We start from the raw sequence: 57,671 nt of genomic DNA on the forward strand, positions 1-57,671 counted from the left end.
GGTTACTTGGGTATAACTCATTTGTTATAGCAATGGGTTAAATAGATAGAAAACACGTTCCAAGAAACGAGAGAAGATACTGCGCTTCTCCCATTCTTCTTTATCAACAGTGTGTGATTGTTGGATGTAGGTGTCCTGCAGCCACGACATTTGCTTGGTGAACTCTTCGTCATCTACTGCCAGAGTTACCTCAAAGTTGAGCCACAAGCTGCGCATATCCATGTTTACCGTGCCGACCAGACAGAATTGATCATCAATCACCACCGATTTAGTGTGCAATAAACCGCCATAGAATTCGTAGATTTTCACACCAGCAGCCATCAGCTCGCTGTAGAAAGCTCGCGATGCCCATTGCACCATCATGGAATCGTTTTTGTGCGGGATGATCAGCTCAACATCGATGCCACGTTGTGCGGTCATTTTTAATGTTTCGAGTAAATCAGAGCTTGGCACGAAGTAAGGCGTGGTGATCCTCACCGAGCGATTCGCTTGGTTGATCGCCAAAGTCAGTACTTGGTAAATCAAGTACTCCGGCATCCCCGGACCAGACGGAACCACCTGAATTGGATGTTGAAACTCATCGCTGTTGTCAATGCGGCACTCTGGGTGTTTAGGTAACTGACGTTCACCTGTTTCTACTTCCCAATCCCAGCAGTGAATGGCACTTAGCACGTTGACCGTAGGACCGGTAATTCGCACCATGATGTCAATCCACTGACCAACACCACTGCTTTGTTTAAAGAAAGCAGGGTCGACCAAGTTCATTGAGCCTGTATAAGCAATTTCGTCATCAATCACGATGATCTTACGATGCTGACGCAAGTCCAAACGGCGCAGGAAGATACGCCACATTTTAACTTCCAATGCTTGTACTACATCGATGCCCGCATCCTTCATCATCTTATACCAATGACTGCGGAAGAAACGCGGACTACCAGCAGAGTCAAGAAGCAGTTTTACGTCTACGCCACGTTTTGCCGCTTGAATCAGTGCAGAAGCGACTGAATCGGCTAAGCCTCCTGGGTGCCAAATGTAGAACACCATTCGAATGCTGTGTTGTGCGTTTTCGATATCTTCAATGATGGAATGAAGGATTTCATCCGGTGATTGCTGAAGTGAAAGTGTGTTGCCACTTAATGCAGGAAGACCCAAACGGTTGTTACATAGCTCATCAATGCGATAGATATGACGCCCCATTGCTTCTGGAACATGCGCGTTACAATCATTTAACTGAGTGAACCATTGTTGGAACGGTGTGAACATCACTTTAGCCCGTTCTGCACGTTTTCGACCAAGGTTAAGCTCACCAAATAAGAAATAACAGGCAACACCAAGCACTGGCAGGATGTAGATGATCATCAGCCATGCAAGAGAGACGCTAACAGCGCGACGTTTTAATACGACACGAATAGTAACACCAGCCACTAGGAACCAATAAAGCCCGATGCTAGCTAGGGTGAGAAAGTGATAGAACTTGTCCATATACGCCAAAAGTAATAAGCCCAATATGGATATTAAGCGGAAATGACGTAACGGGAAACTATTTTCATACCAACACGGTTAGGTGATTTTATGTTGTGAAATAGATTTTATAACGGGGTAATGTGTTACTAAGGTGTGAAAAGTTGGATGAAACTTTAACTTTTGCGCAAAAAAGCAGCATTTAGCGTGAACAATGATACATTTGCGCGATAAATGTGCTATTCGGGGTTCCAATTTTAAAGTTAAACTGCTTTACTTGCCATACATAGAGCGTCACACAAACATCTTATAAAGTGTACATTAATATTTACACGAACATATTCTAGACGCCTATCTCTATGCAAACACAACAAAACATTTTGGAGAAAAAGCGTGGCTACAAATACAGCAGCACCACGTGATACGTGGGGGTCTAAACTAGGCTTCGTAATGGCAGCAGCGGGTTCCGCTGTCGGTTTAGGCAATATATGGAAATTCCCTTACACAGCTGGTGAGAGCGGCGGCGGTGCGTTCGTTGCAATTTACCTTTTGTTTGTTATTTTTATCGGCTTTAGCGTCATGCTTACTGAGTTCGCTATTGGTCGTAAGACAGGTCTTTCAGCAGTAGGTGCTTTCAAATCGACTGATCGTCGTTGGACATTTACGGGTGTTATCGGCGTACTGAGTGGTCTATTGATCATGGGTTTCTACCCTGTAGTAGGTGGCTGGGCGTTAGCGTACATCTTTAAAGTAGGCGGTGGTCTACTAAGTGCTCCTGAAGCAATTGGTGACAGCTTCGGCGGCTTCATTTCTGATCCAGTTCAACCGCTAATGTGGATGGGTGTTTACCTGTTCCTAAACATCGTTATCGTAATGAAAGGTATTTCTGGCGGTATCGAGAAAGCGGGTAAAATCCTAATGCCTCTTCTATTCCTTATCCTGATCGTTGTATCAGTGAAAGGTCTGATGCTACCGGGCGCAATGGCAGGTCTTGAGTTCCTGTTCATGCCAGACTTCTCAAAAGTAGACAGCAATGTCGTTCTAGCGGCGCTAGGTCAGGCATTCTTCTCTCTAAGTCTGGGTATGGGTTGTATGATGACTTACGGTTCTTACCTGAAGAAGAAAGAGAACCTAGTTCAAACAACCGGTATGGTTACGGCAATGGACACAGGTGTTGCAATCCTAGCGGGTGTAGCAATGTTCCCTGCAATGTTCGCATTTGGTATGGAGCCAGCAGCAGGTCCAGGTCTAGTCTTCGTAGTTGTACCTCAACTGTTTGCTGAAATGGGCGGCGTAATTGGCCTTCTATTTGCTCTGATGTTCTTCATTGGTCTTACTGTTGCGGCACTGACGTCTTCTGTATCTCTACTAGAGGTAGTTGTTTCTTACCTAATCGATGAGAAAGGTCTGAAGCGTTCAACAGCAGTATTGTCTGCGAGTGTCGTAATGGCAACACTATGTGTGTTCGCGTCACTATCACTTGGTGGTGTTGGTCCAACCCTATTCGGTACGGGCGCATTTGATATCTTCGACCTACTAACAGATAAGATCTTCCTAGCGGTTGGCGGTATGTTGGTATGTATCTTTGCAGGCTGGCGTCTAAACCGTGCTGACCTTGAAAAAGAGATCACTAACGACGGTAAAGTTTCTTTCCCTCTATTTGGTCTTTGGTACAACCTAGTTAAATACGTAATCCCAGTCGCTATCGCAATCGTAGCTTTCATGGGCATCAAGTCTGGTTTCGACAGCGGTAAAGGCGAAATCATGCTACTTGGTATTGGTATCATTGCCCTCGCAGGTATCTTCTCTAAGAAGCTATAAGCGAAAAGTATTCAGCTAAATTCAAAAATTAATAAACGGGAGTCTTCACAGGCTCCCGTTTTTTATATTCATTATTTATAGGATTGAGTGAATTCATATTAATAATGGGTATTAATTGTGAGACGACTCGCAAAGAGAGCTGGATCACAAAAATAAGTGTTAAAGTTGCAGTTGAACGTTCCGATAAGCCTTACAAAGCATGTGTAAATATGTGGATGAACTAAGTTAGAAAACAGAAGACAAGGGTAAGGTAGGTTATTAGTGACAATGTCTGTTCGTAAAAAACTGTACGCGAGTTTTGGTGCAATCTTAGCAATCATGCTGGTGATGATTGGAATTATCACATTAGAAGTATTGAACTCGCACGAAGTGGCTGACGAGGTAAGAACGGACGATGTTCCTGAAACTGTTCAGTACTTAATTTTGATCGATGAAGCAGGTGATGTTTATCGTGATGCATTAGGTAGCATCGTAGGTGTATCGGGTGCTCAGGCGGAGTACCAAGTAAATAAACAAGAATTTGCAGCAGCGATTGCTGAAGTCAAACTTTTGGAAACGGTTGGTGGCGAAGATTACCGTAATGTTGAAAAAGTTGAACGTTACATGAGTAATTTCACTCGTGACTTTGAGTCGCAAATTTTGACTAATCTTGGTCTAGAAAACGTTGAAGAGAACGTGGCGCGCCTTCGCTCTCTTTATGACGCTAACCTAGCGCCGATTGAATCTATCCTTGATGCGGCATCAACGGATGGTCGCCAAAGTACCAGTGAAGCGCTACTGGACCTTTCGGATTCGTTTAATAGCATTGAACTGACGATTTATGTGCTTGGTTCGATTGCGCTGATTGCAACAGCCGTTATTGCGTACTTATTGTCCAATTCAATTACTCACCGTTTGAGTAAGCTCGATGAGTTAGCGCAACGTGTCGCGGAAGGCGATTTAACGGTAGAACCGATTGAAGATAAATCGGGTGACGAGTTGGCTAACCTAGCGACTTCTCTAAATAAGATGCAAGCATCATTGACTAGCCTTATTGGTTCGATTTCGCTCGTATCGGAAGAGGTGAAATCGGTTACCGGCGAGCTGTCAGTTGTGAGCCAAGATATTGTGTCGGGTGCAAGTAGTCAATCTGATAAAGCAAACTTGATTGCGACTGCGGCAGAAGAGTTGAGCTTGACCATTTCTCAAGTTGCAGAGCAAGGTGCTGCGACGTTTGAAGAAGCACGCAAGTCGGAATCAACCGCTGAACAAGGTCGCACCGTGATTGTTGAGATGGTGGAGAGCATTCAACAGGTATCACAGCAAATGTCGGATATGTCGGTGCAGATGAACAGCCTAGGTTCTCATGGCGAGAAAATCGGCGCGGTTATCAAAGTGATTGAAGACATTGCCGAGCAGACGAACCTGCTGGCATTGAACGCGGCAATCGAAGCGGCACGTGCAGGGGAGTTTGGTCGTGGCTTTGCTGTTGTTGCCGATGAAGTACGCGCTCTGGCTGAACGCACAACGAAGGCAACACAAGAGGTCGGTGAGATCATCCAAGCGATTCAAGTCGGCACTCAAGAGGCAGTGACTTACACGGAAGATGGCTGTCGTTTGGTTGAAATTGGCGTGAGTCAAAGCTCGGGAGCGGTGAACTCACTGGAAGAAATCGTTTCTGGTGCGGCTCATGTTCAAAGCATGGTTAACTCAATCGCGACAGCAGCGGAAGAGCAAACCGCAGTGACGAAAGAAATTGCTGCCGATATTACATCGATCAGCGACATCTCAAACCGTTCATTACAATTAGCGAATGACAGCTCGCAAAGCGTAGAAGGTCTGAACCGTAAAGTTCAAGAATTGGAAGCGCTGGTGGGTAAGTTTAAGCTCGCCTAATTGCTTAGAATCGGTATACTTCTGGCTCCAAACGTGGAGCCAGTTTTTTATGTTCGACATTCTACACACCCATCCAGATTTTCTGATCATCAATAAACATCCCAACGTCTCAGTACATAAAGACGATGGTGAAACTATGTTGCTGCAAGAAGTAGCGAAACAAAGTGGTGATGAGCAGTTGTATCTTATTCACCGCCTCGACAAAATGACGTCTGGAATTTTGCTTTTGGGTCGCAACGCAAAAGCAGCAAGCGCGTTGTCGCAAGCATTTGCAGATCGTGAAGTCGAGAAGTTCTATCTTGCGATTGGTTCGAAAAAGCCTAAGAAGAAGCAAGGGCTGGTAGTGGGGGACATGGAACGCTCTCGTCGTTCTTCATGGAAACTGGTCAACAGCAAAACGAATCCAGCGATTACCCAATTCTTTTCTCTCGCTGCAGAGCCGGGAGAGCGCCTGTTTTTATGCAAGCCGCATACTGGCAAAACACACCAAATTCGTGTGGCATTAAAATCCGTTGGTTCGGGTATTGTTGGTGATCCTATTTATAATGCAGGTAATGACGCTGACCGTGGTTACTTGCATGCATTTTCATTGTGTTTCCCGTATCAAGATGAAACACATTGCTTTGTTTGCGATCCACGCGAGCATACAGCGCTTGGCAGTAAATGGCACAATGAAATTGTATCCCAAGGTATCGACACTTGGCTTTCTCCGTGGGAACTGAACTGGCCTACGATCAAATAACCATTACAAAGAAAACGAATAAGAGAATTCGATGCAAGCATCACAACTTCCGCTGTTTTTCCAGCATCTAGAAGCGGAGCTAACACAAGCTCCCAATGAAATCCGCCGACTGTTTCACGGTCGCGGTCGCCGCTTCGAAGGTTTAGAGCAAATCACATGTGATTGGTTACAAGGTCAATTGATCATTAACCTATTTAAAGAAGTCGATGAGACGTTTGTTTCTGAATTAAAAGCTGGATTAAATACGCTTTCTGAATCTGCTCTGTGGGCAGAAAAACAGGGTCGCACTATCGTGATTCAACACCGTTATGCTGACGGCGCACCTTCAGAAATTCTGTTGGGTGAGCTAGATGCTCGACCTGTGGTTGAAGAAAGTGGCTTGAAGTACCAGCTAGATATCGGTCGTAACCAGAACTTCGGTTTGTTCCTTGATATGCGCTACGGTCGTGATTGGGTTCGTGAAAATGCCAAGTACAAAAATGTACTTAACCTGTTCGCTTATACTTGCGGCTTTTCTGTGGCGGCTATTGCTGGTGGTGCCGATAAAGTCGTAAACGTGGATATGGCAAAAGCGTCGCTTTCGAAAGGTCGTGAGAACCATAAACTGAATGGCCATAACATCAACCAAGTGAGCTTTATGGGGCACGACATCTTTAAGTCGTGGGGGAAGATCAAGAAGTCAGGTCAGTACGATATGATCATCATTGATCCACCATCATTCCAAAAAGGCAGCTTCGCGTTAACGAAAGACTACAAAAAGATTCTACGCCGTTTGCCAGATTTGCTAGCAGAAGGTGGGCAAGTTCTCGCGTGTGTAAACTCGCCATCGGTGACCAGCGATTTCTTGATTGAAAGCATGAAGGAAGAAGCGCCTGAGCTGACATTCCGTGAGCGTTTGGACAACCCACCAGAGTTTATGGATGTAGATAGCGAAGCCGCACTGAAGGTTCTGCTGTTTAGCTGAGTTTAAAGCGAGGTTCCCAGCTCAGTCGTTTTTCCTTATAGAGAATTTCTATCAAATGCTTCGCGTCTTGGTAGAATTACAGTCTGCGATAAACAAAAAGCGCCGAGCACGGCGCTTTTTTAATGTTTGTATCAACCGCTTTAACCAATCTGAACTTCGAGGTCGGATTCAATCGTCGAAGAACAGGCGAGTACATAGCCTTGTTCAATTTCTTCCGGTGTTAATGTTTCAAGGCTGGTTGAAGAAACACTGCCTTTGCGAACCTTACACTTACAAGAGCCACAAATGCCACTTCGACAAGCGACGATCAACGGTAACCCTGCGCCTTCCAACACATCAGCAAGGACTTGACCTTTTTGTGCATCAATCGTTTGAGCAAAGTCGGGGACTGAGACACTTGCCGTTTCATCTGACACTTCAGCTTCTTCACTTGCTGCTGGTGTAAAGCTTTCTTGGAAGAAGTTAGCCATATCAAAGCCAAGCTCGGTCAAATAACCTTGAACATCGAGCATGAACTGGTTTGGACCACATAGATAAACCGTGCGCTGATTAAAATCTGGGACCAACTCCTGAAGCCATTCCTTACTGAGTCGACCTTCAGGGTACTGGGTCTCACCGCGATTTTTTAGTAACAGCTTCAAGTTAAAATCTGGGTAAACTGAGTGGTAAGTCTCTAGCAAATCAAAGTAAATCGTTTCTGGTTGAGAGCGAGCGATATGCAGAAATTCGATATCCACTTCTTGATCATTGCTCAGCCATTGTTTTGTCATCGCTAATACGGGGGTGATGCCGCATCCAGCACTGATCAGCAGGGCTTTCTTTTTACCATCTAGCGTGATTGGTGGATGGTCAACACAGTTGAAATCACCCGTTGGTGGAAGAGCTTGAACTGTATCTCCAATCAACAGTTTATCGATGATGTAGTTTGATACCTTCCCGCCGTCGACGCGTTTAATGGTCAGTTGTAAGCAATCATCGCCGGAAAGGGAACTGAGTGAATAGGCACGGAATTCCATCTTGCCATCGATTTCAATGCCAAGATTTATGAACTGACCCGCTTTAAATTCAAACAAAAGCGATTCAGATAAGTCTGCCAGCTTGAGGCTCACTGCATCGGCAGTCTCGTGATATTTATCTACACAGCGTAAGGTGACAGGTTGACTGCCTTGCCATTCAAAAAACATAACAATCTCTTTGGTTGTCGAGTACTCAATAGATAAAAGCGCCCCCAATTAAGGAGGCGCGTGATAAGCAAGGTGATTACGCTGCTAGGATAGTTTTAAGGTCATCTTGAACATTACCAATGCTGCGCATATCGAACTTCTCTTGGATAATTGCAATCAGGTTTGGCGTCAAGAATGCAGGCGCTGTTGGACCTGTGTAGATGCCTTTCACGCCTAGTGCGAATAGCGTAAGTAGGATCACAATCGCTTTTTGCTCGAACCAAGAAAGAACAAGCGTAAGAGGAAGCTCGTTGATGTCGCAGTCGAATTCTTTCGCAAGGGCTAATGCCAGCTGAATTGCTGAGTATGCATCGTTACATTGACCCACATCCAATAGGCGAGGGATGCCATTAATGTCGCCAAATGTATTCTTGTTAAAGCGGTATTTACCACAAGCCAGCGTTAGGATTAGCGTATCTTCTGGTGCTTCTGCAGTGAAGTCTGTGTAGTAGCTACGTTCTGCTTTGTCGCCATCACAACCACCTACTAGGAAGAAGTGTTTGATGTTGCCTTGTTTCACTTGGTCGATAACCGCAGGAGCCGCGTTCATCAGTGCGTTACGTCCAAAACCAACCGTGATGTTGTGCTCGATTTCGTCGTGTTGGAAGCCTTCTTGTGCCAATGCACACTCGACTACTTGGCTAAAATCATCACCTTCTAGGTGAGCGACACCTGGCCAACCGACAATGCTACGAGTGAATAGACGGTCTGCGTACTGACCCACGTTCGGGTTCAATAGGCAGTTTGAGGTCATCACAATCGCGCCAGGGAAGTTGGCGAATTCTTTCTGTTGGTTCTGCCACGCGCTGCCGTAGTTACCTACTAGATGAGGGTATTTCTTCAGCTCTGGGTAGCCGTGTGCAGGCAGCATCTCACCGTTAGTGTAAACGTTAATGCCTTTGCCTTCGGTCTGTTGCAAGATTTTTTCTAGGTCGTGAAGGTCATGACCAGAAACAAGAATACATTTGCCTTTGACTGGCTTAACGTTAACGGTTGTTGGCTCTGGGTGACCGAACGTTGCTGTTTCACCGTGATCCAGCATTTCCATCACTTTGTAGTTCATAAGACCAATACGCATTGAGCAATCTAACAGTTCGCCTAGATCTTCAGGGTCAGTACCCAACCAAGCCATGATTTCGTGGTATTCGGCGAAGATGTCATTGTTGGTTTGCTCAAGTACGCGTGCGTGTTCCATGTACGCAGCTGCACCTTTTAGACCGTATAAGCAAAGCAGACGTAGACCGATAACGTCTTCGTGTACTTGGTCTTTACCGCGGTTTACCGCAACTTGAGGAGCAAACGCCAAAATTTCCTCTGCGCTGTTTGGCAACTCGAAGTTCGCTACATCAGGAATGTTCACTAGCACTTCATCTGTAAGAGCTGCTGCTGTCATCGCTTGGTCTTTTAGCAGCGCTTTGTAAGTGGCTGCTTGAGAAGTCAGTTCAAGGATACGTTCTGGGTCAAAGTTTACGTTGGTCAACGTAGAGAAGAATGCTCTTGGAGCCCACTGGTTGATTTCATCATTGATGATATTGAATTCAAGCGCGCGTGCTGCCCAAAAAGAAACCCCTTGCAAAGTGTAAACCAACACGTCTTGTAGATCGGATACCTCTGAAGTTTTGCCACACATACCTTGTGCGAAAGAACAGCCTTTTACAGCCGGGGTTTGGATTGTCTGTTCACATTGAATACAGAACATATTGGGTTCTCCAGTGATTGTAGTAATAGTCGTTTTGTTTTCTCCAATAGAGCAGAATGCGTGCCAATAATTATCTCTTTGATTTTTAATGGTTTTATGTATTTTTGAGTATGTCGCTGATGTGATTTTTACAACGTAACTGATGTGTAAATAACAACGGTGTATTTGAATTGGTGATAAAAGCGACGCGCGAGAAACGTTTTAACGGGCGATAGTGGAAGTGTTTGTTAAACAGGAGATAAGTTATTGCGGTTTTGTGGAGGCAAGAGATTCCCGATTGCGCTCCTTCGTCGCTGTCAGGAATGACGCAATAAGGTAACTGAAAACTTGATGAGTTTAAGGAGTTACAAGAAAGCTGAGACTTGAGCGGTTTAATTATTACGAATGAGGAAGAGTAAGTGAAATACGAGAAACCAGATGGGACAGTTAGCCCAAGTACATTGGTGTTGGGTGTCATTCCGGACGAGCCAGAGTGAGTCATCCGGAATCTCTTTGTTTACTATCGATATGTTTGCTATCGATAAAAGTAAATCGTTGTTTCACAAGGGCGAAGCGGGAGCCTCTATTTATTTATGCCGAGCTTTTTACCCATGCGATATAAGTTACCCCGATCCATCTGTAAAAACTCCGCTGCTTTTGCCCAAACACCGCCAGATTGGCTCAATGCGTGCTCAATCAAGTCATGTTGATAGCGCTCCACCAACTCGCGCATCGGCTGGCTCTCTCTAGGCAAGTAATGCGATGTGCTTTTTACATCATCTAACGCGAGTGAAGTGTCAAAGTGATTGAGCATGATGGTGCTATCGCCTTGCTGAATGGCATGTAATGCCGCTCGCGTTAAGGTATGCTCAAGCTCTCGAACATTACCGTACCAAGGCAGAGACTCTAATTGAGTCAGTACCTTAGGGTGAACATGAAGGTTTGGTGCGTTAAATTGCTGGCGCACTTTTTCCAGTAAGTATCCCGCAAGAACTGGAATGTCGCCGTCACGCGCGCGCAGTGGTGGCACTTTGATGGGAAACACGTTCAATCGATGGAACAAATCAGCGCGGAATGTGCCAGTTTCCACTTCTTTTTCTAACTGTCGGTTAGTGGCTGCGATGATGCGTACATTCACCATCAAATGCTGATCGCTGCCCACACGTTGCAGCTCGCCTTGCTGAATAACGCGCAGTAGTTTTGCTTGTAAAACTAAAGGCAATTCACCCACTTCATCTAGGAAGATTGTGCCGCCATCAGCTAGCTCGAACTTACCTGCACGGTGATTATTGGCTCCGGTGAAAGCTCCCTTCACATGGCCAAATAGTTCGCTCTCCGCCAACCCCTCGGGTAGAGCGGCACAGTTCACGTAGATCATCGGCTTATCGTTGCGATGAGATTGAGCGTGAACCGAATGAGCGACAAGTTCTTTACCCGTACCGGTTTCTCCAGATACCAATACCGCGTAATCCGATTGTGCAACGGTTGCTATGTTATTTCGTAACTGATTGATCTGTGGACTTAAGCCAACCATGTCACCGTGTTGTGATCGCGCTTGTTGAATCAGGGTTTGTGTAACGCTTTTTTGCTTTTGGTTTTGTGCTTTGAGGGCTTTTAATTGTGCAATGTTGCGCAGTGTTGCCGCCGTTAGTGCCGCGAAGGTTTCGATAGCTACTGGATCGATATGATCAAACGCGCCAACCGCAAGTGCATCCATGGTTAATGCCCCGACAAGTTGCCCTTCAACATATAAGCTAAAACCCATGCAGTCATGGACATCAATGCATTGGTCTTCGGTCAATAATGTCCCGTCAAATGGATCGGGCAGGGCACAGTCGGCATCGAAGCGAACAGGCTCGCGGCTATGAATGATGGCATCCAAACGCGGATGGGCTTTAGGAAAGTAACGGCGACCGAGTACTGAGTTTGACAAGCCTTTTACTGCAACCGGCGTTAGAAAGCCATCCTCATCGAATATGAACAAGCAACTCGCATCACAAGGGAATACTTGTGCGACCCCATCAATCAGGTTTTGGTATTGCTGCTCATGAGAGCGATTTGAGCTCAAATTGAGTGCGATATTGAGGAGTACATGGTCAACAGTAGGAGTCATAACAAGCCCAGAGTTATCTTGAATGGGCTCATGCTAGCAACTTGATGTCATTTGAACATCGAAAGGTGAAATAGATTGATGTTCCATTGACGACGATCAAGTGACACACCAGAACTGTGATATAGATAAATGCAACTGGTTGAGTTTAATGAATTGAAAACAAGGATCGCTCCACTTCTAAGGAATATATCCTAAATTGGAATTTCAGCATTGACCTCAAGTTAACTTGAGCTTCTATCCTCGATTTGAAAAACGTCAGGAAGGTAGATTATGCAAAACGATTACATTAAAGAACTAGCGGTGAAGAGCTATCAAGAAGAGCGACAAAAAGAGTATTTTCGAGCTAAGCAGCAGAAGTGGCATGTGCCGAGTTTTGTCTCTGGGATTGTGGTGACGCTGGTGGTGAGTGGGATGCTTTATTGAGGGAAGATTGAAAAGAGATTCCCGGCTGCATTCCTTCGTAGCAATCAGGAATCTCCCTTTAAGTTTTGTTTACGGTTTCAGCGTATGAAACCCAGAGTAAATACGCGTAAACGTGGTAAACCAACACGCCGCACCAAAGATATACGCAATCACGGCAAAATGTTGTGGGAACAAACAGAACAACACGAAACAACCAATGGTCTCGGTGCCTTCTGTTAGACCGCTCATGTAGTACAGAGATTTGTGTTTGTAGACAGGGTTATCGATACCGCGTTTACCTGCCATGATCGCGAAAGCTAAGAAGCTGCTCCCCGTGCCAATAAATGAGAAGATCAAGAATGCACCCGCGACGGCGTTTTGTTCTGGATTTGCCAACACAAAACCAAATGGAATCAAAGAATAGAACAAGAAGTCCAAGCTAATATCGAGAAAGCCTCCGGCATCGGTAATGCCTTGGATTCTTGCCAACGCACCATCTAATCCATCACAAATTCGGTTCAGCAGGATAAACGCTAATGCGAGTGTGTATTGCTCTGCCATCAATGCTGGTAGGGCAAAGCAACCAAGGGCAAAACCGAACAGTGTGGTTTGGTTAGCCGTCACGCCACATTTGTCGATCAGCTTTGCGCTTTGTGCCAGTGGCCACTTAATGATTTTGATGCTTAGGCTATCAAGCATGACTTGTCTCCCACGGCCAGTTTAGGCAACGACTGCCTGCAGGGATATCGTCTTCATCGTGAGTCACCATCAACGCGGGAATATTAGCGAGTTGAAGCTGTTCCACGACCCAGTTACGAAACTGCACGCGCAAATCTTTATCGAGTTTGCTGTATGGTTCGTCGAGTAGGGCAACTTTTGGTTTCGCCAACAACATACGAGTCAGAGCGATACGGGCGCGCTGACCACCTGATATTTGATCTGGGAAAGATTCCGCGAGCTTGGTTAACGAGATGTGTTTCAATGCTTGCATCGCACGTTCTTTACGCTCAGCCCCTTTGATTGAATCAGGCAGAGCGAAGGCAAGGTTTTCCCATACGGTGAGGTGCGGAAAGAGCAAATCGTCTTGGAACAAAATACCTACCTGACGCTTATGCGCAGGCAAAGCATCCAACTTTTCATTATCGAGAGTGATTGAGCCTGAATAGTCGAACTCGGAAGATAGGTGACCAGCAATGGCATCCAATAAAGTGGATTTGCCACAGCCGCTAGGACCCATCAGGGTAACAATTTCACCTTTCTCTACCGTCATGTTGAAGGCAGAGAAAAGCGTGTCGCCATTGGTTTTATGGATGGCGAGGTTTTCGAGACAGAGACTCATTCGGTAGTAAACCTTTAATAGACAACCGGCGATACTTAACGTGTAAGCGGCTAAGTAAAATCGCAAAAGAGAAGAACATTAACGGCAAGAGAGCTTGCCAAATTGCGTAAATCGCAGTGACACGACGGTCAAAGCCACTTGATAGGGCGACCGCTTCTGTTGTTATTGTGCTGATGCGACCAGCTCCCAGCACGAGTGTTGGTAAGTACTGCGCTAAGCTGACACTAATGCCAACTGCCCAAGCAAAAGCAATCGCAGGCAAAAGAATGGGCAGTTTGACTTTTAACCAAGCCTGCATCGGTGATTTACCAAGGCTTAAGGCGACACGAGTCAAACCATTGTCGAAGCTGCGCCATGGACCGTCGAGTGATAGGTAAACAAACGGGAAAGCAAAGAAGACGTGTGCCCAACATACCCAGAACAAGTACGCGCTGCTGTCGAGGTACAGCGTGACGACTTGCATTCCAAACAAAACGGAAAGCTGCGGAATCAACATTGGCACGGCAATGATGTACCCTGGGACTTGCCAGCGGTAACGCAGTCGGTATTCGTGAGCAATCAGAGCAAGTACCAGAGCAATTGATGCGCTGATCACCGCAATCAACATGCTTTGCTCTAGCGTGCCAAGAATGCTTTGCCACTCGTATTCCCAAAAACGTAAGCTGTAACGGCTTGGTAATAAGTCAGGGAAACGCCAACGTTGTGCAAAGCTCCACACCACCATCAACGGCACCATCAACAGTGCGAGTAGAGCAATCATAGAGAACAAGGTCTTTCCTGGTAAGCGGAAACCGCTACGACCGGAGTATTGCCAGCGTTTAAAGCCTTTAGTAACGCTCCACTCTACGAGTCGAGCAAAGCCAATCAAAAGGCTCGCAATCGTAAACAACACAACTGCACCCGCCGCCGCTCTTGGTAGGAGGGATAAATCAGGATCGTTAAACCACTGCCATACCAATACTGCAAAGGTAGGAGGGTTGGTTGGACCGATAATTAGCGCGACATCGACAACGGATAAGCTGTAAGCCAGCACGGCTAGCATTGGGAAGCGCAGTTTTGCTAACCATTGAGGGAAAACGCATTTCCACCAAGCTTGAGCCGAGCTATACCCCATCGAATGACTGACTTTTTCTATCTTCTCGACCTTCAATTGTTGAAGAATCGGAATACTCATCAACAAAAGGAACGGGACTTCTTTGATGGCAAGCATGATGATCAAACCCAGTGCGTATGGGTCTTTGATCAGCAACGCTAAGTCATTCACCGTTTGCGCATTTGGATCGTAACCAAACATTTGGTTGAGTACGCGAACGCCCATACCTGTTGGTGCAAATAGGAAAGCAAAACCAATGGCGAATGCCACGTGTGGCATGGCAAGAAGCGGAGAAAGACTGACTTCGATTTTACGCCAGAATTTACTTCCCCAAGAAGCTTGCAGAATCGCAAACGTCATCAAACAAGCAAGGTAGCTACTGAAAATGGCAGAGTAGAACGTTAGACCAATAGATGTCCACACGCCTTCCCAGTCAAACACAGCATCAAAGCCATCAAGTGAAAAATGATGTAAGCCGATAGGGGGAACATAGCCGAGCGCAGAGACCACCACCCCGAGTAGACCCGGGATGGTTGGTAATATACAAACTGCGATAATAACTAGATACAGCGCTCTTAACATGGGTGATTATTAATTCCCGTAGCGTTTCAACCATTCTTTTTCTAGTGCGGCTTGCCAGCTTGGATGTGGCTCTGCAATAGACTTGAATTGTTGAGTATTTTTAGCCGTACCAGTCAGGTATTGGCTGCTTAGCACTGAAGGATCACCCCAGATGTTGATATCACCTTTACGAGATTGCGCTTCAGGACTTAATAAAAAGTTTATAGCAACTTGAGCCCCTGCACTGGCGTTTGCGTTCCAAGGGATAGCTAAGAAGTGAATATTAGAAAGTGCACCCGCATCCATCGCATACGCTTTGGTGCTATCTGCAAGGTTGCCGCTAGATTGTGCTGAATAAACCGCATTTGGATTAAAAGTGACGGCTAAGTCAATCTGACCATCATCTAGTAGTTGTACCGTTTCCGCTGTGCCACCCGGAAACTGCTTACCGCCACGCCATGCGACTTTGTGAAATTCATCTAGGTAAGCCCATAGAGGTTGCGTGACGGTTTTGAATGATTCGTCTGTCACTGGCTTTTGCAGTGCAGGATCGTTATTGCTCAGTTCGATCAGTAGAGATTTGATGAAACTGGTGCCATGAAACTCCGGTGGGCGAGGGTATGTCAGACGATTTGGAAACGCTTTTGCGTAGCTCAACATTTCAGCATATGAGCTTGGCGGGTTGTGCAGGGTTTCTTCATCGTAGATAAACACCAATTGACCTACGCCCCAAGGCGCTTCTAGACCATCTGTAGGTTCAGAGAAATCGACATCAACAGGCAGGGTTTTATCCACATACTGCCAGCTTGGTAAACCTTCAACGAAAGGACCAAACAACAGTTGGTTGTCTTTCATCGATTTAAAGTTTTCGCCATTAATCCAAACCATATCAACACTGCCACCGCTGTTTTTCCCTGCGGCTTTTTCAGCAATAAGACGAGTGGTGGTTTCAGAAATATCGGTGACCTTGACGTGGTTAAGTGTCACGTTGTAGCGAGATTTAAGCTCTTTGCCTGCCCATTGGATGTAGCGGTTAATTTCTTGGCTACCACCCCAAGCATGAAAATAAACGGTCTGACCGTCGGCTTGCTGTTCTATTTTTTGCCATTCTTCAGCGGTCGAAGATGCAAAAGAGGAGGTCGCGAATGTGGTGGCTAAAATGCCAATGGTGCTAAGTAGCTTTTTCATACGTAATCCGTGTTTCTTTATCTTTGTTTTCATTTTGGAGCTTTATATTCCCACGAGGTACAAAACGGCTGTTTTGGTACTCTGAATTGGGGATAAACCACGCTGGAAGCTCCGTTCCCTCTAGATGGATAGTAATCTATCTTGCTCTATTATCAACGCGAATTTGATAATAGATTCAGAGAATTACTCGCCTTGTGAGGTGATACCAATCCACGTCAGTTTTTGGTCTTAAAAGTCACCAATTTAAGGACAAAGTGTGAGCAAATCAGTAGCAATGAAAATAGTGCGACTTCCGGTAAGTCGCACTATTTTGGCTTCAATAATGGATAGACCGGATTACTTCGCTAATTCTTCCATGTTGATGCCTTTTTTCTTTGCGATGTATTTTGGAATCAAAGACATGCCAAACAGCACAAGACCCGCAACCGCAAATTTTACCAACAACATTGCAGACACACCGTTTGTTGCGATGTCACCAGCCATGTAAGCAAAAATGAAAGCACCTGGTGCCATGGTCAACAGAGAAACCAGAGCGTAAGTGCCAAGGTTTAGGCTGGTTAGACCGTAAGCGTAGTTTTGTAGGCTGAATGGGAATACAGGCACAAGACGAGTCAGAATCAAGAAGCTGGTGCCGTTTGCTGCTACACCGTCATCGATTTTCTTGAAGATTGGGTTGTCGCCAAACTTCTTCATGATGGTGTTACGCAGTAGGAAGCGCGCCACGATAAAGGCTGCTACTGCACCAAGCGTTGCAGAAAAGAGCGCCAATACGCCACCTTTGATAGGACCAAATACGATACCTGCCACAATGGTAAATGCGCTGCCCGGTAGTAGGAAAACACACGCAAATACGAATGCTGCTACGAATACGGCGTAACCCCACACACCAAAGCTTGCGATCCAATCTTGTAGGCTCTTGATGTCAGTGATGATTTCAAGAATGCCAGTTTGTTTTGCCGCGAACAGAGCGAGAGCTACAACAGCGACGATAAGAGCGATTTTTACGAATTTCATAAGTTCAACTTCACTTAAACCTAATAATTAAAAAGAGATAGCGACACAGAGACAGTTACACTGACATACACTTGATCAAACCCGCTTTTGACTTGTAGCGGTTGAACCAAGCTTTTACAGGGCTTGCAAGTACGTTTACTGGCGGCTCATCACCTTGCATGATCACAGGACCGAACATCAGATCCAGAATGTGCCAAGACTTTGTACCAACACCCATCATGGATGCACGACATGCCGAGCAATAAACCACTACGTAGTCGGTTTCAAACTCTTCAACACGGCGCTTAATTACGCGCGTTGCCACATCTGGGTTTGCAGGTACAACCATGCCGCCGAAGCCACAGCAGCGGGTGTTTTCTCGTGTGTGTTCTGGCTCAGAGGTTTTGTAACCAAGTTCGTTTAATATCCAACGGATACCGTCTTGCAGCTCTTTCTCGTAGCGAGTTGAACAAGAGTCGTGAATGGTAAACATCACGTCGCTGTTTTTGGCTTTGCCGCGCAGTTCTTCCGGTAAACCAATTTCAGGAAGTAGCTTCCACAAAGACACTGGTTTTTGTGTGCCACCAGATTTTTTGATCATGCCGTAGCAGCTTTGACACGCCACAATCACCTCTTGTGCGTCTAGCTTGTCAAAATCAGCCTGTAGCTGACCGTAACGCTCTTTAAACTTCTCTGTTTGACCGATAGCAGCGGTTGGTTTACCACAGCATTTTTGGACTGCGCCCATGTCTGGAAATACTTGCTTTAGGTAGCTAGCAATGGCAGCTACGCCTTCTGGTGAGTAGGATGGCAAGCTGCATCCTGGCATAAATACTTTATTACTCATTTTGTCGATACCGCTCGTTTTGCCATAGTGAAGATTTTTGAGAAGCCAAGCTTCTGGTGCATGTTGATCGCTTTATGACCCGGCATTGGAGATTCACCGTTGTTTGCCTTAACAAAGTCAGCACGTGCCCCTAGGAACATCTCTTTCATTGGAAAGTCTTTCGGACACACGATGGTGCATTGGTCACACGCGTTGCATGAGTAAGCCATCAGAGGATCCATCGACTTGTTGTTCACAAAGTCGGAGAAAATGGTTTTCGGACAGTCGCTGAAGTCATTCATCATGATGCACTCGGTCATACATAGCTTGCAGCTGCATTGCAGGCAGCGAGAAGCTTCTAGTTTGATTTGCGCTTCAGTAAAGCCTAAATCCACTTGTGCAAAATCCTGCTTACGCTCTTCAGCGTCACGCAATTCACCGTGTAGGCGAGGGGTATCTACCGTACCTTTTGGTAGTGGTACGTCTAGACGAGATGAGTAGCTGTATTCTTGCTCGAAGTCGCGGTCTTCAGTTAGTGGACGAGTCGTTAGGAAGCGTTCAACGCTCATTGCTGCTTTACGACCTAATGCCATCGCTTCAATTACGATGTTCCCGCCACACGCATCACCAGCTACGAATACGTCTTCTAGACTAGATGCTAGTGTTTGTTTATCGACAACGTAACGGCCACCGCGAGTTTGCTCTAGTGCACCGTCAGTAATATCTGCCACGATTTGACCCGTAGCGAAAACAACGGTATCCACAGAGATAGTTTTGCTTTCTTCGCTGTACTGAGGTGCAAAGTTGCCTTGCTCATCAAAGATCGACAGCACTTTCTTGATAGTAATGCCTGTTACTTTGCCGCTCTCGTGCTCGATAGCGACAGGTCCCCAACCCGCATGGAATTCAACGCCTTCTTCTAGTGACTCATCGATTTCGATTTGGCTTGCAGGCAGGTTCTCAAGGCTCTCAAGTGAACATTGGTAAACTTCACTTGCGCCGATACGCCATGAAGAGCGTGCGCAGTCCATCGCTACGTCACCACCGCCGATAACCATTACGCGCTTACCTGCTCGTGGGAATTGGCGAGTTTCAGAAATCTCTTTTAGGTATTCAACCGCAGAGAACACGCCATCGTTGTCATGACCCGGCAGAGGGATGATCGAACCTACGTGCGCACCATGTGCAAGTACCACCGCATCATGCTCGTTGCGTAGTGTTTCGAAACTGATGTCTTTGCCGATCTCAACGCCAAACTGAGTTTTGATTCCCAGCATCGCTAAGTAGCTGTATTCGAAATCGATAACATCGCGTGGCAGGCGGTATTCAGGGATACCAACACGCATCATACCGCCGTAAACGTCCAGCTTTTCATAGATGGTGACTTCATGACCCTGACGACGTAGTTCGATTGCCGCTTGAGCGCCAGCAGGACCTGCACCTACGATCGCGATGTGCTTGTTAGTTAGGGGGGCAATGTTTAGATCCCAGTGATCTTGGTTATCCATTTTCTCTGCGACGAAACGTTTAATCCCAGCTACGCTGATTGGCTGACCAAACTCAGAATTACGGCGACAAGACGCTTCACACGGATGTGCGCAGATGCGACCTAGTGTTTGAGGAAGGAATAGTTTGCTACGGATCAGATCCAGAGCACCTTGAAAATCACCTTCACCCGCCATGCGAACGTATTGCTTTACGTCTGTGTGCATTGGGCACGCGGTTTGACATGCCGGATCGGCATCACCCATACAGCCATCGACAATCATTTGAGCGGTGTCGAATAGCTTTTGACTAAAAATTACATTGTTCATTAACTGCTATTTCCGTGTTGATTAGCTCTTGCCGTTGATAACGTTCACTTCAGGGTTTTTCTGCTCATAGTGAGCATGGCTGTACTCGATCCATGAACCGTCATAGTTGTAGACGCCTTCTGCGCCAAGTACTTCAGTAAGAATCATGGTGGTGTGGGCAGAACGAACACCGGATTGGCAATAAGCGATCACTTTTTTGCCTTTGATGATGTCGCCATAAAGAGCTTGCAGTTCTTGTGCAGATTTCAGCGTTGTGTCTTCGTTTAACGCTTTGGTCCAGTTAATGTGAACACTGCTTGGGATAGTACCCGGACCGTACGCACCAGAAACCGCAACGTCGCCGTTGAACTCGTCGTTGCCGCGAGTATCTAGGATCACCCAATCAGGGTTGTTTTGCGCTGCGATAACCATATCCAGTGTCGCTAGCGTGTTGTTGTCTTGTTTTGTGTTCGGTGCTTTGTATTCAACTGCGGCAACGCTTGGGTTTGCAGAGCCAGTTGGGTAACCAGCGCCCATCCAAGCGTTCAAGCCACCGTCTAGGTAACGAACGTCTTGATGACCAAGGTTATGGATTTGCCAGTAAAGGCGAGCGGCATCGTGGTGAGAGCCTGCTGCGTAAACCACGATTGTGCTGTCAGCTGTTGCGCCGAAGCTGCCCAGAATGGTCTCCATTTCTTCGGTGTTATTGCTCATACCACCGAAGTCGAATTGACCATCAGCCGCCGAGTAATCGTTACGCCACATAGTGTAAGAGCCAGAAATAGGACTATCTGGTTTGATAGGGTTTAGCGCACCGATCACAACCACATCTTTGTCGCCGTCCATCAGCGACTTAAGTTGTTGTGCCGAAATGAAGTGCTCAGGATGAGCGTATTCTGCGAATTTCTGCTCTTGAGCAGCGGCATCCACAATCACAGCCTCAGCTGAGAACATCGTATTGTAAGCTGAGTAGCCAACCGCTGTGACAGCTGCTAACACACCCAACGCAATCGTCGATTTTTTCATGAGTTGCTTCCATATTTTAATTTAAAGTTTTGCTGCCGAATCCTCGATGTTTCGACAGATAGAATGCTTTTGATGGGGCAGTGCTGACATGAACGTTTCTTAATCATTTTTGGTGTTCATGGCTTAAAATAAGCGGAAATGCGCTCTACCCCTTTATGGGTAAGGCATTCTGAGGAAATCGTTTAAATGACGATATTGTGGTTTCCCACAATAATGATGTGGGATTGATCTAAAGCAACAAAGTAGAAGGGGGAAGTGGTGCTAAAATGTGCCACAACCGAGTTTTGGTAGTATTTCATAAGTGATTGATAATTATTCTCAAAAGTTAATTCTTTTCATTTTTGCTCTCTCCTTTTTCTTTACCTCTTTTGCCTCTGCTAATGATCAAAAAGTACCGAGAAAAGACTACGATGTTGGCGTTTTAGCGCTGCGTGGACACGCACATGCTCGTGAAGCGTGGCAACCAACTTTGGATTGGTTGGAGACTCAGAATCCTGGCTATCAATTCAACCTACATACTTACGATTTCGACCAACTTGAAGATGCATTTTTGCACGGTTGGCTTGACTTCATTCTGACTAGTCCAGGGCAGGCGACTAAGTTGGCACGTGAATACCCAATCAACTGGTTAGCAACGCAAAAAACTGCCTATAGCAACTTACCAAATAAGTCGATTGCTTCGGTGGTAGTGGTGCGTGAAGAGTCGCCTTATAAAACGCTGCGTGACATCAATAAAGCTAATGTCGCGGCGGTATCGGAAAAAGCCTTTGGCGGCTTTCTCGCGCTGCGTTATGAGCTCGATAAGCTCGGCTATTTCAATTCCTCTTTCTTCGAAAAAATTCATTTTACTGGTCCACCAACTGACCAGTTGATTTTGGACGTGATCAAGAACGATCTCGATGTCGCGATCGTCCCTGCATGTACTCTGGAGAACATGGCGAAGGAGGGGCGTATCCAACGGCACAGCTTACGTGTATTGAATGAGAAGCGTCCTGCTGATTCTGTTTGTGCGGTGAGCACGCCACTGTATCCAAACTGGACCATGGCTATGACAGAGCGAGCGCCCACGGATGTGGGGCAAATGGTGGCGCAAACCCTTTTCGCAATGCCAGAAGATCATCCAGCAGCCGTTGCGGCGAACAACGTTGGCTGGATGTTGCCTGCGCCGAGCATCAACGTTGATAAAGTCTACAAGCACTTAGACATGCATCCGTTGCAAAAGTCTTGGGGACAAAAAGCACAAGAATGGCTGCATAAGAACCAAGCGATCGCAATGGCGTCGTTACTGACTTTGCTGTTATTGACGGGATATCACTTCTGGTTGGAATGGAAGTTTCAACGTAGTCGTGAAACGTTAAAAACCACCATGAACGACTTACGCCGTAAGAGCTCAATGTTGGAGCATGCCCAACGTATCACCATTGTCGGTGAACTTGGTAGCAGTATTGCGCATGAAATTAATCAACCATTGGCAGCAATCAAAAACTACAGTCAAGGGGCGAAAATGCGCATGGAACATGGCGCGACTGCCGAAGAAATGGCGCCAATCCTCGATAAAATCCAACAACAGGTGACTTCTGCAAGCGACATCATTCAGCGCCTTCGTAGCTTGATAAACAAAACACCGATTGAAAAAAACTGGGTGGATCTACCTTGTTTGATTGAAGAAGCGATGAAGCTGGTGGATTACGAATTCCAACGTCATCGAATCCAACTTGGTGTGCTTTACTCTGGTGAGCCGCAAAAAGTCTTTGCAGATGTGACAGGTTTGCAGCAGGTCATTCTCAATGTTTTAAATAACGCCAAAGATGCGTGTTTGAGCCATTCGCCGAAACGTAGAGATTTGTACGTGGATCTGCACGTGAGCTTCTGTGATGAGATGGTCATCATTGACGTGACGGACAACGGCATTGGAATTGAAGAGGAAAGTACGCCATTAGACCAAGCTTTCTACACCACGAAGGAAAATGGATTAGGGCTAGGTCTGGCAATATGTCGTGATGTACTCGATGCGCACCAAGGCAGCATGCAATTTAGGTCCATAGAGCCCACTGGGTGTCAGGTGACCATTGTTTTACCGTATCAGGAGGCTTGTTATGAGTCGTAACCTTTGTCCACTCTACATCGTTGATGATGAAGAGCCAGTATTAGAATCCATGGCGTTTATGTTGGAAAGTTATGGTTACGAGGTTGAAGCTTTTTCTAGTGGGATAGATTTTCTCAACAACGCTGAATTGTCCGCTCCGGGTTGTGTTTTGCTTGATAGCCGTATGCCCGAGATGCGGGGACAAGATGTCCATCATGTAATGAATGAGAAATTCAGCCCGATCAGCGTGATTTACCTAACTGGTCATGGCGACATACCTATGGCTGTCGATGCACTAAAGGATGGCGCATTAGATTTCTTTCAAAAGCCTGTTGATGGAAACGCGCTTGTGGTTGCAGTAGATAATGCTATGGCACAGTCATTAAAAAACGGTGAAAAGCTGAGTGCGAAACAGGTATTACAGAATCTCACCAAGCGCGAGAAAGAAGTACTTGGATTGGTAGTCAAGGGGATGAAAAACCAAGAGATGGCCGATTCGTTGTGTGTTTCTCTAAGAACAATTGAGGTACATCGCTCTAATGTGATGAAAAAACTTGAAGCAGAAAGCCTTGCAGTATTGATTCGCAAAGTCGGGCATTTGATCTAATTGATTTATGTTTTGGGGGCAGCGAACTGAGCTATTTAGGTCGAATTAATCACTGTAACCTAATGATATTTTGGGAAAGGTTTGCTCAACCGGTATCAGGAAGATAACATCAGTACCCAAAATGAAATGAATCTTAATCTTGGCTAGAACCTAACTATGTTTGTCGATACCGTTAAAAGTGCCTTTGCTTCACTAAACACGCATAAACAAGCGATTGCGAAAGCGACCGCTTTACCGATTCTCTTTTCTGTTATTCTTGATCTCCTTTTAGGTGCAAGTGAAGGCGATGGTGCTGCTATCTTCGTACAAATCTTGATGGCGCTATTGTCTGCGATCGTCGCGATTAACGTGCACAGTATTATCCTTAAAGGTCCTCAATCTGTCCCTCAGTGGGGGCGTTTCACCCTTGGCAAGATCGAAATGTGGTTCATCGGTCATTACTTGGTGATGACAGTTGCAGTAGTCGCCGTTGCCGCCATCTTTGCGATGATTAACGTTGCGCTTGCCGCAATTGTACTGTTCGCACTTGGTGTGATCTGTTGTCGATTGGTGTTGGTGTTTCCCGCCATTGCTATTGGTAAAGGTGTGTCATTCCCTTATGCATGGAACTTAACCAAAGGGTACACGTGGTACATGATGGGTGTGGTGATCTTGGTACCGCTTCTGTGTGGTATCGCAATATCACCTCTGGCGTATTTACAACTGCCAATCCTAATGAGTTTATTAAGCTTCCTAGTGACCATCATCGGGATTGCTATTTTGTCTAAAGCGTACGAGCAATTAAGTGGTTTTGATGGACAATCTTATTCTCAGCAGTCATTTTGAAGTCACTTAAGTAGATGTTATGAATGAAGAAGCGCCTCCTTTTAGAGGCGCTTTTTTATGGTTACTTGTAGGCAAATTTACTTGGTTTTGTAAGAATTTATTACAAATTACATTTTTAAAGTGATATAAAGCACACCTTCGATGAGGCTGGTTTTGTTTTTGACTGGCTCTTATCGAGAAAAACCGTGACGTTTCAATTGACGAATAAGGAAGGTGCTTTTTGCTCATTAGTCCGCCCTAGAACGATCTCTCAGATGCGTTTGCATCACTCCCTTCACCGTGCGCAATGCACCAACTAAGGCAATACGTTTATGAGAGATTTATGTTTAAATTTACAAAAGATACTTGGTTTAACAACGTTAAAGGAGATTGTTTATCAGGAGTTGTTGTAGCACTGGCACTTATTCCAGAAGCTATTGCATTCTCTATCATCGCAGGACTCGACCCCAAAGTGGGTTTGTATGCCTCGTTTTCCATCTGTGTCGTGATTGCGTTTACTGGCTCAAGGTCCGGAATGATTTCCGCGGCAACCGGAGCGATGGCGCTATTGATGACCACCTTAGTTAAAGATTATGGTTTGCAATATTTGCTCGCCGCGTCGTTTTTCGCTGGTGTACTGCAGTTATTGATTGGCTACTTAAGGCTAGGGGATTTAATGCGTTTTGTGTCTAAGTCCATCATGACTGGATTTGTAAATGCGTTGGCAATTTTAATCTTTTTGGCGCAACTGCCTGAACTGACGAACGTTTCTTGGTCCGTTTATGCATTGACCGTTTTAGGACTAGCCATCATCTATTTGTTTCCATATGTGCCGAAAATCGGAAAAATGCTACCGTCCCCTTTGGTATGCATTATCACGGTGACAGTGGTTGCGTTGATGTTTGATATCGATATTCGTACTGTTGGCGATATGGGGCAGCTACCCGATTCGCTTCCCGTATTCATGATTCCCGATATTCCCTTCAACATTGAAACACTCCAAATCATTTTCCCTTATTCATTAGCTCTCGCCATTGTCGGTGTCCTTGAATCACTGATGACCGCATCTATCGTCGATGAGTTGACGGATACAGAGAGTGAGAAAAACGACGAGTGCAAAGGACAGGGGATTGCGAATATGGTCGCATCGCTGTTTGGCGGTATGGCAGGATGCGCCATGATTGGTCAGTCGATGATCAATATCCAGTCTGGCGGTCGAACACGTTTATCGACGCTTTGCTCCGGTGTGTTTTTGCTGATCATGGTGGTGTTCTTGGGGGATTACCTCAAGCAAATCCCAATGGCGGCGCTCGTTGCTGTGATGATCATGGTTGCGATAAGTACTTTCTCGTGGCACTCCATTGCAGAAATGCGTAAACACAGTTTATCGACAAACCTTATCATGCTATCGACGGTGATTGCGGTTGTTGCCACCCACAATCTTGCTATTGGTGTGCTGGTGGGCGTTTTATTAGCGTGTGTCTTTTATGTGAATCAGAGCCGGACTTTAATGAAGGTTTCGGATGAAGTCATTGTTGATAACGACCATACGATTCACAAAGTTCATGGGCAAATCTTTTTCGCTTCCGCCTATAGTTTCACTGATATGTTTGATTTCGATAATGCGACGCGATACATCACAATTGATTTATCCGATGCGCATTTTTGGGATATCACAGCAATATCAGCTTTGGATAAAGCCATCATTAAGTTTCGTAAAGGCGGCTCTATTGTTGCTGTAACCGGAATGAATGAAGCAACCTTGGATATGATAGATCGCCACGCGGTTTATGATGATCCTGAAAAGCTGGCTAAGCAAGGTATGGGGCATTAGAAACAAAAAAGCAGCCAAAGGGCTGCTTTTTTAGAGATTCTTTCAGAGACTTATTGTCTCAGAAACAAATGTGGGATTAGTTTACCCAGTCACGCAGTGTGAACGTTAGTTCGTGATCTGCGTTTTTCAGTACTAGACCATCGTTAGTCAGAGTAATGTCGCTCCAATCAGAAAGCGTTTCAGACATTACTTTTTCAATCTTCATTTGGTCTTCCATACACATCTTCATGGTCATGCCCATTTTCTCGATGCGTAGTTGGTTATCTTTTAGTTCAGCTTGACCGAAGAAGTTGTTACAACCTGCATTACCATTCGCAGTTAGGTTTTCACCAATTTCTAAGCGAGGTGCTTGGCGTTCTTCTGCTGCGATGTTTTTGCCATCGATTTGAACCAGCTGCCAGTTGTGGTGCTGTAGATCTTGAGCCGTAATTTCTTTCACATTGTCACCGTTGCTAGCGCATGCAGTCATTAGAACTGGAAGTGAGATTGCTGCTACTAACGTTTTTAGGCTAAGCTTCATTTTATTGACTCCGTTTTTAGAAAACGTGGTAAGTATAGGTAATAAAACAGTGTTTTTGTCAGCATACGGTTATGGTTTCGTATGTTTTTAAACACGGCGTATTTTATAACAGAGATCCCATTCCAGGTACTAAAATTCAGCGAAAACTTCGAAATTTCTTACAGTTATTCGACTATAAGTGAATCGGGTCTTGATGAGATAACCAAAGAACGGGTTGAGCATGGAGCAACTGGAGTTTTTTACCGTCCCAAGTCCTTGTGTCGGAGTGTGCACTTCTGACGAAAAGGGCTATTGCAAGGGATGCATGCGTAAACGAGAAGAGCGGTTTAATTGGCTGAGTTTTACTCCTGCACAACAGTTGCACGTGATTAAGCTGTGTCGTCAGAGGTACAGAAGAAAGGTGCTAGCAGGGAAGGGGAAAGCAGAACTGCCTCAAGATGACTTATCCCCGCAACAGGATTTGTTTTAGTGTTGTTTACGCTTTATTACTTATGACTAACTATTCCCGGCCCAGTCTGAACTACTTATCCATAAGAGCCGGGAAGCTCCTATCCATTTTCGTGCTCAAAGTGATGAGCACTTGGCGTTACTTTAAAGACCATTGGTCGCTTACCCAGCCTCCTGCTTGTTCGTCGAAGTGACTACCGGCAAAGCGGTGATTTTGTTCCACGTCTAATTTACTGGTGGGTAATTCATCCATCATTTGATGAATGTATCTTGCCATTGGATCAGTACATGCTTCACGCTCTCTGCGAGTGACCACTTCTTTAATTATCTGCAGTCTATAGCTGTTGCTGGCTCGTTTCATTTTTGACCTCCAGAACTCGATGGCAGCAGTTTGAACACATTGGCGTTCAGATCGCTGCTCATTGGCGGGAGCGTAGAAGCCCATCGCCTTCGTTTGAAGTCTGAGAGACAAATTGTTTGAGAGCAGTGTTTGTAACGCCATTCGCATCTTTCTCAGAATCATTGGCTGCGTGAATAAAAGTTAATTGCTCAAACACAGTTGATGAATCTTCATATTCGAAAGACCTTATCAAACATAGAAGCCCTACACATGGTCGTCAACAACGTAAATGAACATTTTTTGAACGATTTGTGAAGGTGGCGTTTTATCAGAGATTTAGCGCAAATAAAAAAACCGGAGCCACTTGGGCTCCGGTTGGTCTTAGAGTCAGTCTGACACGCCTTTTATTTACTCAGCTGCGATTTCACAACCAAGTGGGCTGTCTGAGTTAGTGTAGACGATTTCGCCTTGTGGCTCGTAGTTGCTTACTTGTACTGTACCAAGAGTCTCTAGATAGCTGTACATTACTTCTGCGTCAACGTTACCAGTGTTAATTACGTTAAGTGCAGGGTAACCATCACCACCCGCCGCGTTGAAGCTTGGTACGGTAAACTTATAAGTTGCCGCTGTGTCGAAATCTTTGCCATTGATCTTGCTGATTTCAACTTTCTTGGCAGTACAGTCTACAGTCATATTTAGACCTGCCAGTTGTGCGTACGCACCCGATCCACGTTGCATTGTAGCAACCACGTTCAAGTAATCGACTACTTGAGCGCCAGTCATCGTGGCTACAGTTACCATATTGCCAAATGGTTGAACTGTTAGTACATGGCGGTAAGCAATCGGACCTGCTTCAATTGATGCACGAACGCCACCTGAGTTCATAACCGCAAAATCGGCTTTTTGATTTTCTTGGTGAGCAGTTGCGATCAAACGACCTAAGTTAGTTTGTTGGTAGCGAACTACTGCGCGGTCACCTTCCAGCTTGTCATCAGAGGTAGCAATTACCTTATCTAGCTCATCTTGTCCTTTATCTTGGAAGTATTGAAGACGTCCTTGAAGAGCAAGGTCTGGCTTGATTTCTGTGCCAATGAATTCTAGTTCACCAGCTTCGTTTTTGCGTTTTAGGTTTACAGGAACTAGCTCATAACCAGCAAGGTGAAGTTTACCGTCGTAGTATTCGAAGTCTGCTTTACCAACGTACTTACCCCACTCGTGCGCTTGCATGATGTAAGTACCGTTTTGTTGGTCTGGTTTGCAGTCATCACCAGGTTCGAAGTCAGCGTATCCTGAACCATCTGGTTCCATACAAACAGGGTTTTGCGAGTGACCACCGAAGATAGCTGCAAGCTGTCCTTCTTCGACTGCTTTCGCCATCGCTACATCGCCAGGTGCATTTGAACCGTGCTGGCCATTTTCATAGTGACCCATATGTGTCGTAGCGAAAATGAAATCGACAGGGTCATCTTTGTAGGTTTCTTTGATTTCTGCAATTACCTTCGGCATTTCTTCTGTTGGTTTGGTAAATGTCAGGTCAGAGATAAACTCAGGGTTACCGATTTTTGCTGTATCTTCTGTTGTCATACCTACAACAGCTACACGAAGGTCACCAAGCTCAAAGATTTTGTAAGGTTTGAAGTAGCGGTCGCCATTTTTATCATAAATGTTGGCAGCAAGCATTGGGAAGTTTGCCCAAACACGTTGCTTTTCAAGAACGCTAAGAGGGTTATCAAATTCGTGGTTACCAACTGCCATAGCATCATAGCCAATATCGCTCATACCTAAGAAGTCAGGCTCTGCATCTTGTAGGTCTGATTCAGGAACACCAGTGTTGATGTCACCACCAGAGAGTAGTAGGGATGAGCCGCCATTTGCTGCAACTTCTTGGCGCATTTGATCAATCAGTGTTTTACGCGCAGCCATACCATACTCGCCGTCTTCGTTATGCCAGAAGCGACCGTGGTTGTCATTGGTATGTAGAATTGTGAACTTGGTACATGAATCTGCAGTGTCACAAGTGACTGGAGAGTTGTCGCTGTCTGAGCCACATCCTGCTAGCGCAGCGCCGACTGAAAGTACCAAAAGGGATTTGTAAAACTTCATAAGGGATCCTTTCTTTGTGATTTTGATTTTATTACGGCGTGAAATATACGGAAATAATGTGAAACTTTAGTGATCTATATCTTATTTACAGTTTTGTTGAATACAGGAAATAACAGGGCTGCAAACCGCGTCGACAAATAAACAGAAACCGTATTTAGAAAGGATTTAATGTTTTTACTAATTAAATTTGTGAGTCGCTTAATTGATTTCAATTTTCTAATGTGAATCAATACGCATTTTGGTGAGATATGGAGCAAACTTTGGTGATTATTTTGCCAGATTAATGTCTTCTTACTCTCTACGAAACAAATAGTTAAGATTTTTCTGTACGCTGTGTTGAGGAGTAAGGATGCTCAAAAAAACAACCGCACTTGCCGCGGAAATCGATTGCTCATGGCAAAAGCAGTTCAGTGTGAGCTGTAATTTGTACAATGGCTATTCTTATGACCCTCACTATTGGCAAAAGTTCTCCGATCTTTGCGCTGTATTTTTATATCAATCAGACGCCGTTACGTTTATATCTTGTCCCCCTAAATTATGGGAACGAATTAAACATTTTCAGCCAAGTGAGCTGGAGAGAAAACTCAATAATAAACAAATGTTCTGTGAATATGATGATGTCGACTACTATTTATTTAATGACGACAACGTCAACAAAGACGATGGGATAATTCCTCTCTCGATCGAATCTGATCTCGAATTACTTGAATCTTTTGTCAGCCGAATGAGCGAAGAAGATATCCTTAAAGCGGACTTTGACCTCGATAGCCATTTTTTTTACGGCATATTTGACAAAAATGAGCTGGTCGCTGTGCTTGCTTCTTATTGTTATAAAGGGAAAGAGCCGTTTGAGTCTTTATCCATATTGGTTTCTCCTGAAGCAAGAGGAAAAGGGTATGGAAAACGCCTGCTCAGTCATTTAATCAATGAAGTGAAGTCGAGGCAGCGCAAAATTAGGTATCGAGTAAATAGTGAAAATACGCCTTCAATAAGGCTCTGCCAGTCTTTGGGGTTTGAAGCGTACAGTCGTCAAAGAGTGTTTACTCCGGAGTAATGAGAAAGGCAAGCAATGGGATATACAGTTAGAAATGCAGTGAGAGATGAAGCAGATCAGATCGCCAAAATACACGTTGATTCATGGCAAGTCGCTTACCGAGGATTAATGCCGCAGAGTTACATTGACCAATTTACTCGAGAACGTCGAGAGCGCATGTGGACGCGAGTAATGACGGAGCAACTGGCCAATCTCATTGTTGTTGAGAAACAGAAAGAGATCGTTGGCTTTCTAAGTTATGAACTGCCTGATCACACCAGCGAAGACAAGACGGCAACGGTTACTTGTTGCTATGTTTCGCCTTTATACTTCGGGCAGGGCGCTGGCAGTGCTTTGATTGATGAATTAGAAACTCGTTTACTCTCGACACCAGTGATGCAAATTAGCCTTAAGGCGTTAGACACCAATAAACAAGGGCTTAATTTCTATAAGAAGTGTGGCTTTGTGCGATCTGGAGAGGAAGAGTCGGAGGTTATCGATGATATGACGCTCAACGACGTGACGCTGGTTAAGTACATAGCACGAACATAACTTACTGGTGAGAGTGTTTAATGCGGTGTTTGCAGAAAAGCACTATCGGTAATGAAAAGAGAATTGAGAAAAGAGTAGGGGAGATTTACTTCTGTTCTAAATAGTAAAACCCCGGAGGTGGTAAGTCTCCGGGGTTTTGAAATTTTTTAGATGTCTCGGTTGGTAAGTCCGATAATCTTTATGCAAAAGGTTTGGATTTTATCCGTTAATTCCTTGGTAGGGAATTAGATACGGATGAAGTCCATGTGCTCAACTTTTGGCTTGTAAGCGTGACGTTGAACGTCTTGTGGCTTAACTTTAACTTCAGCGCCGTCGATCACTAGAACGATACCTTCGTAGAACTCAGGCTTGTCCATTTGGTTAACGATGTCGTCGTGGTTAAGAACGATAGCAACTGCTGCTTCTTCACCGCCGTATACAACTGCAGGGAATTTGCCAGCGTGACGTAGGCGGCGGCTCGCACCTTTACCTAGTTCAGTACGTACTACTGCTTCGAATTTCATAGTATTTACTCTCAAATTAGTAAAAAATAAAACTTTACAAACACAATGCGACCTTGTGTTCGTAGTAAAGCTTGAAACAGGAACTGTTCAAGCGAGCGCGGATACTATCATCATGCTCTACATTCAGCAACCAAAATTGTACCTAAATCACCAAAAAGCCAGTAATTCTTCGACAAGAAGAGTGTCTGTTTTGTGGTGTCGGCAAAACTTTGTCCGCATTGCGCTGATTTTAACCTATTTGGCTTTTTGTCAGTACGTTTTTATTTGCCTAGGACTCAATCCTCTTTCCAAGTTAATTCATTCATTAACGACATCTGTTATTCACAAAATGAACGCAAAATGAATGTTGACCTCAGTAACCGTTAAGTCAGTCGGTTCTATTCTCCATCGTACATAAACGGACAACCTCAATGGAGCACATTATGAATCCTATCAGTATCGTGATTATTACCCTCAATGAAGAAAAACGTATTGGTCGACTACTTGAAGACTTAACCAAACAAACTCACCAGAACTTTGAAGTGATCGTGGTGGATTCGAACAGCGAAGATTCGACACGTGAAGTTGCACAAGCTTACGAAAGCTCATTGCCAGAACTGACAGTGCACCGCATGGATACGCGTGGTGTCAGCTTAGGTCGTAATACAGGTGCAGAACTGGCGAAGTATGAACGTATTCTTTTCTTAGATGCGGACGTGCGCTTACCAAGTGATTTTCTGAGCCGTGCAATGAGTAAGCTTGAGGATGCGAAGTTGGAAGTTGCTGGTGTTTACATGGGCTCAAAAAATCTGCCAATGGCACATAAGTTGGGTTATGGCATATTTAACGCGGGATTGTTTATTACTCAGTACACATTCCCAACGGCGGTAGGTGCTTGTATTTTCTCTACCAAACGCGCACACAAAGAGATCAACGGCTTTGATGAGTCTATTACACTTTGCGAAGATTGTGATTACGTAAAACGCGCTTCTAAAACATGGCGTTTCCGCTTCTTACCGATGACGTTTGAATTCGATCCGCGCCGCCTTGAGCAAGACGGCTTCTTTAAGATGGGCATGACCTATTTCAAAGCCAATGTACGTCGATTCTTCTTTGGCGAGATGCGTAACAACGAAATGGAATACAAATTCGGTCACTACAAAGATCAACATTCGTAATCGTCGGAGGCTGCATGCTGGAAGCAATCAGTCTGTTTTTCGGAGCATTTCTGGATGCAACGATTGGACCTAACCTCTTTGTCCCGGGCGAGCCGTTTTTGCTCGCTGCGGGCTATCAATTGCACCAAGGTGTGATTTGGGGCGTTGTCGCCGTTTTGTTGGGCGGTTGGGTTGGCGATCAACTCAGTTACTTTATTGGTAAGCGTTCTGGCTCTAAAGCACAGAAGAAGCTGATTCGTTGGCAAGCCAAGACAAGGCGTCCAATCGCTCGTTGTCGTTTGTTGATGAAAAAACGCGGCAATGCCATTTTGATCTTTGCACGCTTACTCGGACCTGTTGCTTGGGTCGTGCCATTTATGGCGGGTACTGCGAATGTGAGTTGGAAGCGTTTTACTGTCTGTTCATCAATTGGATTGATACTTGGTGTTGGGCAATTTGTCGTTGCTGGGTATTTGCTTGCTGCGGGTCTTAACACATGGATTCCACTTGATTCCATAAAGTTCATCCTTGTTGAGCATAAGCTTCTTATTGCCTCAGTACTCATCGCTTCTGTATTCGCTCTTGTGGCTTGGAAGAAAAACTGGTCACGTAAATGGACCAAATCCCTAACGGCTTTAGTGTTATGTTTAGTTGCTGCGAATTATGGACACTTTTTCTATCTAGCAGATGACAATATTGAACAACCCGGCGTTACTGAAAATCAATCGATAGTCCTTAATGATATCGGCTTTAAGGTTTATCCGGGGCGCTCGAATGTGTTTGACGCTCAGGCAGTCAACTTGGTGTACGTCGGAGAATCCCCGCGAAGCCTAATGCAAGAGCTCGGCTGGCTAGAGAATCAAACCTTTTCAAGAAACGACATTGAATTGGCAGACTATGTGAGCTTATTGAAGCAGAAGCTGCCGCCCGTTTCTGATTTGTTTTGGAATGGCAAGCCACAGTCGATGGCATTCCAAGAGCCCGGAAGTTTGTTAAAACGCTCTCATGTTCGCTGGTGGCAAGCAGGGTTAGAATCAAAGTCTGGTCAACCGATTTGGGTCGGAGCGATTAGTTACGATGACGGTCTCAAGTTGGCGCATTACTCGGGTATTGTGACGGTATTGCATCGAATAGATCCTAATGTGGACAGCGAAAGAGACCGTCTAGCGAATCAAATTGAAGTCAGTCATTTAGCGCTAGTCGGAGAGTTACATTCGTTAGCGCAACCTGTCGCAATGGATAGTAAGCACGACTATTATTCGGATGGGAATGTGCTGTTGATTAGTGAACCATCGCTAGCATTAAACTTACCCAATCAAAGCGCTATTTAGATATACCCAAGCATCTTGAGGTTACTTGGGTATATAAAAATGGCACCTAGCGAATAAATCGATAAGTGCCATTTTAAAGTAATACTGTGAGTGACTGATGTAAGCTGACTTAAGCGCGGCTCTTTTGCAGAATCAAGGTGGCTTTTAACCCTCCCATTTTACTCTCTGATAATTCAAGTTGACCGCGGTAACTGTGCGCCATTTCACTGACAATGTTTAAACCTAAACCGGATCCTGGCGTTGTTTCATCCAGACGGTAGCCACGCTTTATTACTTGGCATAATTGCTCAGGAGGAATACCCGGACCGTCGTCTTCAACAATGATATGAATGTTGTCTTTATCTAACGTTGAATGAACACGAATGATGCTGTTCGCCCATTTGTAGCCATTTTCCAGTAAGTTTCCCACCATTTCATCCAAATCGGTTTTCTCTACGGCAACGTTCAATTCAGAATCAAGCTCGTTAATCAGTGTGACGTCACGATGTGCGTAGACCTTGTCAAACGCCATGGATATGGCATCAACGCGCTCTGAAGGGTTCGATTTCACCGAAAGAATGTTCATTGAGCCAGCCATACGAGCGCGACCTAAGTGGTAATCGATGTGTTGTTGGATCTGTGTGATTGGCGCGTTCAAGCGTTCTTGTTCTTCAGGCGTGAAGTTTTGCACTTCGTTTTTTAAAACCGAAAGTGGTGTTTTCAGCGCGTGAGATAAGTTTCCTGCATGATTGCGTGCACGTTCAAGTAGCTCTTGATAGTGAAAGAGCAGGGCATTAAGGTCAGAAATCAAAGGTGAGATTTCTTTCGGATAGTCTTCTTCCAAGCCTTTCTTGTTGCCTGATTTCAGTTCGGCTAACTCTCTTTGCAGCTTGGTTAGCGGACTCAATGACCAGGCGATTTGCAGCAAGATAACCGCAAGAACACCAGCAAAGAGCAATCCTAAAATGATCCAAAGCTGCCCAGTTAAAGACTGAATCGTGCCTTCAATTGGATCTTCGTCAATGCCGATGATGACATCAATGGGACCATCGTAATCCGGTAGATAAAGGGTCTTTTTCAACGTGATAAGTTTTTCATCACGTGCACCAAAGGCGTCTTTATCCAATCCTTTGTACTCAATTTTCTTATCCCATAGTGAACGCGAACGTTCTAGGCTTGTGTCCGTTGATGCGCTCCAGTAAAGACCACTGTATGGACGATTAAATCTTGGGTCGGAAAGTTGAGTAGGAAGGGTGAGTTGACCTTTACTGTCGACTTCGAGCTGGGCGGCAATCTCGTCCATGTAGACATTCAATTGGGAGCGAGTGTCGTCCACCATATAGCTGTAAACTTGGGTTGGGATCGTGACGCCCGCCGCGAGGATCATCGCAGTGAGCCAAACGACCGCCGCTAGCACTAAGCGGCTTTTGATGCTCAGCCGCTTAAGAATGTGCATGGGAAGTTTGCTTCTATTCCGCATTCAATTGATACCCTAAACCGCGGACGGTTTTGATGATTTTTGGGGCGATCTTCTTGCGAATACGACCGATGAACACTTCGATGGTGTTTGAGTCACGGTCGAAGTCTTGCTTGTAGATGTGTTCTACCAACTCGGTACGAGAAATGACTTTCTCTGGGTTGTGCATAAAGTAGGCAACAACTTTATATTCCAATGCGGTTAAGCTGACCGCTTGTCCTTGCCACAGTACTTTTGAGGAGCGTGTATCTAAACTCAAATCACCAATCTGCATGACAGGTGAGGCGTTACCTGAAGCACGGCGTAATTGAGCGCGAAGGCGAGCCGTTAGCTCAACCATTTCAAATGGCTTGGTTAGATAATCGTCGGCTCCGGCATTCAAACCCTCAACACGTTGAGATAATGTGTCACGGGCACTCAAAATAACAACTGGCGTATTAATGTTTTCGTCTCGAATACCTTTAAGGACCGTTAGACCATCTAGTTTTGGTAAACCTAGATCGAGCACAATTGCATCCCATTCTTCAGAGGTCGCACGGTAAAGCGCGTCGATACCATCTTGGGAAAGTTCTGGTACCCAGCCATTGTTTTCCAACGTTTCTAAAATCTGTTCGCCTAGGCGAGGTTCATCTTCGACAACAAGTATTTTCATATTCTTTCTTCTAATTATGTTTGGATATCGGTTACTGCGGCTTAAGAGCTTTATTGAAGTTACGCCCTTTGATCTCGAGCATCTCTAGTGTGGCAGCGTCGTATTCCACTTTTATCACACTGTCATTGAACAAGATTTTCAGCTCGTAAACCCATTCGTCATCGTCTTCTTCAAGTTCAACTTTAATAATACGCCCATACAAATCATTCTCCACTGCTGCGTACATATCGGAGAATGGGCGAATGTAACCTTTTTGAACGGCACGATAGACTTCATCTTGATCTTCATCGAATTCAATTCGAGTTCCCGGTTTCTCAACGTCACGAACGATGGCATGACCATCTTTTTCATCATGATGATCATGGTGAGATGCAAAACTTGGTGCTGACAATAAAAGTGGCACTAAGCCTAGCAGCACGGGAAGTTTGCGCGGAGTGAAGGAGGTAGACATAGCAAAGCCTTTTTCAATGAGTTACGACGATTATATCGTGCTGTACATGAACAGAAAGTGAATTCGTGAGCATTCGCTTATCTTAGTTCGTCGTCAAAGATCTTATCGCGCAGTTTCCAAAAACGCCCTGACTTTCTAGCAATCACGAATTGTGGCAGACGGAAACGATGCTGGTTTGCCACGACTCTGGTTGGCGACGCCTCTTCAAATGGACGATGTTTGTCAGCAAGGTGAGGGCGTACAAACTGGTCTTTGAAGATTTGCTTCTGTTTTTTGGTATTCAGTGACCAGAATTCGTGAACCAATGCATTTCCTTCTCCTTGATAGGTTTCACCGGAATACGTCACTTTCAACTGTGATTTGCCATCACTGGACTTAAATACTGACAAGTCCATCTCGGTACATTCAAAGATCAGCGCATCTTTTAGGTTCAATGCTTCCTTGAGCTTTTTGTCTGGATCAACCAGCGTGGCATCACACTCATGACAAATACGCGCTGCAATGTCGTTATCAGCGCCACATTCGCCGCAATATTTAGCTCTAAATCGATAACCGCAATGCTCACGTTCTCCGGTCTCATCGTCCTCAAAATATCCTTGGCAACGACGACCAAAGTGCTCCAGCAAAAAGCCATTGCTATCCAGTTTTCCCCAGAAATTGTTATTAAAGCCGCAAGCGGGGCAAGGGATGGTGATGATTTCGCTAGTGGAATCTGGCTTCGGATCGCCCACTTCAGGCTGATATAAATCATAGCTGTTGCCAGCGTAATCCAGTACGAGACATTCTGATTTGCCTTCCGACAGACGCAAACCACGACCAACAATTTGCTGATACAAGCTGACCGACTCGGTTGGGCGCAGAATCGCGATTAAATCCACATGTGGTGCATCGAAGCCCGTGGTTAAAACGGACACGTTAACCAAGTACTTTATCTCACGATTCTTGAACGACTGAATAATGGCATCGCGCTCTGGTGTTGGCGTGTCACCAATCACAATCGCGGTTTCGCCTCCAGGCAATAAACCATGGATTTCTTGTGCATGGCGAACTGTAGCAGCAAATACCATTACGCCTTTGCGTTCTTTGGCGTATTGAATGATTTGTTCAACGATCTGTGGTGTCGCTCGCTTAGCTTTGTCGATCACCATGTCCATCTCAGCTTCTTTGTATCGACCTGTGTTTGCTGGTTTGAGTTGTGAGAAGTCATAAGATAGGACTGGCGCGTCCATCATGCGAGCTGGTGTTAAGAAGTTTTCATCCAGTAAGTAACGGATAGGGAGTTCGAAGATACAGTCTCGGAAAAAGCGTGACTCTTCCGTGCGAACTTGTCCACGGGTGTGATACTGATAGATCCAGCCCATGCCTAAGCGGTATGGGGTTGCGGTTAACCCCAAAACTTTAATGCCTGGGTTGAGTTCTCTTAGGTGCGTGATTACTTTTTGGTAGCTACTGGTTTTTTCGTCTGGCACGCGATGGCATTCATCAATCACTAACAAGGAAAATTGATTCTTGAAAGAGTCCAGATTGCGCACTACTGATTGTACAGAAGCAAACACCACTTGCTGATCGGTTTCTTTACGTCCAAGACCCGCTGAGAATATTGAGCCTTTCAGTCCATAGCCTTCGTACTTAGCGTGGTTCTGTTCCACCAGCTCTTTTACATGAGCAAGTACTAGGACGCGCCCTTTGGCAAGTCTTGCTAGCTCTGCAATGACCAAGCTTTTACCTGCACCTGTAGGCAGCACAATGACTGCTGGTGTGGTGTGTTTACGAAAATAGTGAATCACCGCTTTAACAGAGTCGGCTTGGTATGGTCGAAGGGTGTACATGAAAATCTGTGAAATTGCTCAACTATTCGAATTAGGATCGCTATAATACCCGACCTTAAACATTAGAGGTATTCATGCGTTTAGATAAATATTTGTGTGATGGGCTGGGTGCGACTCGCAAGCAGGCAACGAAGATCATCAAAAGTGGCGAAGTGACCGTTGATGGCGAAGTACAAAAGAGTGGTGCTTTCAAAGTGCCAGAAGGTGGTGTGGTTGAGTGGGAAGGGCGCGAAGTTGGTGCTCCTGGTCCTCGTTACATTATGTTGTACAAGCCTGCGGACTTTGTGTGTTCACATGAAGATGGGCATAACCCAACCGCATTCGTGTTGCTTGATGAGCCAAAGGTAGAAAACCTACACTTTGCTGGTCGCTTGGATGTGGACACTACTGGTCTTGTGTTGATCACTGACGATGGTCAATGGTCCCACCGTATTACGTCGCCAAAACACAAATGTGAAAAGACGTACCGCGTATGGCTTGTGGATGCGATTCAACCTGATTACGTTGAAAAGTTTGCCGAAGGTATTGAGTTACGTAATGAACGCGAACCAACATTGCCTGCCCACCTTGAAATTGTAAACGAAGCTGAAAACGAAGTGCTGTTAACGATTGTGGAAGGTAAATACCACCAAGTGAAGCGTATGTTTGCTGCGCTCGGCAACAAGGTTGAACACCTTCACCGTGAGCGTATTGGTTCAATTGTGCTTGATGAATCGCTTGAGCCGGGTGATTACCGATTCTTAACAGAAGAAGAAGTCGAATCAGTAGTGAAATGATTCACTCTGGTTGGAAGTAATTGCTGTTCTGGGAAATTGTTTAATTCCTGATAGGAACTAGTGTTTTGGTAGGAAATCGCTCAGAATGGGGATTCCTACCAAATAAGTCTTAGTGTCTGAACAAGACGCGCATTCGCCGCTCATAAACGCAGGCAGAACTGTATTTAATCTGAGAAAAGTCTTTTCTCTTGTTGGTCCTTACTGACGATAAGTACAGACGGTGTTAACGTCGTCGCCTCTTCGTTTTAGCTCGGTTACTTTTTCGTTCTGCATACTCATCATGCAGGTTTTAGCGTCGAGTTAGGCAAGACCGCCTTGGTATACTTTCGTCTTTTATGATCTTCTCAATAGTAAGGATACTATGCACTGTCTCCGTGATTGTTACGGATTCGGGGTAAGGGAAGCGTCAATCATCTATCTCAATCAATGTGGAATGTTGATGGGAGGACACAACAAGAGGTAAGGCAATGACAGAAAAAGCCCAAAGTGCTCCCCAGTCACAAATCAGTTTTTTATTGTTCCTTGTACTCGGTGCAATTGGTGCGTTGACGCCACTTGCTATCGATATGTATTTGCCGGCTATGCCAACCATCGCTAAAGATCTTGGTGTAACCGCAGGTGCTGTACAGATTACGTTAACGGCTTATACAGCAGGCTTCGCAATAGGTCAGCTGATTCATGGTCCGTTAGCCGACAGCTATGGTCGCCGACCTGTACTCATTTTAGGTGTGCTCTTTTTTGGTTTGGCAGCGGTAGTCAGTGCAACGACTAACGGTATTGATGCGCTTACTTATGTGCGTACGGCACAAGGTTTTGCTGGTGCGGCAGCGGCTGTGATTATCCAAGCGGTTGTACGAGATATGTTTGACCGTGAAGATTTTGCGCGTGCAATGTCATTCGTGACGTTGGTGATCACGATTGCACCTTTGGTTGCACCGATGATTGGTGGTCACCTCGCGATCTGGTTCGGTTGGCGTTCAATCTTTTGGGTGCTCGCTATCTTCGCGGTTGTGGTGATCTTGCTTGTTCTATGGATGATTCCAGAGACATTGAAACCAGAAAACCGTCAGCCATTAAGATTCAGAACCACGATTCGTAACTATGCACGTCTGTGTTCTAACCCTGAAGCGTTAGGGTTAATGCTCTCAGGTGCGTTCTCGTTCTCAGGCATGTTTGCATTCCTGACTGCGGGTTCATTTATATATATCGATTTATACGGTGTTCGGCCAGACCAATTTGGTTACCTATTTGGCTTGAACATTGTGGCAATGATCATCATGACCAGTCTCAATGGTCGCATGGTGAAAAAGGTCGGTTCCCATTTTATGCTGCGCTTCGGTCTAACCATCCAGTTGATTGCTGGTATTGGACTGTTTGCTGGTTGGATGCTTGATCTTGGTTTGTGGGGCATCGTGCCATTTGTAGTGCTGTTTATTGGAACCTTGTCTACGATTGGTAGTAACTCGATGGCGCTGCTGTTAAGTGGCTACCCAACGATGGCAGGCACTGCATCTTCACTTGCTGGTACTCTGCGCTTTGGCACAGGTTCATTGATTGGTGCGCTTGTTGCAGCAATGCCCGGTGGCGTTGCGTGGCCGATGATCGTTGTTATGTTTGCTTGTTCAGTGCTGTCTGCACTGTTTTATTGGACTTTAGGAAGAAAGGCGTAATGTCTAATTACACCAAAGAAATTCAAAATTTAGTTAACGCTGCTTTGGCAGATTTAGACCAAGAGCATCGCTCTGGTAAATTGGCAAATGCACCAGTAGCGAACAATCATTACTTGGTTCGTTGGGTAACCAAGGCGCTGAAATCACAGCGTTTTGGTCGCGCTGTGGGTGATGATCTAACGCGTTGGCAAAAAGCAGGTCGCTCAAAAGGCAACGATGCTGGTTTGCTATTTATCTTTAAACGCATCTCAGGCTTTTACGCGCAGTTTTTCCCTGAAGGTGAAGAGTCTAAAGTGATCAAAGATTCTGACATTGAAGCGTTTCTTGATGCGATGGAGCAAGCGGGCTGGGAAGTGTCAACTTCTGAGCAGTTAGTTGGCTGCGGTAAAGTACAAATCTACACAGAAGGTCAAAACTCACTAGCCTTATGTGCTGACCAGTGTGAAAGCTGTTTTGATGGTGAGCTGTTGGTAAAACCGATGAGTTGGTTTGTTCGCGGTAACCACGCAGAGTTCGTTGAAAAAGCATCGCAAGCAGGTTACATGGTGCACAAGGTCACTGACTACAAATCGATGGTGAAATACCACGGTGAGTACCTTATCTTCCCTGCGAACGAAGGCAATCAATTGGCAGAGATTCCACTGTCATTTAAAGCAGACTAATTCATCTATCGCATCATAAAAAATCGGAGCCTGTGCTCCGATTTTTTATATCCGTGACTTATCGATCTTATTTATGGCATGTACATGTCATTCAGTTTAGTCACTTGCTTATGCTTTCTACGCTTGATGAAGTAGTTAGAAACCACGCCGAACATCAAGACCAGACCACAGAACCCGTACACTTGCATGATAGTCGGATCGCTTGAGACAAAACCGAAGTCTGAGAACATTACGTAAGCGCCCAATACCATGTAGATGATGACCGCTGATGCTTCAAAGCGGAATGACCACGGCGTCACATCGATATTCTCATTTACAGGCATTACGTAGTCTGTTTCACGTGGCATGAAGTGACCAATCGCAAACATCAGAGCAGTACACACGACGAATAGAATCGCCAATTGGTGTAGGAAGTGGATTGATGTACCAAAGACCAATTGCATCGCAGCGTAAGAGCTAACAAATACGACCAAAGCAACTTTAGCGGCAATAGCCGGTACACGTTTGGAAATGTAGCCTACAAATACGATGGTGAAGATAGGCACACTAAAGAAGCCCGCAACCATTTGTAGGTATTGGAACAAGCCTTCTGGTGCGTACATGATGAAAGGGGCAATACAGACCGAAATGATCGCAATGATAACGCCGAAGATACGACCTTTCCCGACTAACTCTTCATCCGATTTGCCTTTGCCAAATAGTGGCTTGTAAACGTTCAAAGCAAACAAGGTTGTTGAGCTGTTCAATACACCGTTAAAGGTACTTAGGATTGCGCCGAACATGACCGCAACAAAGAAACCAACAAGCGGCTTAGGCAATACCTCGTTCACCAAGCGTGTGTACATCGTGTCTGGATTGCCTGCATCTGCGCCAAACATATGGAAAGCAATGATGCCCGGAATGATTAGGAAAAGTGGAGAGATAACTTTAATCGCACCCGCGAGAATCACACCTTTCTGACCTTCTTTCAGGTTCTTCGCGCCAAGTGCACGTTGGATAATAGATTGGTCAGTACCCCAGTAGTACAAGTTCACCAACAATAGACCTGTGAACAGGGTAGAGAACGGTAGTGGATCGGTTTCTTTACCTACGGATTGCAGCTTTTCTGGGGCGGCAGTCAGCAATACGTCTAAACCTTCCATAAAGTTACCGCCGCCTAATGCCATCAGACCAAATACAGGGATCATCAAACCGCCGGTGATCAAGCCTACGCCGTTGATTGTGTCTGCAATTACCACGGCTTTTAGACCGCCGTAAATCGCATAGAAGAAACCCAGCAAACCGATAGTGGCAGAAATAAGGGCGATAGAGCTGAACTCAGAAATGCCCAGTAAACCTTGCACATCAAAGATTTCGCCCAGCACCACTGCGCCAGCGTAAAGAGTGGTAGGAAGAATGTTGATGACGTATTGGCACAAGAACAACAGGGTAACGAACTTCTTCACTGACATGTCGTACCGGCTTTCTAAGAAGTCTGGAATAGTAGTGATGCCTTGCTTGAGGTAGCGAGGAACAAGCAGCAGCGCAATGATAACCAGTGTAACGCCAGATGCCACTTCCCAACCCATCACACTCATGTTGTGGGTGTAGGATTGTGCACTCATGCCAACAAAGCTAGTAGCACTCAGGTTGGTAAGAATCAAGGAGCTGGCAATCAGCCCACCTGTTAAGCTTCGTCCACCAAGGAAGAAACCGTCTTGAGAGGTGTTTTTATCGTTTTTAACTTTGCTGTAAGTGAACACCACAACAAAGCCTGTAAACAGCAAGAACGAAAGTAATACTGTAATAGACATTTTGTTTCCTTAACAAGTTAAGCAATTAAGTTTTGCTTGTTAGTTGTAGGGTGTCCCTCTAGCGCGTATAGGAGTGTTTTATCAGGAACAACGCGAAGTTGAAACCCGGTCGCTAGAGGGCACAGATAGAGGTTTAAATTTTCTTAAGGTGTACAATCAGTGCCGATTCAGGGTCGAGAATCGGAAGCGTCACCCCAATTTCCTTTAAGTTATCGCCACTTAACGTCAGGGTTTTGTCTAGCCATTGCGGACGTTGCTTCATCAACTGGAAGCTGGTCTTTGGCATTTCAACAATCTTGACTTCGTAACGGGCATTTTCATCCGCACAACTGACGCGGAGTGGAGATGGCAGCGCATGATTTGGCATTGCTAACTGACACACCGTAATCAGCATCTCTTGTCCGTTCTCAACGCCATAGATGTTCTGGTTTTGATCGGCAGGGTCGATGCGGAAAGTACGTCCCGAATGAAGCAAATCGCGATACTGTTTGTGCAGTTGAATGTAATGAGCAAAAGCCTGTTTTTCTTCCGTGCTTTCTTTTACTGGATCGAGCTCCACACCCATGTGACCACTTAACGCCGTCACTCCACGCATGTTGATCGCATGGCGACGATTGGTTGAGTGACACTCTGCAGGACCAATGTGAGCGCCCATAACTTCAGGTGGGAAGAAGTAGCTCATACCACGTTGAATCGCTTGACGTTCCAGCGCATCGTTACAATCAGAAGCCCAGAAACGGTGAGTGCGTTTCAGGATTTCAAAATCAATACGACCACCACCCGAAGAGCAAGACTCAATTTCAACCGCAGGGTGCGCAGCTTGAAGCTCGTCCAGCAAGCGGTAAAGCGCTTTAGTTTGACCATGCACAGCAGGTTTACCTTGGTGCCCTGGTTGAACCAATTCACGGTTCATGTCCCATTTCAGGTAACCGATGTTGTAACGAGTCAGTAAGTCATTCAAACGTTCAAACAGGTAGTTGAAGCAATCTTGGTTTTGCAAATCCAACACGTATTGCCAGCGACCGGAGGGCTGGTGGTAGCCTTGCAGACTTAATACCCAATCTGGGTGTTGGCGATATAGATTTGAGTCTTGGCTGACCATCTCTGGCTCAACCCAAAGACCAAACTCCATGCCTTTGTTGTTTACGTGCTCGATGACAGGCTCAAGACCATTTGGGTACTTTGTTTCATCCAAGTACCAATCACCGAGTGCAGCGCGTTCGCCATCACGACCTATGAACCAACCATCATCAATGATGAAGCGCTCGACACCCATCTCGGCGGCTTCGGTCGCCATCTGCATGATGTATTCAGGTTTATGATCGAAGTAGATGCCTTCCCACGTGTTTAAATGAACAGGACGAGGCTTGTTGTTTGGAAATTGAATAATATTGGCACGAACGAACTCGTGGAATCGCTCTGATATTCCATTCAAACCCGAGTTACTGTATGTCGCGTAAAGCCATGGTGATTGGTAGGTTTCACCGCTTTGTAAGTGCTTTTCACCAGACAGTAGTAGTTCACCTGCTTGAACAAAACGGCGACCGTCACTACGAACATCGGCACGCAGTTGATGGTTACCACTCCAACCAAGGTGAAAGCCCCAAACTTGCCCCAATTGCTCACTAAAGCCATTGGTGCCCGCGAACAAACCTGGGAAGTTTTCGTGAGAGGTGCGACCGCGGCGGTTTTCTTGCATAAAGCCACCATGCTCAAAGCTCAGACGCTGAGTCTGAAACTCATGACACCAACGCCCGTGGAACGTCATCAGCTCGTTTGCATGGTTAGGAAGTGGCAGAGTAGAGGAGAGCTTACCCAAGCAATACTCACCGGCAGTTGTGTTTGTTACGGTGATGCGTTTTTGTACCACATCACTGTTAAAGTCCAGTTGTAGCTCAATCAATAATTCAAGACCGGCAATGTCATCTTGCAGGGTAAATGTCGCGCTGTTGTCATCGTGCTCTACGGATGTGGTTGTGAACACGGGAGCCCAGTCTTCGCCATTGCGATGTCCCTCAATCCCAGGCGCATTAAAGTGACCGCTGCCCAACTCAGGGCAGAGTGATAAGGGTACGTCGACATCAAGGCGAGCCTGAGATATAGGGCGCTCGGTTGAGAGCATTAAATCGGGATCGATCTGAGCGATTTTTGCGCCCCAATGAAGGATTTCAGGAACACGATCCACTTTAATGATCATGCTGTGATTCTTGGATTTTAAGTGAACAATTTTTTGCATGTTGTTTCTCTGTTTTCGCAAATATTTAGTCTGCAAATAATCATGCGCTTGTTTGGTTTTATTTCGATTGAATAGCCGTTTAAATGTGACTTTGAACAGGTTTTAGAACGCAGTTTTGTGTGATAGATCTGCTGTTTTCGGGAACATTTTTTCATGTTTTTTACGACATTGTTCACGAGAACATTCGAATAAATTTGGTAGAGTGAACAGCAAATCAGAATAGGAGAACGCAGTGGCAGTTACGTTTAAAGATGTTGCACGGTTAGCAGGTGTCTCGACGCAAACCGTATCGCGCGTAACCAACGGCGCGGATAACGTCGCAGAAGAAACACGAAAGCGAGTTAACGACGCAATCAAAAAGCTTGGATACGTGCCGAACAAAGGGGCACAAATGTTGAGCCGAGCGAAGTCGCGGATCATCGGTATTGTCTCTTTGGATATCTCACTGCACGGTGTGGCTCTTATTGCTAATGGCGTTCGCAACCAAGCACATGAGATGGATTACGCGACGGCGCTGGCAGTGTTAGGTGACAACTCCATTGAGGAATTCCGTAGTGCAATCCGAGAGCTTATTGCCCAACAAGTTGATGCCATTATTATCAACGCTCCGGTAACCAGAGAGATGGCAGAGACCCTAGTGGAGCAGTTCAGTCAGCTCACGCTGGTTTTTATCGATGTACCCGAGGGGACGCCCGTTAATTCTCTCAGTTGTGATCATAAATCTGGGGCAAATTTGGCGATCTCCCATTTGATTGAGTACAAACGCGAATCTTTTGTGTGCATTTCTGGACCAAAGGCATCCACGGCTTCTCAGATTCGTTACCAAGAATGGCAGTCACAGATTCAGCAGCATGGACTGATGCAAACGGCATTCTATGAGGGGGACTGGCAAGCAGTTAGTGGATACAACGCCATTAAAGATGCCGTGTTAAAAGGTGTCCCTTTTGATGCTGTATTGGTGGCGAATGATCAGATGGCGCTTGGCGTGTTATGCGCGCTTTCGGAGGCGGGTATTAATGTACCTAAAACCGTATCTGTGGTTGGGTTTGATGGCATTCAAGATAGCCAATTTTTCTCACCCCCTCTGACAACGATTAAGCAAGATTTCAACGAACTTGGACGAAGGGCGGTCAAGTTAGTGCTGAGTCAGATGGAAAAAGGGCAAGGTGTTGTGTCAGAAGTATTGCCTGTCAGCTTGGTTGAACGACAAAGCACATCAGCAAAGGCGGATACACTTTATGACAAGCAAGAAATACTTGCTCATCTAGAAAATATCCGCCGATTATTGCCTTAACCGTCAGGTTGGACTTTGCTTTGGCTTTCCAGCACTTCTGCTTCTTTGGCGATGGCTTTCACCATTCCTTTAAAGATAAATAGGTGCGCGGGCATCATCGCAAACCAGTAAAGTAAGCCCGGAAAGCCTTGTGGGTGCCACCATGCGGTAATGTCGAACTCACGCTCTTCGCCATCGTCTTTAATCGTGATTTCCAAACGACCAAGTCCCGGTCCTTTCATTCCAAAGAACAGTGAGAGGAACAGGTTCTCTTCACAGCGAATGACTTTCCATGAATCAATGAAGTCACCCACCTTAAGCTCTGGTCCTGGTGGTGAAACTCGAATAGGTTTCCCACCACCAAAGAAGATATCGAGCCACTCGCGGGTTCGCCAAAGGAGATTGGCAAAGTAATAGCCTTTTTCCGGGCTTCCGATCTTTTGCGCGACTTTCCAAAGTGATTCCGCAGAGGCTTTTGTCTTGATGTTAGCTCCCGCTTGTTTTGGATAGTACCCGTAGCCTGGTTGCCAACGTTTGAGTGCTGCAGGCTCAAATCCCCAAACATTACTGCGCACAAAAGTCCCTTCAGTTGCTATGGTGTCTGTAACGGACTGCTCATAGCTGATCAGCTCTTGAGGGAATCGCTCATGAATGGCTTTGGTATCAGCAATGTAATCGTGTTCCAAACCTGCAAGTAGCGCTTTACCAATACTTGCGGGGACAGATGTCACAATAGCTAACCAATACGATGCCATTTTAGGTGTCAGCAGGGGTGTTGAACAAAGTCGGTAAGGTTTCTTAGTGACCTTACAGATTACTTCAAATTGATCGCGATAACTTAGTGTATCTGGGCCACCAACTTCATAAATTTCACTTTCTGTTGGTTTGGTTTCTGCCAATTCAAGCAAATAGTGATTGAGGTTGGGTAGGGCGATTGGGTTGGCTTTGGAGTCTACCCATTTAGGTGCAATTAGAATCGGCAGGTTATAGACAAAGTCGCGCATGATCTCGAATGCCGCAGAACCGGGACCGATAATTACGCCAGCTCTAAGTTCAGTAACAGGCACACCGGCTTGGCGAATGATCTTTCCCGTCGCTTTGCGTGCTGCCAAATGTTGAGAGTTGCCAGTTTGAGGCTGAATTGCACTTAAGTAAATAACGTGTTCTACACGACTTTTCTCAAGGGCATTTTTGAAGTTCTCTGCGAGGTTTAATTCGTATTCAACAAAGTCGTGACCTTGCGCCATACCGTGCACAAGGAAGAAAACCAAATCAAAATCATTCACGATTTCGAGCGTCGCTTCTGCTTCGGCGAGGTCTAAATAAGTGAGTGTGAGATTAGGGTGTGGCTGAGTTCGGGATTCTAAATAGTCAATATGACGCGCCGCTGCCGTGACAATGTAACCTTTATCAAGCAGTTGTGGAAGAAGCTGTGAACCAATGTATCCTGAAGCCCCAAGTACCAACACCTTTTTCATTCTGAGTCCTTTTTATTGCTGGTGGATTAGTCACCACTGGGTATAATCATGAGACACTTTTCCCGTTCTATCAATAAGTTGTCGTCGGAGCGAGCATGACTTTTTTCTCACAATTGGTTACTCATGCTGATAAGTCGTTTTTACGTCGACTATTTGCTATCGCATTACCCATTACTTTACAGAGTATGATGTTCTCCAGCCGTGGCTTAGTAGACGTGTTGATGCTTGGTCAGTTGGGTGAGGCAGAAATTGCGGCTGTGGGTGTTGCAGCTAGAGCGACCTTTGTTACCACAATTATGTTGCTTGGCGTAACAACTGGTGGTGCCTTGTTAACGGCGCAATATTGGGGGGCGGGCGATAAAGTGGGGGTGCGCCAGAGTACTTCACTCACTTGGATGATCTCCATGGTATTCGCGGCTTTCACTGTCGTGTTATTTGTGTTGTTCCCCGAGCCCATTATGCGTCTGACAACAGATTCAGAAGAAGTGATTCGTCTTGGTGCCGATTATCTGGTGATCTCATCGGTCAGCATGTTTGCCGTGGCTTGTGTTGCCAGTATGGCGGTGGGTTTACGCGCCATGCATCAACCGGGGTTAAGTACGTTTTTTAGCGGCATCGGCATTCTGTCTAATATCTTTCTTAACTGGGTGCTTATTTTTGGGCAATTTGGCTTTCCTGCGATGGGGATTAAAGGGGCTGCCATTGCGACGGTCATCAGTGGCGCAATTGAAGTAACCTGTTTATTCAGTTATCTGTGGTTTAAAAAGCACATCATTGCTTTTGGCTTGGATGACATTCGTGCCAGCTTAGTTTTGGATAAAATCACCCGTTTCTTAAAACTTTCCCTTCCGACAACATTTAACTTCCTAGCATGGGCGGGCGGCTTGTTTGCTTATCACGCGATTATGGGACAAGCAGGCGTGCAAGGCTTAGCGGCATTGTCAGTAATGACGCCAGTAGAGTCGATTGCTCTTGCTATGATGATTGGCTCGTCTAACGCTGCTGCGGTATTGGTGGGTAATCAATTAGGCGCAAAGAACTTTGGTCCGGTTTACTACCAAGCGTGGGCAACCGTGATTCTCAATGTGTTGATAGCTGTTGTTGTCGCGATTTTACTTCTGCTCTCAAACCAACTTATTCTCGATGCCTTTAGTGCTCTAACGCCAGAAACGCGCCACCTAGCTGAACAGTTTATGGTGATTCTTGCGATCGGTGTGGTTCTTCGCTCTGTACCTATGATGGCTATTGTTGGTGTACTTCGTGCTGGTGGGGATGTGAAGTTCTGTTTATACCAAGATCTAATCGCGCAATGGGTGATCAGTATCCCTCTTGCTGCTTTTGGTGCAATTTATCTTGGTTTTGAGCCTCAGTGGGTTTATTTGCTGTTTTTGACCGAAGAAGTGGTGAAGTGGGGAACATGTCTACACCGCATGGCGAGCAAGAAATGGATGAAAAATTTGATCGAAGCTTGAATGGTGTCGCGAGACAAGTTGCATTTGTACTCTGATAGTGTGATCAACTATTCAAAATACTTCCTACCAACAGGATTTTAGTGTAGATTCTGATTCCAATTTTTAAACACCATTTGAGCGGCAAAATCAATGTTAAAACTGTCAGACCTATGTAAAGGCTATGTAGACGGGGGAGAATTTCATCCTGTACTACAAGGGGCAGAATTAACATTACAACAAGGTGAACAAGTTGCATTAATGGGGGAAAGTGGCTCAGGTAAAAGTACCTTACTCAACTTGATAGCTGGTCTTGATACCGCAGATTCTGGCGAGATCCAGTACCCAAGCTTCGCCATGCACAGCGCTCCAGAGCACTTAAGAACTCTATACCGCCGCAACAATATTGGTAATATCTTCCAGCAGTTTAACCTACTTCCTACTTTGAACATCGCTGACAACATCCGTTTTTGTCGCCAATTAAAAGGCTTACCAGAAGATAAAGGCTTGTGGCGTCAAATTCTTTCAGCTCTAGACCTTATGCCGCTTTTAGGTCGTTACCCTGAAGAAGTCTCTGGTGGTCAGCAACAACGTGCAGCGATTGCTCGTGCTTTGTACATGGAACCGAAAATCCTGCTTGCCGATGAGCCAACTGGTAGTTTGGATGAGCGTAATGCTGAAGCGGTAATGCGTTTGCTAACGAGTCTTGCTCGCCAGTTAGAGTGTACTTTGCTGCTGGTGACACACAGTGAAAAAGTGGCAGAACACATGGAAGGTCGAATCCGTCTTCAAGGAGGACAGCTGCATGTTATGGCCCGTAGTTAAGGCACTACTCGGTCATTACCGTCGCTATCCACTTCAAATCATTCTTGTTTGGCTTGGTTTAACCCTCGGGGTGTCCCTCCTTGTCGGTGTGACTTCTATTAACCAACACGCTAAACAGAGCTACGAAACCGGTGAGAAACTTTTTTCAAACCCTTTGCCTTACCGTATTCGTACTAAGCATTCTGCTAACAAAATTCCTCAGGGCTTTTATATTCAATTACGTCGCGCTGGTTTCAACCAATGTGCGCCTTTTGATATTCTTCATCTCGATACGAAAGCCGACTTAAGCCTGATGCTAGTAGGCGTTGATCCTGTAGCGCTGTTGCCGCTTCACCAAGGTAAATCACTTAAAGACCTTCCTATGTTGTCTTTAATGAAGCCTCCGTATCCTATCCTTGCTAGCCAAGATCTGGCTGCACACATGCAATGGAATGATGGCGACTTTATTGAGCTCAATGATGGCAGTCGACTTGGACCGCTAAAAGTCGATACGGACAACTTACTCTCTGGCACTCGCCTCGTTACCGATATTTCTCTTCTTCGTATGCTTAAGCGCAGCTCCGGTTTGTCCGCTATTGCTTGTGGTGAAATGTCCGAAGAGAAAATGTTGGCACTAAAAAATATGCTGCCAAACGGTATGACACTGGTGCGTAACAGCCGCTCCGAATTAGAGTCACTGACAAAAGCATTCCACATGAACTTAACGGCGATGGGTATGTTGTCGTTCTTAGTTGGCTTATTCATCTTCTATCAAGCAATGTCGCTGTCTTTTATTCAACGTCAGCGCTTGGTTGGTATCCTCCGTCAAACGGGGGTGAATGGCATGCAATTGGCGCAAGCGCTTATGCTTGAGCTGACCATCCTTGTTCTTGTTGCTTGGGCGTGTGGTAACTTCTTTGGTCTTATTTTGGCAAATGAGCTTATCCCTGCTGTCTCTTCAAGCTTGAGCGATCTTTATGACGCAAACGTCGGTTTGACGATTGGCTGGTCATGGGAGTCGAGCCTGTACAGTTTGGCAATGTCAGCGATGGGCGCTTTGATTTCGTGTCTGTGGCCGCTGATTCGCTTGTTAAAGTCACAACCGATTCGACTTTCTTCTCGGTTGTCTCTGATGCGTTTTGCTGGGCGAGAGTTCTCTTGGCAGGCTTTCGCGGCGTGTGCGTTCTGTGTAGCTGCAGTTGCCGTCTATCAAGCGCCAAAAACTCAAGAGTCGGGATTTGCGATTATCGCACTCATGCTGATCAGTGTGGCGTTGTTTATGCCGTTTTTGATGTGGCATATGTTCCAAAGCTTCTCTTACTCACTGCGTTGGGTTCGTGTACGTTGGTTCTTTGCCGATGCTGCAGCAAGTATGAGTTACCGTGGTGTAGCAACCATGGCATTTATGCTCGCATTGGCAGCGAACATTGGCGTGGAGACCATGGTGGGCAGCTTCCGTGATACAACGGATAAGTGGCTGAGCCAACGCCTTGCGGCTGATATCTATATTTACCCAACTAATAACTCAGCAGCACGCATGAGTGCTTGGTTAAAAGAGCAACCCGAAGTGGATGCTGTTTGGTGGCGTTGGGAAAAAGATGTCCCTACTGAGCGCGGTGCATTACAAGTGGTGAGCACGGGTTCTTCAGAAGGAGAGTTGGACTCTCTTACGGTGAAACTAGGCGTTCCAAATTACTGGTATCACTTGCACCATTCTAAGAGTTTAATGGTAAGTGAATCCATGGCTTTGAAGCTCGGCATTCGCCCTGGCGACTATATCGACCTTCAACCTCCTTTAGGGGGAGGTTGGCAAGTGGTTGGCGTGTACTACGATTATGGCAACCCATATAACCAAATCATGATGTCTCATCGTAATTGGCTGTACGCGTTTGCGGGCTCTGGTAATGTTGGACTTGGTGTTTTGCTGGAAGATAATGTCAATGGCGAAGGCTTGAAGCGTAGATTAGAGAACGTATTCCGTTTGTCCCAAGACCGAGTCTTTGATAACAACAATATCTACAACCAAGCTATGCGTGTGTTTGACCATACCTTTGCTATTGCAGGCACCTTGGGCAACATCACTCTGATCATTGCGGTATTTGGTTTGTTCTTTGCAACACTTGCGGGAGAACTTTCTCGGCAAAGACACTTCTCACTACTGCGGTGTATGGGTGTATCAGGCAAAGAACTAGTCATGTTGGGTGGTTTACAGCTATTTGTCTTCGGTACCATCTCAGCCATCATTGCGGTCCCACTTGGTTTAGCATTGGCACACTTGATCGTTGATATCATCATTAAACAATCATTTGGTTGGTCGCTAGAGTTACAGACGATTCCTTGGGAATACGCTCAAACGATCGCTTGGGCAATGTTGGCGATCATGATAGCAGGAGCTTTACCTGTTATCAGGATGATTAAGAGCACGCCAATGAAGTCATTGAGGGATGCGCTGTAGTGAAAAACATGAAACTCAAAAAGCTGCTATCTCTTTCTGCATTAGTGTTTGTCGTATTTGTCACCCTCGCGGGCATGACTCTTTATTTTACGTATTGGGCAGAAGCGACAGCAACTGAACAAAGTGAAATCAGCGATGTATTAAAGCGCGAAAGTAAGACTATCTTCGAGCCAGTTCTACCAAATGAGCACGTTTCGCTGCCGCATGATTTCCGTTTTCATCCAGATTACCAACATGAATGGTGGAACTACTTTGGGAAGGTGCAAGACAAGCACGGCAAGGTTTACAACATTCAATGGAGTTATTTCCGCGTTGCTACTGACGAGCGTGATACTCGAGGTTGGCAAAACCCACAATTGTTTATCTCTCATATTGTCGTCAGTTCTGGCTCGCATGTTTGGAAAGAGCAGCGTGTCGCTCGTGGAGGGATTGGGCAGGCGGGCATGACGAATCGTCCTTTCCGTTTATGGATTGACAACTGGACTTGGCGTGCGCTTGGCTCCACACCATTCCCAGGAAATCTTGATGTCTCGACCGATACGTTTGCAATTGACTTAAATACTACAACGAGCGGTCCTTTTGTTGTTAATGGTGACAAAGGGTTCCAAGTTAAACATGCGCTGCAATCTATCGCGTCTTTTAGCTTCAGTGCGCCGTTTCTCAATGTCAAAGGTACCCTTACCCTTAATGGACGTGAAATCCCAGTATCAGGCTCTGGATGGACACAGAAGGAGTGGGGAAGTGGTCTGATTGGCGAAGGGCAGCAAGGTTGGGATTGGTTTGTGTTTAACCTTGATGATGGACGAGCGCTTACAGTGAGTCGTTATCGTCATAATGGTCAGGTTCCTCATTTATTCGGCACACTATCAACGCGTTCTGGCAAGGTGATAAACCTAACAGAAAAAGAGCTGACGATGACGCCACTACACGTCACTAACTTGTCTAATGGAAGAAGGTTACCGCTTCAGTGGATCATCAATGTCCCCGGGCAAAACATCAATTTAACGACACGGATCATAAAATCGGACATGTGGCTTCCTTTTGTGATTCCATATTGGGAAGGACCGATACTCGCATCGGGTTCCAATGAAGCCTGGGGTTTTATGCAACTCACCGGTTACTAGAAATAACGAAAAAGCCACCCAACAAGGGTGGCTTTTTTGTTACTGAAACACGCAGTTTTCGGTGTAAAACCGCACGTTAATCACGAAAATTAGTCAGATATTATACTAACTTAATAGTAGTCTATGTGAATAGATTGAGCTTATAAGGAGATAGGCAGGTCTTGTAAATAACTATGTTCTTGTTGAAAAATACGATGTTTCGTAAATGAAACCTCGGAAAAATCGAAGTTTAAACTCTAAACAAGCGATTATTCTAAAATTTTCAGCAGCTATACACTCTCATCATTCTTTGTTAATCGTTTATTAAGATAATAAATATAAGGGCGAAACCATGAACGATGTCATTCGTGACTTTTTCAAAATGGAATCCGCAGGCGGTATCCTTCTTGTGATTGCAGCAGCAATCGCTATGACCATTGCAAACTCACCGCTTGGCGAAAGTTATCAAGCAATGCTGCATACTTATGTATTTGGTATGTCAGTGGCTCACTGGATCAACGATGGCCTGATGGCTGTGTTCTTCCTATTAATCGGTCTTGAAGTAAAGCGTGAGCTGCTTGAAGGCGCACTTAAATCAAAAGAAACCGCAATCTTCCCTGCAATTGCAGCGGTAGGTGGTATGTTAGCTCCGGCACTTATCTACGTTGCTTTCAACGCAGGTGATGCAGAAGCGATTTCTGGCTGGGCAATTCCTGCGGCAACAGACATTGCGTTCGCTCTAGGTATCATGGCGCTTCTTGGTAAGCGTGTTCCTATCAGCTTGAAGGTTTTCCTACTTGCGTTGGCGATCATTGATGACCTTGGTGTGGTTGTGATTATTGCGCTGTTCTACACTGGCGATCTATCAACGATGGCATTGATTGTCGGCTTCATCATGACGGGTGTCTTGTTCATGCTGAACGCAAAAGAGGTCACCAAGCTAACACCTTATATGATTGTCGGTGCGATACTATGGTTTGCCGTACTTAAATCTGGTGTTCACGCAACACTTGCAGGTGTGGTTATCGGCTTCGCTATCCCACTTAAAGGCAAGAAGGGCGAGCACTCTCCACTGAAACACATGGAGCACGCACTTCACCCATACGTAGCATTCGGCATTCTTCCTCTGTTTGCTTTTGCAAATGCAGGTATCTCACTAGAAGGCGTATCGATGTCAGGTCTGACTTCAATGTTGCCTCTGGGTATTGCGCTGGGTCTGTTGGTTGGTAAACCACTTGGTATCTTCACATTTAGCTGGGCTGCAGTGAAAATGGGCGTGGCTAAGCTGCCAGAAGGTGTGAACTTTGTACATATTTTCGCTGTGTCCGTGTTGTGTGGTATCGGCTTCACCATGTCGATCTTCATCTCGTCACTTGCGTTTGGCAATGTAAGTCCAGAATTTGATACTTACGCTCGACTAGGTATCCTGATGGGCTCAACGACAGCTGCTGTAATTGGTTACGCACTACTGCACTTCTCCTTGCCAAAGAAAGCGGCTGAAGAAGTCGCAAGCGAGAAAAAAGCGTAAGCTAAGATAGAATAATTTAACGAAAGCCTCCCGACAGGGGGGCTTTTTTGTATCCGAGGATCGGTGAAGTTTGTTCAACGTAATACAAGGTTAAGTGAAGGCGGCAAACTCAAATGACAGACGAAAAAAAGCCCAGACGAAAAATTGTCTGGGCGGATACAAACATAGGAGTTAATAAGAAAAAGCAGCAATGTAGCAACTAGATAGAAACAAGTTTGACGGCCTGTGAAACTTTAAATGCCCTAGTTGTTACAGTAATTCAGACCGAGACAATTCCAAACAGTTCCATTTTTTTTAGAATTTTTTTTCACAAAACAATATTCGCTTTAAATTCATTCCTTTAAGTTCGCACTTCTTTTATCTGGTCAGACCAATGCTTGAAAGTGTGATGTTAATCATTTGTTAATTTCAGGTTTCGGGAGTATATTTCAAACAGTTGTTTAATACGAGTGATTGAAATGGCCCCGAGAAGTACAACTAAAGAAAAAATACTCGATGTAGCAGAAGGACTATTTGCAGAATACGGCTTCAATGACACATCACTACGAACCATTACTGGTAAGGCGAATGTCAACCTAGCTTCGGTTAACTACCACTTTGGCGATAAGAAAACGCTGGTGAGGGCAGTATTAGACCGATACCTAGAAGCGCTAATGCCAAATATTAAGACGTCTTTGATCGAGTTAAACACGCGCGATGATTACAACATGGATGAAGTGTTTGAATCGCTACGTTTGCCTCTAAGAGCACTGAATGATGTGCGTCCGAATGGTACTGCGTTATTTATGTTGCTAATTGGTCGTGGATATACCGATGTCCAAGGTCATTTACGTTGGTTTATTAGTACAAGATATGAGGAAGTGCTGAAGCTGTTTATGTTTTCCATCATGAAAGCAAATTCGGAATTGACGGAAGAACAGTTGTTCTGGCGATTGCACTTCACACTAGGCACTTGTGTTTTCACTATGGCATCAAGCCAAGCGTTAACCGAGATTGCAGAAAGTAAGTTTGAAAAAGAGGTCGATGCAAAGTCTGTCGTTGATCTTCTGATTCCATACTTGTCGGCAGGTATGTCAGCCAAGTAAACGAAATTAAATCAATAATAAAATAAGTTAAAGCCGCGAGCGGTGACGTGAACAAAAGGATCTGAACTATGAGCTCTCTACGAAGAAAATGGATTAGTGACCCAGCATTCAAAATGTTTAAGAAAGTACTGCCTCCATTGTCGAGCACGGAAAAAGAAGCGATGGAAGCGGGTAGCGTATGGTGGGATGCTGAGCTGTTCTCAGGCAAACCTAACTTTACGACGTTACATCATTATCCAAAACCTGCGCTTTCTTCTGAAGAACAAGCTTTCATGGACAATGAACTCGAAACATTGCTTGAAATGCTTGATGATCAAAAGATCGTTAAGGAAGACAGAGATCTTTCGCCTGAAGTATGGGAATACTTGCGCAAAGAGCGTTTCTTCTCGTTAATCATTTCAAAAGAGTATGGCGGTCGTGAGTTCTCAGCACTGGCTAACTCGACCATCGTTTCTCGCATCGCAACACGTAGTATCAGTGCTGCGGTATCAGTGATGGTTCCAAACTCTCTGGGACCTGGTGAGTTGCTGTCTCACTATGGTACTCAAGAACAGAAAGATTATTGGTTGCCGCGTTTA

Annotated in this window: 48 protein-coding genes (1 of these 48 running past the window's edge); 25 read left to right on the forward strand and 23 right to left on the reverse strand. The window is 45.4% G+C overall.

Annotated elements, in window-relative coordinates; genetic code table 11:
* Positions 1 to 24 precede the first annotated feature (24 nt).
* Positions 25 to 1,482, reverse strand: a complete 1,458-nt coding sequence (gene cls / locus VHA02S_RS11555; protein WP_005450675.1) for a cardiolipin synthase — start codon at positions 1,480 to 1,482, stop codon at positions 25 to 27.
* 372 nt (positions 1,483 to 1,854) lie between these two features.
* Between cls and VHA02S_RS11560 the strand changes: the two genes are divergently transcribed.
* The 4 genes from VHA02S_RS11560 to VHA02S_RS11575 all read left to right on the forward strand — a co-directional run bounded on the left by VHA02S_RS11560 (position 1,855) and on the right by VHA02S_RS11575 (position 6,863).
* Entirely contained in the window at positions 1,855 to 3,282 is a 1,428-nt protein-coding gene (locus tag VHA02S_RS11560) for a sodium-dependent transporter (protein ID WP_005450673.1), read from the forward strand.
* Between the two features lie 261 nt (positions 3,283 to 3,543).
* Positions 3,544 to 5,157 carry a methyl-accepting chemotaxis protein gene (locus VHA02S_RS11565; protein WP_026000108.1) on the forward strand — a complete coding sequence of 538 codons (1,614 nt, stop codon included), beginning with the start codon at positions 3,544 to 3,546 and terminating at the stop codon, positions 5,155 to 5,157.
* Positions 5,158 to 5,206: 49 nt separating this feature from the next.
* On the forward strand, positions 5,207 to 5,899 hold the full coding sequence (locus VHA02S_RS11570) for a TIGR01621 family pseudouridine synthase (RefSeq protein WP_038898839.1): 693 nt from the start codon (positions 5,207 to 5,209) through the stop codon (positions 5,897 to 5,899).
* 31 nt (positions 5,900 to 5,930) lie between these two features.
* Positions 5,931 to 6,863 carry a class I SAM-dependent methyltransferase gene (locus tag VHA02S_RS11575; protein ID WP_005450667.1) on the forward strand — a complete coding sequence of 311 codons (933 nt, stop codon included), beginning with the start codon at positions 5,931 to 5,933 and terminating at the stop codon, positions 6,861 to 6,863.
* A 140-nt stretch (positions 6,864 to 7,003) separates the two neighbouring features.
* Here VHA02S_RS11575 and VHA02S_RS11580 read toward each other — a convergent pair whose 3' ends face one another.
* From VHA02S_RS11580 to norR, 3 genes are all read right to left on the reverse strand, one after another.
* Complete coding sequence (locus VHA02S_RS11580) at positions 7,004 to 8,047, reverse strand: FAD-binding oxidoreductase (protein WP_038898840.1); 1,044 nt, start codon at positions 8,045 to 8,047, stop codon at positions 7,004 to 7,006.
* 76 nt (positions 8,048 to 8,123) lie between these two features.
* Complete coding sequence (gene hcp / locus VHA02S_RS11585; protein ID WP_005450663.1) at positions 8,124 to 9,785, reverse strand: hydroxylamine reductase; 1,662 nt, start codon at positions 9,783 to 9,785, stop codon at positions 8,124 to 8,126.
* A gap of 562 nt (positions 9,786 to 10,347) precedes the next feature.
* Positions 10,348 to 11,877, reverse strand: a complete 1,530-nt coding sequence (gene norR, locus VHA02S_RS11590; protein WP_009698155.1) for a nitric oxide reductase transcriptional regulator NorR — start codon at positions 11,875 to 11,877, stop codon at positions 10,348 to 10,350.
* 270 nt (positions 11,878 to 12,147) lie between these two features.
* On the opposite strand from norR, the gene VHA02S_RS26165 reads away from it, so the two are divergent.
* Positions 12,148 to 12,300, forward strand: coding sequence for a hypothetical protein (locus VHA02S_RS26165; protein ID WP_017188183.1), 153 nt, complete (start codon positions 12,148 to 12,150; stop codon positions 12,298 to 12,300).
* A 69-nt stretch (positions 12,301 to 12,369) separates the two neighbouring features.
* Here VHA02S_RS26165 and VHA02S_RS11595 read toward each other — a convergent pair whose 3' ends face one another.
* From VHA02S_RS11595 to VHA02S_RS11630, 8 genes are all read right to left on the reverse strand, one after another.
* Complete coding sequence (locus tag VHA02S_RS11595; RefSeq protein WP_005450653.1) at positions 12,370 to 12,978, reverse strand: CDP-alcohol phosphatidyltransferase family protein; 609 nt, start codon at positions 12,976 to 12,978, stop codon at positions 12,370 to 12,372.
* Positions 12,971 to 13,618: an ATP-binding cassette domain-containing protein gene (locus VHA02S_RS11600; RefSeq protein ID WP_005450651.1), complete on the reverse strand. Its 648-nt coding sequence runs from the start codon at positions 13,616 to 13,618 to the stop codon at positions 12,971 to 12,973. The genes VHA02S_RS11595 and VHA02S_RS11600 overlap by 8 nt, the downstream gene beginning before the upstream one ends.
* The gene (locus VHA02S_RS11605) at positions 13,584 to 15,293 is read right to left on the reverse strand and encodes an ABC transporter permease (RefSeq protein WP_038898841.1); all 1,710 of its coding nucleotides are present in this window, start codon (positions 15,291 to 15,293) and stop codon (positions 13,584 to 13,586) included. Before VHA02S_RS11605 ends, VHA02S_RS11600 begins: the two co-directional genes overlap by 35 nt.
* A 9-nt stretch (positions 15,294 to 15,302) precedes the next feature.
* Positions 15,303 to 16,460: an ABC transporter substrate-binding protein gene (locus tag VHA02S_RS11610; protein WP_009701860.1), complete on the reverse strand. Its 1,158-nt coding sequence runs from the start codon at positions 16,458 to 16,460 to the stop codon at positions 15,303 to 15,305.
* Between the two features lie 336 nt (positions 16,461 to 16,796).
* A complete protein-coding gene (locus VHA02S_RS11615; protein WP_038898842.1) occupies positions 16,797 to 17,474 on the reverse strand; it encodes a TVP38/TMEM64 family protein in 678 nt (225 codons plus the stop codon).
* Positions 17,475 to 17,529: 55 nt separating this feature from the next.
* Positions 17,530 to 18,300 carry a heterodisulfide reductase-related iron-sulfur binding cluster gene (locus VHA02S_RS11620; protein ID WP_038898843.1) on the reverse strand — a complete coding sequence of 257 codons (771 nt, stop codon included), beginning with the start codon at positions 18,298 to 18,300 and terminating at the stop codon, positions 17,530 to 17,532.
* On the reverse strand, positions 18,297 to 20,093 hold the full coding sequence (locus VHA02S_RS11625; RefSeq protein ID WP_005450642.1) for an FAD-dependent oxidoreductase: 1,797 nt from the start codon (positions 20,091 to 20,093) through the stop codon (positions 18,297 to 18,299). The genes VHA02S_RS11620 and VHA02S_RS11625 overlap by 4 nt, the downstream gene beginning before the upstream one ends.
* 21 nt (positions 20,094 to 20,114) lie before the next feature.
* On the reverse strand, positions 20,115 to 21,098 hold the full coding sequence (locus tag VHA02S_RS11630; protein ID WP_038898844.1) for a sulfurtransferase: 984 nt from the start codon (positions 21,096 to 21,098) through the stop codon (positions 20,115 to 20,117).
* Positions 21,099 to 21,399: 301 nt separating this feature from the next.
* Between VHA02S_RS11630 and VHA02S_RS11635 the strand changes: the two genes are divergently transcribed.
* The 4 genes from VHA02S_RS11635 (at position 21,400) to VHA02S_RS11650 (ending at position 26,429) form a co-directional block, all read left to right on the forward strand.
* Positions 21,400 to 23,205 (forward strand): sensor histidine kinase, encoded by a 1,806-nt coding sequence (locus VHA02S_RS11635; protein WP_038898845.1) that lies wholly within the window; start codon positions 21,400 to 21,402, stop codon positions 23,203 to 23,205.
* Positions 23,195 to 23,791: a response regulator transcription factor gene (locus VHA02S_RS11640; protein WP_009698147.1), complete on the forward strand. Its 597-nt coding sequence runs from the start codon at positions 23,195 to 23,197 to the stop codon at positions 23,789 to 23,791. The genes VHA02S_RS11635 and VHA02S_RS11640 overlap by 11 nt, the downstream gene beginning before the upstream one ends.
* A gap of 156 nt (positions 23,792 to 23,947) precedes the next feature.
* On the forward strand, positions 23,948 to 24,616 hold the full coding sequence (locus VHA02S_RS11645) for a hypothetical protein (protein WP_005450635.1): 669 nt from the start codon (positions 23,948 to 23,950) through the stop codon (positions 24,614 to 24,616).
* Between the two features lie 322 nt (positions 24,617 to 24,938).
* Positions 24,939 to 26,429 (forward strand): SulP family inorganic anion transporter, encoded by a 1,491-nt coding sequence (locus VHA02S_RS11650; protein WP_005450633.1) that lies wholly within the window; start codon positions 24,939 to 24,941, stop codon positions 26,427 to 26,429.
* A gap of 76 nt (positions 26,430 to 26,505) precedes the next feature.
* On the opposite strand, the gene VHA02S_RS11655 is transcribed toward VHA02S_RS11650, so the two are convergent.
* Positions 26,506 to 26,949 (reverse strand): META domain-containing protein, encoded by a 444-nt coding sequence (locus VHA02S_RS11655; protein ID WP_005450631.1) that lies wholly within the window; start codon positions 26,947 to 26,949, stop codon positions 26,506 to 26,508.
* 220 nt (positions 26,950 to 27,169) lie between these two features.
* Here VHA02S_RS11655 and VHA02S_RS11660 point away from each other — a divergent pair, with 220 nt between their 5' ends.
* Positions 27,170 to 27,418 carry a DUF1289 domain-containing protein gene (locus tag VHA02S_RS11660; RefSeq protein ID WP_017188178.1) on the forward strand — a complete coding sequence of 83 codons (249 nt, stop codon included), beginning with the start codon at positions 27,170 to 27,172 and terminating at the stop codon, positions 27,416 to 27,418.
* 117 nt (positions 27,419 to 27,535) lie between these two features.
* On the opposite strand, the gene VHA02S_RS11665 is transcribed toward VHA02S_RS11660, so the two are convergent.
* Together VHA02S_RS11665 and ushA are read right to left on the reverse strand one after the other, a co-directional pair.
* Complete coding sequence (locus VHA02S_RS11665; protein WP_005450627.1) at positions 27,536 to 27,757, reverse strand: hypothetical protein; 222 nt, start codon at positions 27,755 to 27,757, stop codon at positions 27,536 to 27,538.
* Between the two features lie 387 nt (positions 27,758 to 28,144).
* A complete protein-coding gene (gene ushA, locus VHA02S_RS11670; RefSeq protein WP_017188176.1) occupies positions 28,145 to 29,839 on the reverse strand; it encodes a bifunctional UDP-sugar hydrolase/5'-nucleotidase UshA in 1,695 nt (564 codons plus the stop codon).
* A gap of 349 nt (positions 29,840 to 30,188) precedes the next feature.
* On the opposite strand from ushA, the gene VHA02S_RS11675 reads away from it, so the two are divergent.
* Together VHA02S_RS11675 and VHA02S_RS11680 are read left to right on the forward strand one after the other, a co-directional pair.
* A complete protein-coding gene (locus VHA02S_RS11675; protein ID WP_009698143.1) occupies positions 30,189 to 30,893 on the forward strand; it encodes a GNAT family N-acetyltransferase in 705 nt (234 codons plus the stop codon).
* Between the two features lie 15 nt (positions 30,894 to 30,908).
* Positions 30,909 to 31,424, forward strand: coding sequence for a GNAT family N-acetyltransferase (locus VHA02S_RS11680; RefSeq protein ID WP_005450623.1), 516 nt, complete (start codon positions 30,909 to 30,911; stop codon positions 31,422 to 31,424).
* 224 nt (positions 31,425 to 31,648) lie between these two features.
* Here the strand turns inward: VHA02S_RS11680 and rplY are convergent, their stop codons facing one another.
* On the reverse strand, positions 31,649 to 31,927 hold the full coding sequence (gene rplY / locus VHA02S_RS11685) for a 50S ribosomal protein L25 (protein ID WP_005450622.1): 279 nt from the start codon (positions 31,925 to 31,927) through the stop codon (positions 31,649 to 31,651).
* A 422-nt stretch (positions 31,928 to 32,349) separates the two neighbouring features.
* On the opposite strand from rplY, the gene VHA02S_RS11690 reads away from it, so the two are divergent.
* Positions 32,350 to 33,084 (forward strand): glycosyltransferase family 2 protein, encoded by a 735-nt coding sequence (locus tag VHA02S_RS11690; protein ID WP_009698141.1) that lies wholly within the window; start codon positions 32,350 to 32,352, stop codon positions 33,082 to 33,084.
* A gap of 14 nt (positions 33,085 to 33,098) precedes the next feature.
* Entirely contained in the window at positions 33,099 to 34,394 is a 1,296-nt protein-coding gene (locus VHA02S_RS11695; RefSeq protein ID WP_009698140.1) for an LssY C-terminal domain-containing protein, read from the forward strand.
* A gap of 109 nt (positions 34,395 to 34,503) precedes the next feature.
* On the opposite strand, the gene VHA02S_RS11700 is transcribed toward VHA02S_RS11695, so the two are convergent.
* The 4 genes from VHA02S_RS11700 to radD form a co-directional block, all read right to left on the reverse strand.
* Positions 34,504 to 35,853 (reverse strand): ATP-binding protein, encoded by a 1,350-nt coding sequence (locus VHA02S_RS11700; RefSeq protein ID WP_029789443.1) that lies wholly within the window; start codon positions 35,851 to 35,853, stop codon positions 34,504 to 34,506.
* Entirely contained in the window at positions 35,843 to 36,502 is a 660-nt protein-coding gene (locus VHA02S_RS11705; protein ID WP_005442273.1) for a response regulator transcription factor, read from the reverse strand. The genes VHA02S_RS11700 and VHA02S_RS11705 overlap by 11 nt, the downstream gene beginning before the upstream one ends.
* Before the next feature lie 31 nt (positions 36,503 to 36,533).
* Positions 36,534 to 36,953 (reverse strand): PepSY domain-containing protein, encoded by a 420-nt coding sequence (locus VHA02S_RS11710; RefSeq protein WP_005450617.1) that lies wholly within the window; start codon positions 36,951 to 36,953, stop codon positions 36,534 to 36,536.
* A 77-nt stretch (positions 36,954 to 37,030) separates the two neighbouring features.
* Positions 37,031 to 38,782, reverse strand: a complete 1,752-nt coding sequence (gene radD / locus VHA02S_RS11715) for a DNA repair helicase RadD (RefSeq protein ID WP_038898846.1) — start codon at positions 38,780 to 38,782, stop codon at positions 37,031 to 37,033.
* 74 nt (positions 38,783 to 38,856) lie between these two features.
* Between radD and rsuA the strand changes: the two genes are divergently transcribed.
* From rsuA to VHA02S_RS11730, 3 genes are all read left to right on the forward strand, one after another.
* Positions 38,857 to 39,558, forward strand: coding sequence for a 16S rRNA pseudouridine(516) synthase RsuA (gene rsuA, locus VHA02S_RS11720; RefSeq protein WP_009698137.1), 702 nt, complete (start codon positions 38,857 to 38,859; stop codon positions 39,556 to 39,558).
* A gap of 467 nt (positions 39,559 to 40,025) precedes the next feature.
* Complete coding sequence (locus VHA02S_RS11725) at positions 40,026 to 41,228, forward strand: Bcr/CflA family multidrug efflux MFS transporter (protein ID WP_005450614.1); 1,203 nt, start codon at positions 40,026 to 40,028, stop codon at positions 41,226 to 41,228.
* Positions 41,228 to 41,890: a DUF2913 family protein gene (locus tag VHA02S_RS11730; RefSeq protein ID WP_005450612.1), complete on the forward strand. Its 663-nt coding sequence runs from the start codon at positions 41,228 to 41,230 to the stop codon at positions 41,888 to 41,890. Before VHA02S_RS11725 ends, VHA02S_RS11730 begins: the two co-directional genes overlap by 1 nt.
* Before the next feature lie 71 nt (positions 41,891 to 41,961).
* Here VHA02S_RS11730 and VHA02S_RS11735 read toward each other — a convergent pair whose 3' ends face one another.
* Entirely contained in the window at positions 41,962 to 43,683 is a 1,722-nt protein-coding gene (locus VHA02S_RS11735) for a solute:sodium symporter family transporter (RefSeq protein WP_038898847.1), read from the reverse strand.
* A gap of 133 nt (positions 43,684 to 43,816) precedes the next feature.
* A complete protein-coding gene (locus tag VHA02S_RS11740; RefSeq protein WP_038898848.1) occupies positions 43,817 to 45,919 on the reverse strand; it encodes an alpha-galactosidase in 2,103 nt (700 codons plus the stop codon).
* A 232-nt stretch (positions 45,920 to 46,151) separates the two neighbouring features.
* Between VHA02S_RS11740 and VHA02S_RS11745 the strand changes: the two genes are divergently transcribed.
* A complete protein-coding gene (locus tag VHA02S_RS11745) occupies positions 46,152 to 47,213 on the forward strand; it encodes a LacI family DNA-binding transcriptional regulator (protein ID WP_009702488.1) in 1,062 nt (353 codons plus the stop codon).
* On the opposite strand, the gene VHA02S_RS11750 is transcribed toward VHA02S_RS11745, so the two are convergent.
* Positions 47,210 to 48,670 carry a DUF2867 domain-containing protein gene (locus tag VHA02S_RS11750; protein ID WP_038898850.1) on the reverse strand — a complete coding sequence of 487 codons (1,461 nt, stop codon included), beginning with the start codon at positions 48,668 to 48,670 and terminating at the stop codon, positions 47,210 to 47,212. The genes VHA02S_RS11745 and VHA02S_RS11750 overlap by 4 nt on opposite strands.
* Before the next feature lie 95 nt (positions 48,671 to 48,765).
* On the opposite strand from VHA02S_RS11750, the gene VHA02S_RS11755 reads away from it, so the two are divergent.
* The 7 genes from VHA02S_RS11755 to VHA02S_RS11785 form a co-directional block, all read left to right on the forward strand.
* The gene (locus VHA02S_RS11755; RefSeq protein ID WP_005450606.1) at positions 48,766 to 50,142 is read left to right on the forward strand and encodes an MATE family efflux transporter; all 1,377 of its coding nucleotides are present in this window, start codon (positions 48,766 to 48,768) and stop codon (positions 50,140 to 50,142) included.
* 129 nt (positions 50,143 to 50,271) lie between these two features.
* The gene (locus VHA02S_RS11760; RefSeq protein WP_005428554.1) at positions 50,272 to 50,943 is read left to right on the forward strand and encodes an ABC transporter ATP-binding protein; all 672 of its coding nucleotides are present in this window, start codon (positions 50,272 to 50,274) and stop codon (positions 50,941 to 50,943) included.
* Complete coding sequence (locus tag VHA02S_RS11765; protein ID WP_038898851.1) at positions 50,924 to 53,377, forward strand: ABC transporter permease; 2,454 nt, start codon at positions 50,924 to 50,926, stop codon at positions 53,375 to 53,377. Before VHA02S_RS11760 ends, VHA02S_RS11765 begins: the two co-directional genes overlap by 20 nt.
* Entirely contained in the window at positions 53,377 to 54,501 is a 1,125-nt protein-coding gene (locus tag VHA02S_RS11770; RefSeq protein ID WP_038898853.1) for a lipocalin-like domain-containing protein, read from the forward strand. The genes VHA02S_RS11765 and VHA02S_RS11770 overlap by 1 nt, the downstream gene beginning before the upstream one ends.
* A 331-nt stretch (positions 54,502 to 54,832) precedes the next feature.
* Positions 54,833 to 56,008 carry a Na+/H+ antiporter NhaA gene (gene nhaA / locus VHA02S_RS11775; RefSeq protein WP_038898854.1) on the forward strand — a complete coding sequence of 392 codons (1,176 nt, stop codon included), beginning with the start codon at positions 54,833 to 54,835 and terminating at the stop codon, positions 56,006 to 56,008.
* A 458-nt stretch (positions 56,009 to 56,466) separates the two neighbouring features.
* The gene (gene psrA, locus VHA02S_RS11780; protein ID WP_005444555.1) at positions 56,467 to 57,093 is read left to right on the forward strand and encodes a TetR family transcriptional repressor PsrA; all 627 of its coding nucleotides are present in this window, start codon (positions 56,467 to 56,469) and stop codon (positions 57,091 to 57,093) included.
* A 68-nt stretch (positions 57,094 to 57,161) separates the two neighbouring features.
* Positions 57,162 to 57,671 carry the beginning of an acyl-CoA dehydrogenase gene (locus VHA02S_RS11785; protein WP_009698128.1) on the forward strand. Its footprint extends 1,776 nt past the window's final position, so the window shows 510 of its 2,286 coding nt (coding positions 1–510); the start codon lies at positions 57,162 to 57,164; its stop codon lies off the right edge, out of view.

The organism is Vibrio harveyi NBRC 15634 = ATCC 14126 = KCTC 12724, assembly GCF_001591145.1.
Taxonomy (GTDB): Bacteria; Pseudomonadota; Gammaproteobacteria; order Enterobacterales; family Vibrionaceae; genus Vibrio; species Vibrio harveyi.

Bases quoted from the DNA above. Each gene is read 5' to 3' on its own strand.
- cls (WP_005450675.1), bottom strand. From the start codon at position 1,482: ATGGACAAGTTCTATCACTTTCTCACCCTAGCTAGCATCGGGCTTTAT.
- VHA02S_RS11570 (WP_038898839.1), top strand. From the start codon at position 5,207: ATGTTCGACATTCTACACACCCATCCAGATTTTCTGATCATCAATAAA.
- VHA02S_RS11575 (WP_005450667.1), top strand. From the start codon at position 5,931: ATGCAAGCATCACAACTTCCGCTGTTTTTCCAGCATCTAGAAGCGGAG.
- VHA02S_RS11580 (WP_038898840.1), bottom strand. From the start codon at position 8,047: ATGTTTTTTGAATGGCAAGGCAGTCAACCTGTCACCTTACGCTGTGTA.
- hcp (WP_005450663.1), bottom strand. From the start codon at position 9,785: ATGTTCTGTATTCAATGTGAACAGACAATCCAAACCCCGGCTGTAAAA.
- norR (WP_009698155.1), bottom strand. From the start codon at position 11,877: ATGACTCCTACTGTTGACCATGTACTCCTCAATATCGCACTCAATTTG.
- VHA02S_RS26165 (WP_017188183.1), top strand. From the start codon at position 12,148: ATGCAAAACGATTACATTAAAGAACTAGCGGTGAAGAGCTATCAAGAA.
- VHA02S_RS11595 (WP_005450653.1), bottom strand. From the start codon at position 12,978: ATGCTTGATAGCCTAAGCATCAAAATCATTAAGTGGCCACTGGCACAA.
- VHA02S_RS11600 (WP_005450651.1), bottom strand. From the start codon at position 13,618: ATGAGTCTCTGTCTCGAAAACCTCGCCATCCATAAAACCAATGGCGAC.
- VHA02S_RS11605 (WP_038898841.1), bottom strand. From the start codon at position 15,293: ATGTTAAGAGCGCTGTATCTAGTTATTATCGCAGTTTGTATATTACCA.
- VHA02S_RS11610 (WP_009701860.1), bottom strand. From the start codon at position 16,460: ATGAAAAAGCTACTTAGCACCATTGGCATTTTAGCCACCACATTCGCG.
- VHA02S_RS11615 (WP_038898842.1), bottom strand. From the start codon at position 17,474: ATGAAATTCGTAAAAATCGCTCTTATCGTCGCTGTTGTAGCTCTCGCT.
- VHA02S_RS11620 (WP_038898843.1), bottom strand. From the start codon at position 18,300: ATGAGTAATAAAGTATTTATGCCAGGATGCAGCTTGCCATCCTACTCA.
- VHA02S_RS11625 (WP_005450642.1), bottom strand. From the start codon at position 20,093: ATGAACAATGTAATTTTTAGTCAAAAGCTATTCGACACCGCTCAAATG.
- VHA02S_RS11630 (WP_038898844.1), bottom strand. From the start codon at position 21,098: ATGAAAAAATCGACGATTGCGTTGGGTGTGTTAGCAGCTGTCACAGCG.
- VHA02S_RS11640 (WP_009698147.1), top strand. From the start codon at position 23,195: ATGAGTCGTAACCTTTGTCCACTCTACATCGTTGATGATGAAGAGCCA.
- VHA02S_RS11645 (WP_005450635.1), top strand. From the start codon at position 23,948: ATGTTTGTCGATACCGTTAAAAGTGCCTTTGCTTCACTAAACACGCAT.
- VHA02S_RS11650 (WP_005450633.1), top strand. From the start codon at position 24,939: ATGTTTAAATTTACAAAAGATACTTGGTTTAACAACGTTAAAGGAGAT.
- VHA02S_RS11655 (WP_005450631.1), bottom strand. From the start codon at position 26,949: ATGAAGCTTAGCCTAAAAACGTTAGTAGCAGCAATCTCACTTCCAGTT.
- VHA02S_RS11660 (WP_017188178.1), top strand. From the start codon at position 27,170: ATGGAGCAACTGGAGTTTTTTACCGTCCCAAGTCCTTGTGTCGGAGTG.
- VHA02S_RS11665 (WP_005450627.1), bottom strand. From the start codon at position 27,757: ATGAAACGAGCCAGCAACAGCTATAGACTGCAGATAATTAAAGAAGTG.
- ushA (WP_017188176.1), bottom strand. From the start codon at position 29,839: ATGAAGTTTTACAAATCCCTTTTGGTACTTTCAGTCGGCGCTGCGCTA.
- VHA02S_RS11675 (WP_009698143.1), top strand. From the start codon at position 30,189: ATGCTCAAAAAAACAACCGCACTTGCCGCGGAAATCGATTGCTCATGG.
- VHA02S_RS11680 (WP_005450623.1), top strand. From the start codon at position 30,909: ATGGGATATACAGTTAGAAATGCAGTGAGAGATGAAGCAGATCAGATC.
- rplY (WP_005450622.1), bottom strand. From the start codon at position 31,927: ATGAAATTCGAAGCAGTAGTACGTACTGAACTAGGTAAAGGTGCGAGC.
- VHA02S_RS11690 (WP_009698141.1), top strand. From the start codon at position 32,350: ATGAATCCTATCAGTATCGTGATTATTACCCTCAATGAAGAAAAACGT.
- VHA02S_RS11695 (WP_009698140.1), top strand. From the start codon at position 33,099: ATGCTGGAAGCAATCAGTCTGTTTTTCGGAGCATTTCTGGATGCAACG.
- VHA02S_RS11700 (WP_029789443.1), bottom strand. From the start codon at position 35,853: ATGCGGAATAGAAGCAAACTTCCCATGCACATTCTTAAGCGGCTGAGC.
- VHA02S_RS11705 (WP_005442273.1), bottom strand. From the start codon at position 36,502: ATGAAAATACTTGTTGTCGAAGATGAACCTCGCCTAGGCGAACAGATT.
- VHA02S_RS11710 (WP_005450617.1), bottom strand. From the start codon at position 36,953: ATGTCTACCTCCTTCACTCCGCGCAAACTTCCCGTGCTGCTAGGCTTA.
- radD (WP_038898846.1), bottom strand. From the start codon at position 38,782: ATGTACACCCTTCGACCATACCAAGCCGACTCTGTTAAAGCGGTGATT.
- rsuA (WP_009698137.1), top strand. From the start codon at position 38,857: ATGCGTTTAGATAAATATTTGTGTGATGGGCTGGGTGCGACTCGCAAG.
- VHA02S_RS11725 (WP_005450614.1), top strand. From the start codon at position 40,026: ATGACAGAAAAAGCCCAAAGTGCTCCCCAGTCACAAATCAGTTTTTTA.
- VHA02S_RS11730 (WP_005450612.1), top strand. From the start codon at position 41,228: ATGTCTAATTACACCAAAGAAATTCAAAATTTAGTTAACGCTGCTTTG.
- VHA02S_RS11735 (WP_038898847.1), bottom strand. From the start codon at position 43,683: ATGTCTATTACAGTATTACTTTCGTTCTTGCTGTTTACAGGCTTTGTT.
- VHA02S_RS11740 (WP_038898848.1), bottom strand. From the start codon at position 45,919: ATGCAAAAAATTGTTCACTTAAAATCCAAGAATCACAGCATGATCATT.
- VHA02S_RS11750 (WP_038898850.1), bottom strand. From the start codon at position 48,670: ATGAAAAAGGTGTTGGTACTTGGGGCTTCAGGATACATTGGTTCACAG.
- VHA02S_RS11755 (WP_005450606.1), top strand. From the start codon at position 48,766: ATGACTTTTTTCTCACAATTGGTTACTCATGCTGATAAGTCGTTTTTA.
- VHA02S_RS11760 (WP_005428554.1), top strand. From the start codon at position 50,272: ATGTTAAAACTGTCAGACCTATGTAAAGGCTATGTAGACGGGGGAGAA.
- VHA02S_RS11765 (WP_038898851.1), top strand. From the start codon at position 50,924: ATGTTATGGCCCGTAGTTAAGGCACTACTCGGTCATTACCGTCGCTAT.
- nhaA (WP_038898854.1), top strand. From the start codon at position 54,833: ATGAACGATGTCATTCGTGACTTTTTCAAAATGGAATCCGCAGGCGGT.
- psrA (WP_005444555.1), top strand. From the start codon at position 56,467: ATGGCCCCGAGAAGTACAACTAAAGAAAAAATACTCGATGTAGCAGAA.